Annotated in this window: 50 protein-coding genes and 1 riboswitch (1 of these 51 cut by a window edge); of the genes, 12 read left to right on the forward strand and 38 right to left on the reverse strand. The window is 58.4% G+C overall.

Annotated features, from left to right (window positions below; genetic code table 11):
* The 3 genes in view from KIK84_RS10730 to KIK84_RS10740 are tightly spaced (at most 20 nt apart) and all read left to right on the forward strand, a layout consistent with a single transcriptional unit that may run on beyond the window.
* Positions 1-1440: the 3' portion of a nitrate reductase gene (locus tag KIK84_RS10730; RefSeq protein ID WP_214123087.1), read on the forward strand. It extends 1557 nt beyond the left edge of the window; the window shows 1440 of its 2997 coding nt (coding positions 1558-2997); its start codon lies off the left edge, out of view; the stop codon is at positions 1438-1440.
* Positions 1441-1460: 20 nt separating this feature from the next.
* Positions 1461-2288, forward strand: a complete 828-nt coding sequence (gene cobA / locus KIK84_RS10735; protein WP_214123088.1) for a uroporphyrinogen-III C-methyltransferase — start codon at positions 1461-1463, stop codon at positions 2286-2288.
* Positions 2278-2955, forward strand: a complete 678-nt coding sequence (locus KIK84_RS10740) for a type IV pili methyl-accepting chemotaxis transducer N-terminal domain-containing protein (RefSeq protein WP_214123089.1) — start codon at positions 2278-2280, stop codon at positions 2953-2955. Before cobA ends, KIK84_RS10740 begins: the two co-directional genes overlap by 11 nt.
* 17 nt (positions 2956-2972) lie before the next feature.
* On the opposite strand, the gene KIK84_RS10745 is transcribed toward KIK84_RS10740, so the two are convergent.
* The 3 genes from KIK84_RS10745 to lysA form a co-directional block, all read right to left on the reverse strand.
* Positions 2973-3995, reverse strand: a complete 1023-nt coding sequence (locus tag KIK84_RS10745) for a sensor domain-containing diguanylate cyclase (protein ID WP_214123090.1) — start codon at positions 3993-3995, stop codon at positions 2973-2975.
* 2 nt (positions 3996-3997) lie between these two features.
* Entirely contained in the window at positions 3998-5167 is a 1170-nt protein-coding gene (locus KIK84_RS10750; protein WP_214123091.1) for an S-methyl thiohydantoin desulfurase domain-containing protein, read from the reverse strand.
* A 134-nt stretch (positions 5168-5301) separates the two neighbouring features.
* Positions 5302-6582 (reverse strand): diaminopimelate decarboxylase, encoded by a 1281-nt coding sequence (gene lysA / locus KIK84_RS10755; RefSeq protein WP_214123092.1) that lies wholly within the window; start codon positions 6580-6582, stop codon positions 5302-5304.
* 81 nt (positions 6583-6663) lie between these two features.
* Here lysA and KIK84_RS10760 point away from each other — a divergent pair, with 81 nt between their 5' ends.
* Entirely contained in the window at positions 6664-7626 is a 963-nt protein-coding gene (locus KIK84_RS10760; protein WP_214123093.1) for a LysR family transcriptional regulator, read from the forward strand.
* Positions 7627-7641: 15 nt separating this feature from the next.
* On the opposite strand, the gene KIK84_RS10765 is transcribed toward KIK84_RS10760, so the two are convergent.
* The 7 genes from KIK84_RS10765 to polA form a co-directional block, all read right to left on the reverse strand.
* Positions 7642-8118 carry a hypothetical protein gene (locus KIK84_RS10765; RefSeq protein WP_214123094.1) on the reverse strand — a complete coding sequence of 159 codons (477 nt, stop codon included), beginning with the start codon at positions 8116-8118 and terminating at the stop codon, positions 7642-7644.
* A gap of 19 nt (positions 8119-8137) precedes the next feature.
* Positions 8138-9415: a GGDEF domain-containing protein gene (locus tag KIK84_RS10770; RefSeq protein ID WP_214123095.1), complete on the reverse strand. Its 1278-nt coding sequence runs from the start codon at positions 9413-9415 to the stop codon at positions 8138-8140.
* Positions 9412-10383: a YHYH protein gene (locus tag KIK84_RS10775; RefSeq protein WP_214123096.1), complete on the reverse strand. Its 972-nt coding sequence runs from the start codon at positions 10381-10383 to the stop codon at positions 9412-9414. Before KIK84_RS10775 ends, KIK84_RS10770 begins: the two co-directional genes overlap by 4 nt.
* A 27-nt stretch (positions 10384-10410) precedes the next feature.
* Positions 10411-10989 (reverse strand): TMEM165/GDT1 family protein, encoded by a 579-nt coding sequence (locus KIK84_RS10780; protein WP_214123097.1) that lies wholly within the window; start codon positions 10987-10989, stop codon positions 10411-10413.
* A gap of 17 nt (positions 10990-11006) precedes the next feature.
* A riboswitch (yybP-ykoY riboswitch) is annotated at positions 11007-11178 on the reverse strand.
* A gap of 2 nt (positions 11179-11180) precedes the next feature.
* The gene (locus KIK84_RS10785; protein WP_349815926.1) at positions 11181-12083 is read right to left on the reverse strand and encodes a dienelactone hydrolase family protein; all 903 of its coding nucleotides are present in this window, start codon (positions 12081-12083) and stop codon (positions 11181-11183) included.
* Positions 12084-12145: 62 nt separating this feature from the next.
* Complete coding sequence (locus KIK84_RS10790; protein ID WP_214123099.1) at positions 12146-13741, reverse strand: methyl-accepting chemotaxis protein; 1596 nt, start codon at positions 13739-13741, stop codon at positions 12146-12148.
* Between the two features lie 102 nt (positions 13742-13843).
* Positions 13844-16705, reverse strand: a complete 2862-nt coding sequence (polA, locus tag KIK84_RS10795; RefSeq protein WP_214123100.1) for a DNA polymerase I — start codon at positions 16703-16705, stop codon at positions 13844-13846.
* Positions 16706-16774: 69 nt separating this feature from the next.
* Here polA and KIK84_RS10800 point away from each other — a divergent pair, with 69 nt between their 5' ends.
* Positions 16775-17794 (forward strand): homoserine kinase, encoded by a 1020-nt coding sequence (locus KIK84_RS10800; RefSeq protein WP_214123101.1) that lies wholly within the window; start codon positions 16775-16777, stop codon positions 17792-17794.
* Positions 17791-18555, forward strand: a complete 765-nt coding sequence (locus KIK84_RS10805) for a BPSS1780 family membrane protein (protein WP_214123102.1) — start codon at positions 17791-17793, stop codon at positions 18553-18555. The genes KIK84_RS10800 and KIK84_RS10805 overlap by 4 nt, the downstream gene beginning before the upstream one ends.
* 43 nt (positions 18556-18598) lie before the next feature.
* Here the strand turns inward: KIK84_RS10805 and fabR are convergent, their stop codons facing one another.
* Positions 18599-19300, reverse strand: coding sequence for an HTH-type transcriptional repressor FabR (fabR, locus tag KIK84_RS10810; protein WP_214123103.1), 702 nt, complete (start codon positions 19298-19300; stop codon positions 18599-18601).
* A gap of 77 nt (positions 19301-19377) precedes the next feature.
* On the opposite strand from fabR, the gene KIK84_RS10815 reads away from it, so the two are divergent.
* Both KIK84_RS10815 and KIK84_RS10820 read left to right on the forward strand, forming a co-directional pair.
* Complete coding sequence (locus tag KIK84_RS10815; RefSeq protein ID WP_214123104.1) at positions 19378-20511, forward strand: flavin reductase family protein; 1134 nt, start codon at positions 19378-19380, stop codon at positions 20509-20511.
* 13 nt (positions 20512-20524) lie between these two features.
* Complete coding sequence (locus KIK84_RS10820; protein ID WP_214123105.1) at positions 20525-21643, forward strand: fatty acid desaturase family protein; 1119 nt, start codon at positions 20525-20527, stop codon at positions 21641-21643.
* Positions 21644-21696: 53 nt separating this feature from the next.
* Here the strand turns inward: KIK84_RS10820 and KIK84_RS10825 are convergent, their stop codons facing one another.
* From KIK84_RS10825 to KIK84_RS10835, 3 genes are all read right to left on the reverse strand, one after another.
* The gene (locus KIK84_RS10825; protein ID WP_214123106.1) at positions 21697-23670 is read right to left on the reverse strand and encodes a PhoX family protein; all 1974 of its coding nucleotides are present in this window, start codon (positions 23668-23670) and stop codon (positions 21697-21699) included.
* A 103-nt stretch (positions 23671-23773) separates the two neighbouring features.
* Positions 23774-25993 carry a PhoX family protein gene (locus KIK84_RS10830; protein WP_214123107.1) on the reverse strand — a complete coding sequence of 740 codons (2220 nt, stop codon included), beginning with the start codon at positions 25991-25993 and terminating at the stop codon, positions 23774-23776.
* 69 nt (positions 25994-26062) lie between these two features.
* Positions 26063-26365 (reverse strand): hypothetical protein, encoded by a 303-nt coding sequence (locus KIK84_RS10835; RefSeq protein ID WP_214123108.1) that lies wholly within the window; start codon positions 26363-26365, stop codon positions 26063-26065.
* Positions 26366-26377: 12 nt separating this feature from the next.
* Between KIK84_RS10835 and KIK84_RS10840 the strand changes: the two genes are divergently transcribed.
* Together KIK84_RS10840 and KIK84_RS10845 are read left to right on the forward strand one after the other, a co-directional pair.
* Positions 26378-26656 (forward strand): type II toxin-antitoxin system Phd/YefM family antitoxin, encoded by a 279-nt coding sequence (locus KIK84_RS10840; RefSeq protein WP_214123109.1) that lies wholly within the window; start codon positions 26378-26380, stop codon positions 26654-26656.
* Positions 26656-26976 (forward strand): type II toxin-antitoxin system RelE/ParE family toxin, encoded by a 321-nt coding sequence (locus tag KIK84_RS10845; RefSeq protein WP_214123110.1) that lies wholly within the window; start codon positions 26656-26658, stop codon positions 26974-26976. Before KIK84_RS10840 ends, KIK84_RS10845 begins: the two co-directional genes overlap by 1 nt.
* Positions 26977-27106: 130 nt before the next feature.
* Here the strand turns inward: KIK84_RS10845 and KIK84_RS10850 are convergent, their stop codons facing one another.
* Entirely contained in the window at positions 27107-27727 is a 621-nt protein-coding gene (locus KIK84_RS10850) for a LysE family translocator (RefSeq protein WP_214123111.1), read from the reverse strand.
* Positions 27728-27739: 12 nt separating this feature from the next.
* The gene (locus KIK84_RS10855; protein ID WP_214123112.1) at positions 27740-30181 is read right to left on the reverse strand and encodes a UvrD-helicase domain-containing protein; all 2442 of its coding nucleotides are present in this window, start codon (positions 30179-30181) and stop codon (positions 27740-27742) included.
* A 38-nt stretch (positions 30182-30219) separates the two neighbouring features.
* On the opposite strand from KIK84_RS10855, the gene KIK84_RS10860 reads away from it, so the two are divergent.
* Complete coding sequence (locus tag KIK84_RS10860; protein ID WP_214123113.1) at positions 30220-30879, forward strand: YitT family protein; 660 nt, start codon at positions 30220-30222, stop codon at positions 30877-30879.
* Positions 30880-30909: 30 nt separating this feature from the next.
* Here the strand turns inward: KIK84_RS10860 and KIK84_RS10865 are convergent, their stop codons facing one another.
* The 12 genes from KIK84_RS10865 to KIK84_RS10920 form a co-directional block, all read right to left on the reverse strand.
* Positions 30910-32082, reverse strand: a complete 1173-nt coding sequence (locus tag KIK84_RS10865; RefSeq protein ID WP_214123114.1) for a pectate lyase family protein — start codon at positions 32080-32082, stop codon at positions 30910-30912.
* Positions 32083-32210: 128 nt separating this feature from the next.
* On the reverse strand, positions 32211-33398 hold the full coding sequence (locus KIK84_RS10870; protein ID WP_214123115.1) for a pectate lyase family protein: 1188 nt from the start codon (positions 33396-33398) through the stop codon (positions 32211-32213).
* 101 nt (positions 33399-33499) lie between these two features.
* Positions 33500-33961, reverse strand: a complete 462-nt coding sequence (gene sixA / locus KIK84_RS10875) for a phosphohistidine phosphatase SixA (RefSeq protein ID WP_214123116.1) — start codon at positions 33959-33961, stop codon at positions 33500-33502.
* 17 nt (positions 33962-33978) lie between these two features.
* The gene (gene ppk1 / locus KIK84_RS10880; protein ID WP_214123117.1) at positions 33979-36072 is read right to left on the reverse strand and encodes a polyphosphate kinase 1; all 2094 of its coding nucleotides are present in this window, start codon (positions 36070-36072) and stop codon (positions 33979-33981) included.
* Positions 36035-37087 carry a glycosyltransferase family 4 protein gene (locus KIK84_RS10885; protein ID WP_214123118.1) on the reverse strand — a complete coding sequence of 351 codons (1053 nt, stop codon included), beginning with the start codon at positions 37085-37087 and terminating at the stop codon, positions 36035-36037. Before KIK84_RS10885 ends, ppk1 begins: the two co-directional genes overlap by 38 nt.
* Complete coding sequence (locus KIK84_RS10890; RefSeq protein ID WP_214123119.1) at positions 37084-37872, reverse strand: UDP-2,3-diacylglucosamine diphosphatase; 789 nt, start codon at positions 37870-37872, stop codon at positions 37084-37086. Before KIK84_RS10890 ends, KIK84_RS10885 begins: the two co-directional genes overlap by 4 nt.
* Positions 37872-38708: a GNAT family N-acetyltransferase gene (locus KIK84_RS10895; protein WP_214123120.1), complete on the reverse strand. Its 837-nt coding sequence runs from the start codon at positions 38706-38708 to the stop codon at positions 37872-37874. The genes KIK84_RS10890 and KIK84_RS10895 overlap by 1 nt, the downstream gene beginning before the upstream one ends.
* 92 nt (positions 38709-38800) lie before the next feature.
* Positions 38801-39337, reverse strand: a complete 537-nt coding sequence (locus KIK84_RS10900) for a GNAT family N-acetyltransferase (protein ID WP_214123121.1) — start codon at positions 39335-39337, stop codon at positions 38801-38803.
* Positions 39337-40677, reverse strand: a complete 1341-nt coding sequence (gene glmM, locus KIK84_RS10905; protein ID WP_214123122.1) for a phosphoglucosamine mutase — start codon at positions 40675-40677, stop codon at positions 39337-39339. The genes KIK84_RS10900 and glmM overlap by 1 nt, the downstream gene beginning before the upstream one ends.
* Before the next feature lie 18 nt (positions 40678-40695).
* Positions 40696-41571: a dihydropteroate synthase gene (folP, locus tag KIK84_RS10910; protein ID WP_214123289.1), complete on the reverse strand. Its 876-nt coding sequence runs from the start codon at positions 41569-41571 to the stop codon at positions 40696-40698.
* Positions 41572-41598: 27 nt separating this feature from the next.
* Complete coding sequence (gene ftsH, locus KIK84_RS10915; RefSeq protein WP_214123123.1) at positions 41599-43506, reverse strand: ATP-dependent zinc metalloprotease FtsH; 1908 nt, start codon at positions 43504-43506, stop codon at positions 41599-41601.
* Positions 43507-43622: 116 nt separating this feature from the next.
* Positions 43623-44270, reverse strand: coding sequence for an RlmE family RNA methyltransferase (locus tag KIK84_RS10920; protein ID WP_214123124.1), 648 nt, complete (start codon positions 44268-44270; stop codon positions 43623-43625).
* An 18-nt stretch (positions 44271-44288) separates the two neighbouring features.
* Here KIK84_RS10920 and KIK84_RS10925 point away from each other — a divergent pair, with 18 nt between their 5' ends.
* Positions 44289-44765 (forward strand): YhbY family RNA-binding protein, encoded by a 477-nt coding sequence (locus KIK84_RS10925; protein ID WP_214123125.1) that lies wholly within the window; start codon positions 44289-44291, stop codon positions 44763-44765.
* A 45-nt stretch (positions 44766-44810) separates the two neighbouring features.
* Here KIK84_RS10925 and KIK84_RS10930 read toward each other — a convergent pair whose 3' ends face one another.
* From KIK84_RS10930 to lpxA, 10 genes are all read right to left on the reverse strand, one after another.
* Positions 44811-45224, reverse strand: coding sequence for a DUF4149 domain-containing protein (locus KIK84_RS10930; RefSeq protein WP_214123126.1), 414 nt, complete (start codon positions 45222-45224; stop codon positions 44811-44813).
* A 9-nt stretch (positions 45225-45233) separates the two neighbouring features.
* The gene (greA, locus tag KIK84_RS10935; RefSeq protein ID WP_214123127.1) at positions 45234-45710 is read right to left on the reverse strand and encodes a transcription elongation factor GreA; all 477 of its coding nucleotides are present in this window, start codon (positions 45708-45710) and stop codon (positions 45234-45236) included.
* A gap of 34 nt (positions 45711-45744) precedes the next feature.
* Positions 45745-47922, reverse strand: a complete 2178-nt coding sequence (locus KIK84_RS10940) for a putative bifunctional diguanylate cyclase/phosphodiesterase (protein WP_214123128.1) — start codon at positions 47920-47922, stop codon at positions 45745-45747.
* A gap of 473 nt (positions 47923-48395) precedes the next feature.
* Positions 48396-51674, reverse strand: a complete 3279-nt coding sequence (gene carB / locus KIK84_RS10945) for a carbamoyl-phosphate synthase large subunit (RefSeq protein WP_214123129.1) — start codon at positions 51672-51674, stop codon at positions 48396-48398.
* A 25-nt stretch (positions 51675-51699) separates the two neighbouring features.
* Positions 51700-52365, reverse strand: coding sequence for a leucine efflux protein LeuE (gene leuE / locus KIK84_RS10950; protein ID WP_214123130.1), 666 nt, complete (start codon positions 52363-52365; stop codon positions 51700-51702).
* Positions 52362-53528, reverse strand: coding sequence for a glutamine-hydrolyzing carbamoyl-phosphate synthase small subunit (gene carA / locus KIK84_RS10955; RefSeq protein ID WP_214123131.1), 1167 nt, complete (start codon positions 53526-53528; stop codon positions 52362-52364). The genes leuE and carA overlap by 4 nt, the downstream gene beginning before the upstream one ends.
* Positions 53529-53729: 201 nt before the next feature.
* Positions 53730-54497, reverse strand: coding sequence for a TrmH family RNA methyltransferase (locus KIK84_RS10960; protein WP_214123132.1), 768 nt, complete (start codon positions 54495-54497; stop codon positions 53730-53732).
* Positions 54494-55129, reverse strand: coding sequence for a ribonuclease HII (gene rnhB, locus KIK84_RS10965; protein WP_284150490.1), 636 nt, complete (start codon positions 55127-55129; stop codon positions 54494-54496). The genes KIK84_RS10960 and rnhB overlap by 4 nt, the downstream gene beginning before the upstream one ends.
* Positions 55130-55151: 22 nt before the next feature.
* On the reverse strand, positions 55152-56336 hold the full coding sequence (gene lpxB / locus KIK84_RS10970; RefSeq protein ID WP_214123134.1) for a lipid-A-disaccharide synthase: 1185 nt from the start codon (positions 56334-56336) through the stop codon (positions 55152-55154).
* Between the two features lie 6 nt (positions 56337-56342).
* Positions 56343-57137 (reverse strand): acyl-ACP--UDP-N-acetylglucosamine O-acyltransferase, encoded by a 795-nt coding sequence (gene lpxA / locus KIK84_RS10975; protein ID WP_214123135.1) that lies wholly within the window; start codon positions 57135-57137, stop codon positions 56343-56345.
* Between the last annotated feature and the right edge of the window lie 7 nt (positions 57138-57144).

The raw sequence follows: 57144 nt of genomic DNA on the forward strand, positions 1-57144 counted from the left end.
CCACGGCACGACTGGGCCATAGCCGCCGCGCTGGGCCAGCGCCTGCAAGCGCTGCTGCACCCCGACTGGCCTACCCTGTTCGACTACCCCAGCCCCGAGAGCGTGTGGAACGAACACCGTGCCAGCACCCGGGGCCGTGACTTGGACATCACCGGCCTGAGCTACGCCGCACTGGAGCAGGCGCCGCAGCAATGGCCTTGCCCGGCTGGGGAAAGCACAGGCCTTGCCCAAGGCCAGGTACAAGGAACAGTACGCCTGTACACCGACCACCGCTTTGCCACGCCCAATGGCAAGGCGCGCTTTATCACCACACCCTACCTGAGCGTGGCCGAAGAGACCGATGCGCGCTACCCCATCGCGCTGACCACAGGCCGCCTGCGCGACCAGTGGCACGGCATGAGCCGCACCGGCAACGTGGCGCGCCTGTACGCCCACCAAACCGAACCGGTGTTGCAACTGCACCCGCTGGAGGTGGAGCGCCTAGGCTTGCGTGATGGCGCGCTGGCGCGCGTTCGCAGCCGCCGTGGCGAACTGGTGCTGCCCGTGTTGTCCAGCCCCGATCTGGGGCGCAACCAAGCCTTTGTGGCCATGCACTGGGGGATTGAGTGCCTCAACGGCGGCGTGAACCTGCTGACCAACCCGCGCTACTGCCCCGACTCCAAGCAGCCCGAGCTGAAGCACAGCGCGGTAGCGGTGAGCGCCGTAGCCCCCACCGAACTACCTTGGCAACTGTCCGCCATGGTGCTGTGCGGCCCGGATACGCTGCACACCACGCGTCAAGCGCTGCAGGCCTGCATGCAGGATCTGCAATACGCCAGCTGTGTGCTGGCCACTGGCCCAGCTGGCGATGCCGTGGTACTGCGCGCCGCGCATACCACCAGCCCAGCTAGCCCTACTGGCAGCGCAAATGGCTTGCTGGAGCGCCTACAAAGCGTACTGGGTTTGCCGCACAGCGCAGTGGGTATGGCACTGGCAGCAAGCCAAGAAAGCAGCCAAGCCAACACCGCCAGCTATAGCGATGCCCAGCGCGGACTATGGCGGCAAATCCGCTGGGACACGGGAACCAAGCATAGTGCTCTGTCTGCGACTCAGACTACCCCCGCGTTGCAGGCCTTTTTATTGGTTGGCCCACAGGCTGCCCCTGCCAGTACGCACGACTGGATGGCCCAACTGCTGCTGCAAGCCACGCCCATTGGCCCACTGGCTGCAGCCCTGCTGCGCGGCGTGCCAGGCGAAAACGTGGCGGCCCCCAGTCCCACCGTGTGCAGTTGCGAGGGCGTACGCCAAGACGCTATCGAACAAGCGTTGACACACATGCTGCATGTTGCCCCTGCAACAAGCGCCGAGCAACAACTGCAGCAGCTCAAAGACACCTTGCGCTGCGGCACGGGCTGCGGCTCCTGTGTGCCACAACTGCAGCGTTTGATCCGTATCCACTGAGGTTTTCATTGAGGTTTTGCATGCCCACCACGCCTGTTTCCACTTCTTCTTTGACCCTGTGCCCCGGCAGCGTGACACTGGTGGGCGCAGGCCCGGGTGATCCCGGTTTGCTCACCCTGCATGCGGTGCAAGCCATTGCCCAAGCCAGCGTGCTGCTGGTGGACGATTTGGTGAACGACACAGTGCTGCAACACGCTGCACCGGGCGCACGCATCATCCATGTGGGCAAGCGTGGGGGCTGCGTGTCCACACCGCAGTCCTTCATTGAAAAGCTGATGATCACCGCCGCCCGCGAAGGCGAGTGTGTGGTACGCCTCAAGGGCGGTGACCCTTTCATCTTTGGGCGCGGTGGCGAGGAGGTAGAACACCTGCAAGCCGCTGGAGTGCCCGTGCAGGTGGTGCATGGCATTACTGCCGGACTGGCAGCGCTGGGGCGCTTGCAGGTGCCGCTGACGCACCGCGACCACGCGCACGGCGTGCTGTTCATGACTGGGCACAGCAAACCCGGTGGTCAAGCCCCGGACTGGGCACTGCTGGGACAGACGGTGCAGCAGTGCAAGCTAACGCTGCTCATCTACATGGGCATGGGCCAGCTAGAGGGTATCCAAGCCGGGCTGCTGAACAGCTTGGCCGATACCACGCCAGCGGCTATCATCCAGCACGCTAGCTTGCCCACCCAGCGCCATGTGGTGTGCACTTTGGCCAACCTGCACGCTACCGCCGCGCGCGAACACATGGGTAGCCCCAGCGTGGTGGTGGTAGGCGATGTGCTGCAGGGCCTAGCCCAGCTTGCCAGCACGACGGACGATACAGCCACCACATTCATGCCCCTGCGCCATGCCAGCTAATCCCAGCGTGCCCTCCTCTTCCGCGTCGGCCCAACCCGCCTCGCACCTGAACTTGGCTGGCCGCCAGCGCATGCTCTCGCAACGCCTGCTGCTGCAAACCATGCTGGCCAGCCAAGCCAGTGACCAAGCAGCCAACCCACATTTGGCTACGGCACAAGCCACTCGGACGGAATTTGAGCGCAGCCAGCAAGCCTTGGCCCAATGCTGGCAGCACTACCCTGCCCCAGCCAGCCAGACGCTGCGCACCCTGTACACCGAGGTACAAGGCATCAGCCCCGTGGTACAGGACTTTTGCCAGCGCATAGACCAGTGCCACCAAGCGATTGCCCAGCGGCGTGACAGTGTTGCACTGGTGCATGCGGCCGTCAGTTGCGCTGATGCGGTGCTGCAGGCGCTCAACCGCGCTACCGAGGTGTTTGACCAGATCAACCGCCAAGCCGAAAAAGCCCTGTTCCAAGAGTTGCAACACATCGTGGGGCGCGTGCAAGAGATTGCCCGCGAAGCCAAAATTGTGAGCTTCAACGCCCAAGTCATTGCCGCCCGCGCAGGCACCGAAGGGCGCGAGTTTTCAGTGGTGGCCAATGTGCTGGCGGGCATCAGTGGCCAAGTGACCGAACTGTCGCAGCAAGCGCTGCAGTTGGTGGGAAACAAGAACGCCCGCAACTGACACCAGCGAAGTAAAGGCTACAGGGGATTGGACAACCCCACCAAATTACCCAGCACTTGGTTGCGGCCTGCATCTTTGGCTTGGTACAGGGCGCGGTCGGCACAGAGCAGCAAATCCCCAAAACCCATAAGTGGCAGTTCCAAAGCGTCTTGTAGATCATCCACGGACAAGGTGGAAACGCCGATGCTGGCTGTACAGGAAACAGTCAAACCATTGCCAATCCCAATTTGTTGTTGCTCGACGCTTTGGCGCAGCGCTTCGGCCATATGCATTGCCTCAGCATAAGGGGTGGTGGGCATCAGCACAGCAAACTCTTCGCCCCCTAAGCGGGCCACCACATCATGGCCCCGTCGGAAGCGGCTGCTGCACAGCTCGGCCACTGCGCACAAAACAGCATCGCCCACGGGGTGACCCCAGGAGTCATTGATTTGCTTGAATCGATCCAAATCAATCACCAGCAAGGACAAGCACTGCCCTTGACCAACGCTGCGCAGGGTTTCGCGCTCGCCAGCCTCGATCAGCACGCGGCGATTGGCCAGCCCTGTCAATGCATCGGTCGAGGCCAACACCTGCAGTTCATGATTCATGCTGCGCAGCATCTCGTTTTGCTCTACCAAACGCTGGTTGAGCTCAGCAAGCTCGGCCTCATGGCGCTTGCGGGCATCGATATTGAAGGTCACGCCAATGAAACGGGTCTCCAACCGATCTGCCGAGACCTCCACAATCTTGCCAAAGTTGGCATACCAAACCCACTCGCCTTGGCGCGAGCGCATTCTGCATTCGCTGCGATAGACAGTTGTTTCCCCTGCCATATGGCGCTCAATGGCCTCTTTGACCGCTTCCACATCGTCAGGGTGCACGAGTGAAAACACGTCATCCATGTAGTCAAGGCGATCTTGTTCGTTGTAACCCAGTTCGGCAAAGATACGCGTCACTCGCTGGGTTACCTCTCCCGTGGAGAGGTTGTTTTCCCATAGGTCTAACCCCGATGCTTCCAGTGCCAGCTGGAGTCGGTTTCGATAGAGGTCTTCTTCACTCATACCTACATACTGTAGGGCAATTGTCCAGCGTAGCCAATTTGTTGCAATAGGCCTGCAAAAGATGCCATCACACCGGGTGTTTGGTACAACTTCTTATCAGCTTGTACTTTGATGATGCTCACCGTTGCCCCCGTGCTCTGGGCAGTGGTGAAGTCGTAGTAATCGGCCAGATCGTTGGTGGCATTGGAAAAAGGCATGCCCGTGCTTTCTGAGTAGTAGCAAATGGAGTCTGGGGCTACCACCAACGGTGATGTACTGGCTGTTGAATAGAGCAGCAAGCTTTCATTGAGGTTGTACAAATAGCAGGTTGCGGTGCTGTTGGCAGGATCTGGCGCGTTGTCTAACCGCACCACGCCTGCGTCAAGCGAGGACTGATCGGTAGCCTGCTGCACGGCGGTGATGTAGTAGTTTTCGACCACCACAGTAGCCGTTCTTTGGGTTGCTTTTTCAATGGCCTCGGCCACTGCGCTCGATGACAAAGGCACAGCAGCGTCATTGAGCAATTGTCCCAGTTGGTGGGCTTGTAGCAAGGTACCTGCGATGTAGTTGCCAGTCAGAGCAAATGCATTCGCTTGGGTGGAAGGCCACAGCGCAATGCCCGCGAAACTGCCAAATTCAGCCACCACACTCCCCGCCAGTGTTTCCACCCGCTCGGCACTGTTGGCGTTGATGATGGCGGACTCTACTTGCGCTGCCGATTTATCGTTGGCCACTGCACAAGGGGATGCGGCCAAATTGAGGCTACCTGCGAAAGTGGTTTGGGGCAGTTCAGGCACTGCTCGGCCCGCACCGTCTCCATCGACAACCCACCACTGCTTTTCCCACGCGGCCAGCAAAGGCACCAGCGAGTTGATGGCACCCACCTCCCCCGGGATCAAGCAGCCAAAACTGTTGTTCATGCTGGAGGAGAGTGCCGACAAGGCATTGTTGTAACTGCCGCGCACGTTATCCAAGGTCAAACCCACAGCCGCGTCTGGCGATCCCATCATGGCCAGCATGCAGGCATTGGTCTGGCCATCGTAGCCCTGCACAGTCACAGAACCCGGCCAATCCGCTATGCCTTGCAGCACATTGAGCGCGTCTTGGAAACTGCCACCCCCTCCGCTACCGAGCAAGGCTGCGCCAATAGCGACGCACAGCAAATCTTCTTGGTCAAAAACTGCACTGGTCATATTCCGTCCTTTCAGGCCTACCACCACATTGGAAACAGGAAAGTATCGACGGAAAGTGTTGCACAATTCTGACAATTCAAAACGTGCATTTACATGCATATTCCCAGCCAATTCACCAGCGTTTGGCCATCAACTCAAATCAGCTCTTGCTCCAAGGCCAACAACTCTTGCACTGTTTGGCGGCGGCGAATCAAGCGCCCCTTGCCGTTTTGCGGGCCGCCTTCCACCAGCACTTCGGCAGCCAAGGGGCGGGTGTTGTAGTTGGAGGACATGGACGCCCCGTAGGCTCCTGCATCGTGCAGCACCAAAATGTCGCCCACCTGTGCGGCAGGCAGGTCGCGAGTGAGCACCACGCCGCCATCGGCCTGGGTAAAGACATCGCCCGATTCGCACAAGGGGCCGGCCACCACCACAGGTTGCAGTGGGCCTGTGGGTACGGTGCCATCGGGGCGTAGCAGGCTCATGCCGTGGTGGCTGCCGTACATGGCCGGGCGCATCAGGTCGCTAAAGCCGGCGTCCACCAGCACAAAGCGCTGGCTGCCCTGCTCTTTGATGGCGCGCACTTCGGCCAGCAGCACACCGCTTTCGGCAACCAAGTAGCGACCCGGCTCCAGTTCCAGCGTCACGGGGTGACCCAGCATGGTGGCCACTTGCTGGCGTGCAGCATCCCACAGGCTGAAATAGTGGGCGGTGTCGATGACAGGCTGGCCCGCTTGGTAAGGAATAGACAAGCCACCGCCAGCGGATATGGCCTGCAAGTCCATGCCCTGCTGCTGCACCACGCGCACCAAGTCCACCATGGCGCTGCACACCTCTTGCAAGTGGCTGTAATCCACGCCAGAGCCAATGTGCATGTGCACGCCCACCAGTTCCAGACCGTGCTGGCGCACTTGCTGCAGGGCTTGGGGTAACTGGGTGTGCCAGATGCCGTGTTTGCTGTGCTCGCCGCCGGTGTTGGTCTTATTACTGTGGCCATGGCCAAAACCGGGGTTGATGCGCAACCACACAGGGTGGCCGGGGCTGGTAGCGCCTAGCTGGCCCAGCATATCAATGGATCCGCAGTTCACTGGCACGCCCAGCTCGGCCACGCGGGCCAGCGTGGTGCGGTCCAGCACGTCGGCGGTGAAGACGATCTCGGCGTGGCTGCCGTGTTCGCCGTGCTGCACACCTGGTTGAAAGCCCGCAGCGATGGCACGCTCCACCTCGCCCAGCGAGACGGAATCCACGCTCACGCCCAGGCTGCGCATATGGCGCAGGATGTGGATATTGGAGTTGGCTTTTTGCGCAAATCGCAGCACGTCAAACGGCTGGAGCGCTTGCACGCGCTGGGTGATGGTGTCTGCGTCGTACACCCACAGTGGGGTGCCGTGTTGGCGGGCCAGTTGGGCCAGCAAGGTGGGGCTAAAAGGATTCATGCCCGCATCATGCCGCCACCCATCTATGCCTGCAATGCCATTTTTATGCTTTATTAATTCATTTTGGATATAGTTTGCAGCATGCCCCAACCCACCCAATCCACCTCGCGCGCCCCTGCCCTGAGCCACCGCCAGCTAAGCTGGTTTCGCGCCCTCATGCTGCACGGCAGTGTGAGCCGGGCCGCCGAGGCCTGCCACACCTCTCAGCCCACACTGAGCCGGGAGCTAGCGCGGCTGGAGCAGCTACTGGGCTACGCGCTGTTTGACCGTGTGCGTGGGCGCTTGCGCCCCACGGCGCGGGCCTTGGCGCTGCTGCAGGAGGTGGAGCGTTCGTTCATAGGGTTAGAGCAGATCGCCCAACGCGCCCACGAGCTGCGGGGCATGGCCAGCAACCGTGTGCGCATTGCCTGCCTGCCCGCACTGGCGCACGCCCTGCTGCCGCAGGTGCTGCGCCGCGTAGCGCTGCAGTTGCCACAAGCGGCCATCAGCGTGGTGCCACTGGAGTCGCCTTGGCTGGAGCAAGCCCTGATTGAGCAGCGCGTGGACTTAGGGCTGAGTGAGATTGCTGAACCGCCGCCGGGGCTGGAGCTGCTAGGCCAATGGCAAACCAGTGAAGTAGTAGTGCTGCCCGCACGCCACCCGTTGGCCCTGCGCCAGAGCACCAAAACCAGCCCCCCCCCCAACATCGCCATTACCCCGCACGATTTAGCAGGCCTGCCCTTTATCAGCCTAGCGCCCAACGACCCCTACCGCCAAGCCATCGACCAACTGTTTGCCGATCTGGGCATAGAGCGCCAACTGCTGCTGGAAACCAGCAGCGCCGTGGCGGTGTGCGCCATGGTGCAGCAGGGTTTGGGTGTGAGCATCGTCAACCCCCTGAGTGCTGCCGCGCTAGAGCCCACAGGCATTGCGGTGCGGCCCTTGTCGGTGGACATACCGTTTCGCGTGAGCCTGCTGCAAGCCAGCCAAACCGAAGTAAGCGATGAAGCCCTGCCAATGCACGCCCTGCTGCGCGAAGCCATCCATGCAGAGATGCTGCGCTAAAGGCCATGCCAACCGCTACAAATTGTCGTAATCGATGAAATACACCTTCAAAGACTCTTTATCGACCAGCATGAAGCAAGGGCGATCATGGTCAAAAGAGACGGCCAGCACATGGAATGTCGCTCGCTCCATGAGGTAGGTAAATCGCTGCGAGTCAGCACCATCGCGCTTGCCCTTGAATTGGAAGTCAGTCAACCGCAATGCTGGCTTGTCTGGCACTTCCAAAACAAGGGTATTACCCACACGGCTAACGCCGCTTGGCATAGCACCATCGCGCTCTTGGTACTGCTGGTTACCCAGCTTGAAGTACTGATCAAAAAATACCTGATCAATATCCACAATACCCAGTAATTGGGATGCTGCACGCGTAGAAACGCGTGTGACAAACGGCTGCTTGAAGATGTAACCCTGCCGCCCGTTGAAATCCTGCGCGTGGGCTGCGATACCAAAGGCCAGAATCCAACTGGCTGCCACGAATTTTCTGACCATCATTTCACCACCATGCCATCGATTAGCTGGGCACGCACACCCGGTTGCGTCCCTCGTTTTTGGCACGGTACAGCAAAGAATCCGCCTCGTGCAAAGCCGCTTCAAAGTCCTTTTGCTGCTGGGCACTGCACAAGCCAAAGCTCATGGTCACATGCAAACCGGGATGTACCTGCTCCCAGTCGTAGGATTCGATGCGCTGGCGCAGCAACTCGCACACAAGCTCGGCTTGGGTCAAGGCGGTTTCAGGGAAAGCAATCACAAACTCCTCGCCACCATATCGGGCCACCAAATCGGTAGCGCGCAGCTGGGTATTGAACACCTCGCCAATGCGGCGCAACACCTCGTCGCCCACTGCGTGCGAATAACTGTCATTGATTTGCTTGAAGTGATCCACATCGGCCAGCACCACTGCCATAGGGCGCTGGTAGCGATTGGCCTGCTGCCACAACTGGCGCCCCTGCTCGTCAAAGTAGCGGCGGTTGTGCAGGCGCGTTAAGGCATCGCGCATGCTCAGTTCACGCAATTCGTTGGCCATGGCTTCTATGCGCTGGTGTGACTGGTTGAGTTCTTCATACTGCCGAGCCAAGGTGGCACTCATGCTGTTAAAGGACTGGGCCAGTGCCCCCACCTCATCGCGGCTTTTCACATCCACGGTCTGCTTCCATTGGCCTTGTTCCATACGCCCTGCCGCCAAGGTCAACGCATGCAAATTGCGGCTCAAGCGATGCCCCAACCACCACCCCAGCCCCAGCGTGAGCAGCAAGGCAACACCTCCGCCTTGCACAATTGCCCACCGCAAGCCCTCCACATTGGCACGATCTTGCTCGGTGAGGTTGGGCTTGGCCGATGGCACCATATACGCCACCACCGTCCCGTGGTACGTGATGGGCTGCCACACCTGCTGGTGCTCTGGCTGAACAGGTTGACCGCGCCTGTAAGGCGGCACCCCCGACAAGGCCAAACCTTGTGTATCGAACAAATAAAAGCGAAATGGTGGCGGTGGTGGCGCGCTGGGCCCGCTGATTGCTGCCCCTTGTGGATCAGCAGGCGGCGCTTTGCGCTTGTCTATGAAAGCCTTTAAGCCGCCATAAGGGCGCCCAGCCTCCCATGAGCCATAGGTGTCAAAGTACGCCTCCACGTCTGAGCGAAAGTCTTGCGCCGCTATTTGCAGGCGCTGGTCGGTAAAGCGCTCCATGAGCTTCCAATACGCCAAGCCCGACACGGCCACGATGGAGCACACGCTCACGGCGACAAAAGAGGCCACCAGCTTGCTACGCAGAGAAAAAAGCAAAGAACTCACAAAACATCTCCTCGGCGTGGGGGTGGCATACCACCTGGCCCCATACCTGCAGGACCACCGGGCCCCATGCGACGGCTAGGGGGTGGGCCACTGATGGTCCTCACATCGCTCTGCTGGTAGCTGCCACGCAGGCAGCCAGCGGTGTACGGAAAGTCCCACGTGGCGTGGTAGTGGTACAGGGTGACCAGCTTGCCATCCCACACCACGCTATGGGTGTGGCCATGGCACTCGTCCAAGTCCTGACTGCTCAACTCTTGACCATCTTCCCCATAACGGCCATAGATGCCAAAACCATCGAGCATGTAGCCCACCAACGCCGAATGGCTGCTGCCCTCGCCACTACCACCACGCTTGTCCTCTAAGCAGGTGCTCACACTGTGGTAGTGGTACACGCCCGACTCTTGCGGATGGCCTTGGCACGCGTCTTGGGTTTCATGGGCCACGGCGTCACGGCCCGGTGCATCCAAGGCATTGAAGAGCACCACGCCAGACAACAAGACCCCCACAGCACCGGGCGCACAACTGGGCTGGGCCGCCAACTGCGGCCACTGGGGCAGGCTCAAGCGCATGCGCTGGGAGGAGATGCGGTTGGGGTTGCGGTCGTACAAAAACGCTTGGCTATCGCTCGGTATGGGGTAGATGCCCGTGGAGTGCACAGGCAAAGCATTGGTATCCAAAATGCGCTGCCCGTCTTGCACCATGGTGCTAAAGCTCGATGGCCACGACACCGCGCCGGGCACTATGGGCTTGACCGTGAAGTCGTAAATGCCTTGCGCCACCTTGATCCACGGGCCCACCACTTGGGCCCCACCGGCTTGCGGGTCTATGCGGCAGGCCCAAATCCACCCCTTGCGCGGGGCATTGGACAAGCGCCCATCGCCCAGCGGCAAGGCGGTCAAGTCGTGGGCCCACGCCGACAGCATGCCCAAGCCATACAGCACCAATCCACACCACAGAGCACGCCGCATACCACCTCCCTTTAGTTTGCTAAAGCACTAAAACCCGAACGATTGACCCAAGCCCAGCAATGTAGCCACGCCCAACACGGCAAACAAGGCCGCGGCAATGGAGTGAACCAGTTTCATGGGAATGCGCTCGGCCAATTTGTCGCCCAAGAAAACGGCTGGCACATCCGCAATAAGCATGCCCAGCGTAGTACCGGCAATCACCCACAATGGGTTGGCAAAATGCGCGGCCATGGCCACAGTGGCAATTTGGGTTTTGTCACCCATCTCAGCCAAGAAAAAGGTCACAAAAGTCGCCCCAAAAACACCCAGTTTGTGGGCCACTTGGGTTTCTTCGTCTTCGATTTTGTCGGGTATCAACGTCCAAATGGCCATACCGATGAAGGACAAGCCCAAGATCCAACGCATCCAAAACGGCCCCAGCATGGCGGTGACCCAAGCGCCCACCGCACCGGCCAAGCCATGGTTGATGAGGGTAGCGGCCAATATGCCGGCCACGATAGGCCACGGCTTTTTGAACCGGGTGGCCAAAATGAAGGCGAGTAACTGGGTTTTGTCGCCCATCTCGGCCAAAGCCACCACACCGGTGGAGTACAGCAATGCTTCCATGATTGTTTTGAAAATAAAACGGGCCGGTAGAACGCAATTGACCAATAGCCCCCACCGGCCACGGGGAGGGGCGTATTGGTCAAAGGTCTTGCCAGGCTGGAGCTGCTTACGCCATGGTCTGCGGACCAAGTGTGTTGACGCAAGCCTCAAACAGAAGTGTTTGAGCGGCTACTCCCCAATGACGGGCGCGATCATAACTTGGTTTTGAACCACTGCAGTGCCCGCTGGAAACCGTTCTCTGCATCGGCCTTGCGGTAGCTAGCGCGGTAGTCGGCGTGGAAAGCATGGCCTGCATCGGGGTAGATGACGAATTCGCTGGCCTTGGCCGCTGCATTGCCCTTCTGGGCTGCGGCTTGCAAAGCGGCTTTCATTTCGTCCACCGTGGACAAGGCAATACCGCCGTCTTTGCCACCGTACAAGCCCAGCACCGGGCCTTTGAGTTCGCCAGCCAACTGCACTGGGTGCTTGGGCGTCATCTCTGAGGATGCGCCCACCAAGCGACCATACCAAGCCACACCGGCTTTGATTTGCGGGTTGTGGGCGCTGTAGAGCCACGTGATGCGGCCACCCCAGCAAAACCCGGTGATGGCGAGTTTTTTCACATCGCCCTCGTTCTCAGCGGCCCACTGCACCACAGCATCCAAATCTTGCATGACTTGGGCATCTGGCACCTTGGAGACGATATCGGCCATCAGTTTGCCCATATCGGTGTAAGTGGTGGCATCGCCTTGGCGGGAAAACAAATCGGGGGCAATGGCCAAATAACCCGCTTTGGCAAAACGGCGGCAGGTGTCGGCTATGTAGGCGTGAACACCAAAAATCTCGTGCACCACCAAGACTATCGGCAAGTTGCTCTTATTGGCTGGTCGAGCAAAGTAAAAAGGCACAGTTTGGCCTTCTACGTCCACCACCTTTTCGCCTGTTTCCAGGCCTTCTTCCGAGGTGGTGATGGCCGTTTGTGCAATAGCCGACACGTGGGCTGCTGCGTAAGTGGCCCCCAAAGCGACTTTGAGCGCCGTCCGGCGGCTGGCACCTTGCTCGGTGCTACGGCCTGGCAATTGCGATTCGATCTCTTGTTTCAACAAATCAAGCACATGCGTCTCCTCTGAATGGATTGGAAAGCGCACATGCTGCCACAGGGCCATGGCCCTGTGAATCAGCGGGTTACCCGTAGTGCGGCGTACTGCGGCAGGGTTGGTGCTGCCGATGTTTGCACACTGAAGACCGATACCACTTCGCGCAATTTGTCAGCTTGCTCGCGCAAACTCATGGAGGTGGCAGCACTTTGCTCCACCAGTGCGGCGTTTTGCTGTGTCAGCTGATCGAGCTCGGCCAAAGCCGTGTTCACATCGCCAATGTCATGGCTTTGGGTACCTGTCATGGTGCTGATTTCGCCCATCACATGCACCACCTGTTGCACGGCCTGCACGATTTCATTCATGGTTTGGCCTGCTGAATTCACCAATTCAGAGCCTGATTGGACTTTTTCCACCGAATTGTTGATAAGGCCCTTGATCTCGCGGGCGGCCTCGGCGCTTCGTCCCGCCAAGGAACGCACTTCGCTGGCTACCACCGCAAAGCCACGGCCTTGCTCACCGGCACGGGCAGCTTCCACAGCGGCGTTCAGGGCCAAGATATTGGTTTGGAACGCGATGCCGTCAATCACGCTGATGATGTCGGCAATCTTCTTGCTGCTGGTGTCTATCTCTTGCATAGTGCTGACCACTTGCGAGACCACCTGCCCGCCGCGCTGGGCCACACTGCTGGCGCGTTGCACCAAGTCGCTGGCCTGCACGGCACTGCCGGCGCTGTGCTGCACCGAATCGGTGATGTTGCGCAAATTGGAGGCCGATACCTGCAAACTGCCTGAAGCCCGTTCGGTGCGCTGGGCCAGATCGTTGTTGCCAGCGGCGATTTCGCCAATCGAGACCGCCATGTTGTCGGCGCTGGCGCGCACCTGCGCCACCATGTCCGACAAAGCCCCCGTCATATTGCGCAAGCTGTGCAGCAGTTGGGCAAACTCGTCGTTGCCTTCGACGCGGATTTCGGTTTGCAAATCCCCTTGAGCAATGCGTGCAGCCACTTTGTTGGCAAAGTCCATCGGCTGGCGAATAGAGCGCACAAAGCTGGCAATGGCCACTACGGTCAGCCCAATCAAGGCCAGCATGGCCACTGTGACGATGGTGATGGAGCGACTGCGCCCCTTTTCAATTTCTTGATCGGCTTGGGTCAACACTGATTTTTCGTAAGTCAACACCGCTTTTTGGGCCGCCAAATACGCATCCATGGCTGGCAAATACTGGGTATCTACGATTTGCTTGCTTTGCGCGGCATCGCCAGCAGCTTTGGCATCGCGGGCTTTTTCGCGTGCGGCAATCATGGCCTTGCGGGTATCGGCGACCTTGGCCATGAGACTTTTACTCTCTGCATCCAATTGCAAAGCCTCCATCTGCTTTTGCAACTCCGAAATTTTGGCCGTGGTTTTGGCAATCGGCTCTTTGAAAGCAGCAGCCACGGCTGGATCAGAAGCTATCAGGGAAGCTTGGGTGCGTGCTGCATTGCTCAAAGTCAGGCCATTCCATTCGATGGCCATTTGCACCAAATCCTCAGCGACAACCTCTTTGGCGCGCGTCTTCTCCATCACGCTATCGAGATACCACTGCCCTGCTATACCCACACCGCCCAAAGTCACAGCAATGCCCAAACCGAAACCCCACAGTTTGGAAATCACGGGAATATTTCGCCATTGCATACACGCTCCTCGTTTACGGAAACAGTTTAGAACTACCGTCTCCTTTTAACCGAGGAATACCGAATACAAAAGGTAAAAAAACCTTGCAAAACCATTCCAGCTTCAGTGCGCCGCTTCCCAGTTGGGGCCCAGCCCCAACTCGGCCACCAGCGGCACGGCCAATGTGGCGGCGTTGGCCATGAGGCGCGGCACCTCCTGCTTGACCCAATCCACCTCGGCCAGCGGCACTTCCAGCACCAGTTCATCGTGCACCTGCATGATGATGCGTGTGGCTTGGCCCTGCGCATCGAGCGCCTGCTGCACTGCCACCATGGCCAGTTTGATGATGTCCGCCGCCGTGCCCTGCATGGGCGCATTGATGGCGGCACGCTCGGCCCCAGCGCGACGTGGGCCGTTGGGGGATTTGATCTCGGGCAGGTACAAGCGGCGGCCAAACACGGTCTCCACATAGCCTTGGGCGCGGGCCAGCTCACGGGTTTGCTCCATGTAGAGCTTCACGCCGGGGTAGCGCTCAAAGTAACGCTCGATGAAGTTCTTGGCCGCCGTGTTGTCTATGCCCAAACTCTTGGCCAAGCCATACGCGCTCATGCCATAGATAAGGCCAAAGTTAATCGTCTTGGCATAGCGGCGCTGCTCGTTGCTCACCTGGTCTATGGCCACGCCAAACACTTCCGACGCGGTAGCGCGGTGCACGTCGTGCCCGTCTTGGAAAGCGCGCTGCAAGGCCGCATCACCACTCAGGTGGGCCATGATGCGCAGTTCGATCTGGCTGTAGTCGGCACTGGCAATGACGCAGCCCTCGGGGGCCACAAAAGCCTCGCGTACGCGGCGGCCTTCCGCGGTGCGGATCGGGATGTTCTGCAGGTTGGGATCATTGCTGGAGAGTCGCCCGGTAACAGCCACCGCCTGCGCGTAGTGGGTGTGCACACGGCCCGTGCGGGGCAGGGCCAGTGCGGCCAATTTGTCGGTATACGTGCCTTTGAGCTTGGACAGGCCCCGGTGCTCCAGGATGCGGGCGGGCAGCGGGTAGTCTTCGGCCAGCTTTTCCAGCACCTCCTCGTCAGTGCTGGGCGCGCCAGTGGCGGTTTTCTTCACCACGGGCAAGCCCAGTTTGGTGAAGAAAATCTCGCCAATCTGCTTGGGGCTAGCCAGGTTGAACGCTTGCCCTGCTAGCTGGTGCGCTTCGGTCTCCAACTCCATGATGCGCGCACCCAGTAGCTGGCTTTGGCGGGCCAACACCCCGGCATCCACGCGCACGCCGTTGCGCTCCACGCGGTACAGGGCTTCGCTGCTGGCGATTTCCAGCTCGTAAATAAAGCGCAGCTTGGCGTTTTGCTCTATGCGCGGCCACAGCGTCAGGTGCACGTCCAGCGTTTGGTCGGCGTCTTCGCAGGCGTATTCGGCCACGCGCTCCACTTCCACTTGGTCTATGGTGAGCTGCTTGGCACCCTTGCCACACAGGTCTTCAAAGCTGATGCCGGTGCGCCCCACGTGGCGCTCGGCCAAGCTGGTCAGGTTGTGCGGGCGGTGCACTTCCAGCACGTAGCTTTGCAGCATGGTGTCGTGCACATAGCCGCGCACCTCGATGCCATGGTTGGCCAACACATGGCGGTCGTACTTCACGTTCTGACCCAGCTTGGGGCGGCTGGCATCTTCCAGCCAGGGCTTGAGCAGGGCCAGCACCTCGTCACGCGGCAGTTGCTCGGGCGCGCCGGGATAGCTGTGCGCCAGCGGGATGTAGTAGGCCACGCCGGGCTGGGTGCTGAAAGACATGCCCACGATCTCGGCCCGCATTTCATCCAGATTGTTGGTTTCGGTGTCCAGCGCCACCAGCTCGGCCGTTTGCAGGGTTTGCAGCAAAGCCTCTAATGGAGCGCGCTCCAGCACAGTGTGGTACTGGCGGGTGCTGGCGTGGCTGGCGGCTGGAAGTGCGTCCTGAACCTCGTCAGCCTGGGCAGCCGGGGCAAACAAATCCCCGGTTCCGCCTGCGCCGCTGGTTTTGGCTGTGCGGGCAGGCTTGTCAGCGGCAGCGCCACCCAGCACAGCCTTGGCCAAGGACTTAAAACCGTAGCGCTGGTAAAAATCAGCCAATTGCTCTGTAGAGCTTGTGGATATTGCTGTGGCCGCTATCGATTCCATAGCAGGCCAAGCGGGTATCCACTGCGCCAAGTCGCAGTCGGTGCGGATGCGCAGCAGCTCACGCCCGGTGGGCAACCACTCCAGCGCCTTGCGCAGGTTCTCGCCCGCCACGCCTTTGATGGCGGCAGCGTTCTCCACCACGCCTTGCAGCGAGCCGTATTCCTGCAGCCACTTGGCAGCGGTTTTGGGGCCCACCTTTTCCACGCCGGGCACGTTGTCCACGGCGTCGCCCACCAGCGTCTGGTAGTCCAGCATCAGGCGGGCGGGCACGCCAAACTCGGCCTCCACGCCAGCCAAGTCGCGGCACTTGCCATTCATGGTGTCCACGATGCTGATGCGCTCGGTCACCAACTGGGCCAGGTCTTTGTCACCACTGCTGATGAGCACGTTCATGCCCTGGCGCTCGCCCTCCACCGCCAGCGTGCCAATGACGTCATCGGCCTCGACGCCGGGCACATCCAGCACCGCCCAGCCGAGCAACTTGACCACTTGGTGGATGGGCTCGATTTGTGCGCGCAAGTCGTCGGGCATGGGCGAGCGGTGGGCTTTGTACTCGGGGTACAACTCGTCGCGAAAGGTGGGGCCTTTGGCATCGAACACGCAGGCCACGTAGTCGGCGTGCACGTCTTTGCGCAGGCTTTGCAGCATGTTGATCATGCCGCGAATGGCCCCCGTGGGTGGGCTGCTGGGGTCGCTGGGGTCGGCCCGCAAATCGGGCATGGCGTGGAAGGCGCGGTACAGGTAGCTGGAGCCATCGACCAGCAGCAAGGTCTTGGGCTTGTCGCTGGGCAAAGTCACGGTGTCGGGATTCAGGGCATCGGTCATGGGGGGATTGTGCCTGCTGTACTGTGCGTTGCTGCGCGGGGCCCCCAGCAAGCCCCCTACAATTCGGGCATGGCCGTCTACACCGAGGTCTCCCAAGCGGAGGCCAGCAAACTTCTCTCCTCGCTGCAACTGGGCACCCTCATTTCTATGGAAGGGTGCATGGGCGGCATAGAAAACACCAACTACTTCGTCACCACCGACCAAGCACCCTATGTGCTGACGGTGTTTGAGCGCTTGGGCTTTGAGCAATTGCCCTTTTACCTGCGCCTGATGAAGCACCTAGCGCTGCACGGCATTCCCGTGCCCGACCCGGCTGCTGACAGCGATGGCGACGTGCTGCACACACTGCAAGGCAAACCCGCTGCCGTGGTGAACCGCCTGCGCGGCAAGAGCGAACTGGCCCCCAGCGCAGAGCACTGCGCCCAAGTGGGCGCCATGCTGGCCCGCATGCACTTGGCAGGCCAGAGCTTTGGCATGGAGCAGCCCAATTTGCGGGGCCTGTCGTGGTGGAATGAAACCATTCCCGTAGTGCTGCCGCACCTGACGGCCGAGCAAGCCCAACTCATCAGCGCCGAGTTGGCTTACCAAAACCATGTAGCCGCCAGCAGCGACTACACCGCCCTGCCCCGTGGCCCCATCCACGCCGACCTGTTCCGCGACAACGTGATGTTCGAGACCGTGGACGGCCAGCCTACGCTGAGCGGCTTCTTTGACTTTTACTTTGCTGGCGTGGACACTTGTTTGTTCGACTTGGCCGTGTGCCTGAATGACTGGTGCATAGACCTGCCCACGGGTATGACCGACCTGCCACGCAGCCAAGCCTTTGTGCACGCCTACGAGAGCGTGCGCCCTCTCACAGCAGCCGAACGCCGCCTGCTGCCCGCCATGCTGCGCGCCGGAGCCTTGCGTTTTTGGACATCACGCCTGTGGGACTGGTTTTTGCCACGCGAAGCCTCCATGCTCAAGCCCCATGACCCCACCCACTTCGAGCGCGTACTGCGCCACCGCAGCCAGCAACCACTGACCATGGATGCACTGGCAACCACGACCACACAGGCAACAGCCACCCCTAGCGAGACCACTGTATGAAGCTGCACACACTCCCCGCCAGTACCGGCTGGCAATGGGTGCGCGCCGGACTGCGCACCTTCTGGCGCCAGCCTTTGGCCATGAGCGGGTTGTTCTTTCTCATGATGCTCTTGCTCAGCTTTATTGGCGCTATTCCTTATGTGGGTACGCTGCTGGCGCTGACCTTGTTCCCAGCCGCCACGCTGGGCTTTATGGTGGCTTCTGAGCAAGCGCAACACAGCAAATTCCCCTTACCCACCGTGCTGATAAGCGCTTTTCGTGCTGGCCCCGAGCGCATGCGCAACATGGCCAAACTGGGATTTTTGTATGCAGGCTGCTTGCTTGTGGCGATGCTGCTTTCCAGCATCATCGACGGGGGTACCTTTGCCAAACTCTATCTGCATGGCGGCGACATCAGCCCTGAAGCAGTAGCCCGCCCGGAATTCATGTGGGCTGGCCTAGTGGCCTTGGGGCTGTATTTCGTGCTGTCGGCGGTTTTTTGGCACGCCCCCGCACTGGTGTACTGGCACAACCTGTCCCCCATCAAGAGCTTGGTATTTAGCTTCATGGGTTGCTGGCACAACTGGCGTGCTTATTTGGTGTACGCACTGTGCTGGGCGGGTTTGAGCATGGGTGTGACGCTCACAGTGGCCACGCTGACGTCCTTGACAGGCAATGACCAAATCGTCATCACCGCCTTGGTGCCAACCACCTTGCTGCTGGCGAGCATGTATTTCTGCTCGTTCTACACCACGTTTGTAGAAACCTTTGACCCAAGCTAAAGAGCGCTTGTTTGTGCAAGCCAAGGCCTAGGGACCTAGGGGCCTAGATCTTGGCGGAGCGCTCCTCACTGGCAGGCTCATTGTCGTCGGGGTCACCACCATCGACCAAGTGCTGGGCCCCAACCAAAATCATGCGCACCATCACCACCAGCTGCTCGGTGACACCGGGCCACTTATCACGTGGCAAATCCACTGTGCTGGCCCCCATGGCAAACACCAAGCGCGTGATGGCTTTGGCTGCCAAAGCCGGCTCATAGAGCGCGTTGTCACCCGCTAGCCGAATCAAGTCCAGCCGCAATTCATCTTCAAAATAGTTCAACTGGCGATCCACCGCTTGCTTGAACGCATCAGACCCCACCATGCCCTCGCGCAGCAAGATGTGCAGCAGCTTGTCATCGCTGCTGAGCTGCTGCATGAAAATTTCCAGCGAATTGCGCACCACGCTGCCATGGCCCCGCGCCCGCTGGCGCGCCGTACCAATGATTTGCCGCAGCGAGGCACCTGCCATGTCGATGAGTGCCACCGCCAGCTCATCCATATCGCGGAACTGGCGATAAAAACTGTTAGGCGCAATGCCCGCTTCGCGCGCCACTTCGCGCAGGCTCAGCGACGACACACTGCGGTGCGGCCCCAAGAGCGACAAGGCCGCAGCAATCACGTCTTCGCGCGAAATCACGGGCTTGCGCCCCACCCCATTGCTGGGGCTGCTGGCGGCGACATTCGGTGGGGTGGAAGAGGTATCCATGGTTTTAGTAAGGTTGACCCAATAATACCCAAAGAAATAAAATACACTTGTGCATATATCTGTACTAATGCCTGTTCATGAATTCTGTCAGTCTCTCCGCCAAGCCACGTCGCACCCGTCCATCATGGTGGATGCGCAAGGCCTTGCCGTGGCTACACGCCGCTGTTGACCCCTCCACCGCCGACTTCTGGCTGCAACGCATCAACCCCACTTGGAGTTGGCAGCGCAGTCTGGCCCGCATCGTTTCCATCAGCCACCCCGCGCAGGGCTATGTGTCAGTGGTGTTGCGACCCAACAAGCACTTTCGCGGCTTCAAAGCCGGGCAACACACCAACCTGAGTGCCATCATCCATGGTCGGCGCATCACACGCAGCTACAGCTTTACCCAGCCCCCCGGTGCCGATGGCCTATTGCACCTGACCGTGCGCCACGTAGAAGGCGGCGTGCTCAGCAGCCATCTGTGCCAACACGCCCGCGTGGGCGATGTGCTGGAACTCTCACGCCCCTTTGGCAACATGCGCTTGGCCGCTGATGCACAGCGCCACCTACTGCTGGCGGCGGGCAGCGGCATCACGCCACTGGCCGCCCTGCTGCGCGAGTGGGCCAAGCAGCCCGCATCGGCCCGCACTGCCCCACTGACGCTGGTGTATTGGGCCCGCACCCAAGCCGAGTTGTGCTTTGCCGCTGAATTCCAAGCCCTAGCGGCCAGCCAGCCGCTGTTCCAGTTCGTACCCGTGCTCACCCACGAGGCCAACGGTCAAGCCTGCGCCGAGCACAACCAGCTCAGCCCCGAGTTACTGACCAGCTTGGGCGTGAACACAGAAGACGCCGATGTGCGCACCTGCGGCCCTTCAGGCTTTGTGCAGGCCGTGCACAGCGTGTGCAGCAAGACCCGCAGCGTGGAGGCTGAAGGCTTTACGCCCCCGGTAGTGCAAGCCGATGCCCAAGGCCCGGCCAGTGTGCAAGTGGAACTGCGCCGCAGCCGCAAAAAGCTGGAACTGTCCACCAACCTGTCTCTGCTGGAAGCGCTGGAGCAGGCAGGCCTGCAGCCCAAACACGGTTGCCGCATGGGGGTATGCCACACCTGTGTGTGTGTGCGCCACGACGGCACCACCCAGAACCTGCACGACGGCAGCTTGGATGCCGAAATGGGCCGCGAAGTGCGCCTGTGCGTAAGCCGTGCCCGCACCGACCTGACATTGGATTTGTGAGAGAACAAGCGATATGAGCCGCATGCGAAAAATTACCCCCCTGACCCTGCCTGATGAGCAACTGGAACGCTTTGGTGCCGAACTAGACACCCTGCGCCAAACCACCCAAGCCAAGCTGGGCGAAGTTGACGCGCGCTACATCCGCCGTATTTTTGCCACCGTGCGTTACACCGAACTGGCTGGCCGCTTGGCACTGATGGTGTGCTTCTTCCTGCCCGCCGCTTGGGTCTGGCCCGTGGGCATAGCGGGCACGCTGGTGCTGGCTTTGTCCAAAATTTTGGACAACATGGAACTGGGCCACAACGTCATCCACGGCCAATACGACTGGATGGGCGACCCCTACCTGAACAGCCAAGCGTTCGAGTGGGACATCGTCGGCACTTCGGACAACTGGCGCAAAACCCACAACTTCCGCCACCACACGTACACCAACATCCATGGTCTGGACGATGACTTGGGCTACGGCGTACTGCGCCTGTTCCCCGAGCAGAAGTGGCACCCCGCCATGCTGCTGCAGCCGCTGTACGCGCTGATCTTCGCGCTGCTGTTCCAGTGGGGCGTGGCGATTCAAGACATGCGCTTGGGCCGCATTTTCAAGGGCCGCACCACATGGCGTGCTGTAGCCAAACAGCAGCGCGCCGCAGGGCTGAAAGTGCGCCGCCAGTTGATCAAAGACTATGTGGTGTTCCCGCTGCTGGCAGGCCCCGGTTTTCTGGCTGTGATGCTGGGCAACTTGGTGGCCAACGGCCTGCGCAATTTGTGGACCTACACCGTCATCTTCTGCGGCCACTTCACCACCGATGTGGTGACCTACCCCAAGAGCGTGCTCAAGACGGAAACCAAGGCCAGCTGGTATTTGCGCCAGATTCAAAGCTCTAGCAACCTATCCGGCGGGCGCGTGCTGCACATCCTCACAGGCAACCTGAGCCACCAGATCGAGCACCACCTGTTCCCCGATATTCCGGCCAACCGCTACGCCAGCATAGCCCCCGTGGTGCGCGACATTTGCCGCCGCTACGGCATCCACTACAACACGGGTTCTATGGTGCGCCAGTTTGGGCAAGTGCTGTGGCGCATCCTGCGCTACTCCTTCCCCAGCCGCGTGCCCAAGCAGCGTGTGGCGACGGCTTGAGCGCAGCCAATAAAAAAGGGAGCCATCGGCTCCCTTTTTTGCTTGCTGGGGTATCAGCCCAACTTCACGGCGCTGGGCTTGGCAGTGATGTAGCCCACTGCTGCGCCAAAGCGGTCTTTGTAGTTGGCGCGTACCAGCGGGTCGAGCTGGGCCTTCACCTTGTCGTGCAGCTTGGGCAGCCAGTCGCCCACGTGCTGGAAGTTGCTGGTGATGTACATCCAGCCGTTCAGGTCATCCACTACGCCCAGGCCAGTGGACTCGGCACCCACGGGCATGCTGGCCACGCGGCTAAGCTTGCCCGTGTCTACGTTGTAGGCCCACAGGCAGTTGTTGACGTGCTGGCTGCTGTCTTCGCCGATGAACAGGGTGCGCAGCTTTTCGGAGAACTTCAGGTTGTCGGGGTTGGCCACCATGTCGGGGTTGGCCAAGTTGCCCAGTTCGTCTTGGGCAATGTCTTCACCACGGAACAGCACGTTGCTGTACGCAGGCACCCACTCGCTGTTGATGGCAGCGCCGCTGGTGTCTTTTTGGCCGCCAGCCAGTTGGTGCTTGAGCACGCCACCGGCAATGAGCGGTTTGGCAAACGCGATGCGGCTTTGCTCATTCCAGCCTTTGCCGCCCTTGACCATGGAGTCCTGCATGTTTTGCAGTGCGGAGTAAGCCACTTTGTCTTTGATGTTGAGCGTGGTGCCTTCCATCTTGGTAAAGCCCATGCTGCCACCCTTGAGGTAGGCGTAGCGGTGGGTTTCCAAGAAAGCGGCGGCCTTTTCCATGCCGGGCTTGACCTTGACCCAGTTGGCCACACCGCCGTAAAAGACCTTGGTGAAGCTGGCGTCCATGGGGTCGGTCTTGCGCACGTCCATGATGTCGCTGGGCTTGAGCGTGTTGGCCATCTTCTCGATCTCGTCGCTGGTGGCGTGGCCCAGCTTGATCCAGCTGAGCAACAGGCTCTCGCCCTTGGGGTCTGGGGCGGTGAAGTCGGTTTCCAGCTTGGCCACGTACAGGGTGCCAGAGGAGAGGGTTTTCTCTTTGTCGGCCACGAACATGAAGAAGCCGCCGTTGGTCGCATCGTCACCCATGATGGCGGTGCGGTTGTCGGGCATCACCTGAATCAGCTCGTGCGAAATACGGCCCATGCAGTAGTGCTTGACCAAGGTGCCTGTGCCGTCAGGGTTAACCGTCACTTCGGGCAAGTGGCCGTAGTGGTAGGGGTTGGCAATGGATTCGTCGCCAAACACGTTCTTGCTGTAGGCCTTGAAGTGCTTGGTGTCAGCAATGAACTGGGCATCGGGCTCGTACTCTTCGCTGGACAGGTGGGTGCCCCATGGCGACAGGCTGGAGCCGCAGGTGATCCACAGACCGTTGGCTTGCGAGGTGTCCACGTTGTGGTACTTCACCAGCGTCAGCTTGCCGGTGGCGGGGTCTTGGTCCAATGTCAGCACGGCGATGGGCGATGGCAGGCGGCCATACATGTCTTCACCCGCTTGGTTGGTGTTGGTGTACTCAAACTGCACCACGGCAAACACGGCGTTGCCCTTCACACCGGGCACCTTGGCGGTTTGGCCTGCGGGCAGCTTCAAGAGGGATGTGCCATCGGGACAGTCCGAGAAGAAATGGCGCTCTTTGCCGGGAACCGACTTGTCAAAAATAGGGCGGCCCAGAATATCCACATAGCCACCGGCCAGCACAGTGCCGCCCTTGCCATCGGGCACCAAATCGCCCGTGATGAAGAAAGGCTCGTGCGAGAGCTGGTAGCTGCGCTTGCTGCCGTCTTGCAGCATCACATCCAGCGTGGAACCCACGGTCACGGTGGTCATGGCTGCAGGGTTGCTCAGGTTGGGCATGGGGAAAGTGCTGAAGCTGGCCGATGCAAACGGCGCATTGGACGCAGCACCGCCTGTGGTGGCACAGCCGCTCAAACAACTTCCAGCAAATACACCACCCGCCAAAGGCAGCATCGGTGCTGAAGCAAAAATCTGCAGCACCTTGCGGCGCGAGGTGACAGGGGTGCTGGTGGAATGTGTCATATTCACTTTCTCCTAAATTGCAGTCATGAAAGATGGCTGCATGCTAGGCAGTGAATATGACAACTACATGTCTATTGCACGACAAGAAAAAATCAAACGGAATTTAGCTGCCGATCACGCCACCATCTTTCTTGGTGATAACGATGGTGGCGGAGCGTGGACGTTTGCCCGCGCCATAACCGGCATTAGCAGGCCACTGGCTGGTGTATTTGGCAGGGTTACCAACTTCAGCCATAGGCGTGTTCTCCCCTGGGTGCTGAATGTTGATAAACATCGCCTTGCCATCTGGGGTTTCGCACAAACCGGTGATTTCGCAATCCACAGGCCCGACCAAAAAGCGCTTGAGAATATCGGGCGACTGTGATTTACCGACATACGTATCCACGCGTTTTTCGCTGCCATCAGGGCGCTTGTAGCGCAGGGTTTTCTTGCTGCCATCGCCCACTTTGCCCGGGATACCCGCTAACAGCATGCAGTTGGTCTTGTCGGTATAAGCGCTGTCATCCGTCTGAATCCAGCACACACCTGTTGCCGCACTGAAAGCCAAACCATCAGGAGCGGACATGTCGTTTTCGTCCGTCAGATTGGACAGGTTGACTGTGCTTTTGTCTGCATCAGCCTCGGCGGCAAACAGGTAAATGTCCCACTTGAATGCGGTGTCAGCAGGGTTGGCTTGGGCCACACGAATGATGTGACCATTGACGTTGCCTTTGCTTTCCTTGCCGTTTTTCATGTCACTGTACACGCGGGGGTTGGCGGCATCAGCCCCCATGTCACCATCAACCGTACGGTTGCTATTGTTGGTGAGAGACATATAAAAGTCACCCGTGCGCGGGTTCACACCACCCCATTCAGGACGATCCATCTTCGTTGCGCTCACGGCATCAGCAGCCAGACGGGTGAATATGGCGATATCGGCATCTGATTTGAATTCAAAGTCAGGATTGGCTGCGACGATGGGGTTATTCATCGACAGCTCAATCCATTGACCTGTTCCATCATCTTTGAAACTGGCTACATAGAGGGTGCCCTTGTCGAGGTATTTGTCACCCACTGCCAAGCGATTGCTGGCATTAGCATCAGCGGGATTCCACTTGGCTGCAGACACAAACTTGTACATGTATTCACCACGGGAATCATCACCCATGTAGGCAACGATAGGCTGCCCGGCAACTGGTTTGGCAAAGCTGACACTCTCGTGGGCAAAACGACCCAAGCCAGTGCGCTTGCGAACCAACTGGCTGCCATCGTAGGCATCCATCTCAACCACATAGCCAAAGGTATTCATTTCATTGCGGTAGTCAGCACGGGAACTGGCCGCCACAGCGCCGTTGTTCCAGCGAACATATTTATCTTCGCTACCAGCACTTTCCCAGCCATGGCGACTGGCTGCACCTGCCGGACGACCATAACGTATCAGGGCAGCGACTTGCTTGTCTTTCTTGCCACGGCGTTCATCGTCTTTGGCATCGCGGTGGAAGTAACCAAACCAGTTTTCTTCACCAGAAACAAAGGTTCCCCATGGGGTTTTTCCTGTTCCGCAATTGTTCAAAGTGCCACGGGCACGCGTTGCATCAGGACTGAACTTGGTTATCAAGTACTCAGATCCTTTTGCGGGCCCTGAAATCATCACTTCTGTAGTCGGGGTGATGCGACGGTTATAGCGAGAGGCTTGCAAGTAGCTCCAGCCTCCTGCTGTGGCCTGTACCTCCACCACCGACAAACCATGGATGGACAACTCCTTGTCAACCTCTGCTGCAGGGCGTGGCAATGTGCTGGTGCCACCATTGGCGTGGATGAAGAATGAACTGAGCTTTTGATCGGTAGTCGCTTCGTGATTCACAGCCAGCAAACCACGCTTTGTGCCATTGGCAGAGGGTTGGCCATTGGCATCCAAGCCAAAGTATTCCATCCCATCGTGGTGATCACCAGCGCGCCAGTCCCAATCGGTGTCCGTACCGTCGTTCTTAAAAGGTGTAACACCGGGCTTCAAGGGGTCGCCCAATGCATAAATAACCTGCACGTCATAGCCCGCGGGCACGATGACCTTGTCAGCCAAACTTTTGGGAACTGCGGCAAAACCCAAAGTGTCCAGTACGCCGCTCGCAGCGGCTGCGCCACCAGCACCAGCAGTGCTTGCCGTAGCACAACCAGACAGGGCACCAGCACCCAGCAAAGTCGTGGCGGCAGCCCCCATGCCTCCCAGCAGCAAGCCACGGCGCTTGAGCCGAGCGGACATGATCTGATCAATATGGGGGTTGTTGGTCTTATTCGAATCTTCGTTATTGAAAATATCGCGGGTAGAAGGAGTCTTGTCGGTCATAGCCTTGCCTCAGATGAAAAAACCTGCGTAATCTGAGACAACCGTATTACAGAAACATGACACAAACCCCTATGAAATTAACGTAATTGGCACAAGAAGACCACGCGGCCACAAAAAATCATCCTCTACTCGGTGCCCGGCAAAGAAGGCTTGTACCGCAAGCTGGGGTTTGGACAACTGCGCACTGGCATGGCGATTTTTCAGGATGCGCAGGCAGCGATTGCGGCGGGTATTTGGCAGCGGACTGAAGCCGTCTACTGGCGCTAAACGCACGCCCCTTGGCCCGGCCTGCATAGATAGGATAGACATTCGACTTTGGCATACTGGCTTGATCTCACCCAAATTTGGCACTAAATTCAGACCGATCAACATTCAGGGGGGCTTATGCCGTCTGCGGCCAATATCAAATCCATCTCTTACTTGAAAAGCCATGCGGCCCAGATTTCCGAAGACTTGGAAATGAATGGCACGCCTTTCTTCATTACCCAAAATGGCGAAGCCAGCATGGTGATTGAAAGCGTCAAGTCCTTCCAGGAAAAAGAAGCACTCATCGCGGCCCTCAAAATCATCGCTCTGGGGGAAAAAGACCGCTTGCAAGGCCAAGGCATATCGGTTGCCGATTCACGGGCGCAACTGGCAGCAGCGCGCCAACGCCGCAAGTAATGACCGTCATCCTCCTCCCCGCTGCACAAGACGATTTGCTCGCGCTTCAGGAGTACATGCTCGACAAGTGGAGCGAAGCAGAGTGGCTCACGGCGGAAAACGACATATTCGACAAGCTGGCACTGGTTGACACAGGTCTTTTGACTTGCGCCCCCGTCCAAGAGCTGGCTTCGGTAGGTATCGTGGAGTACCAACACCTCTTCACGTCACACCACAAGCTGGTCTACCGACGTATCGATGGGAATGTATACGTGTACCTCATTGCTTCGCAGCGGCAAGACTTCCCAACGCTCTTGATGAGACGTCTTTTGAAAGCTTGAGACCCAATTGGCGGTGAGCTCACAATCTTTACCAGCGCAGGCATTGCCAAGCGCACCAAACCGCAGAAAATGAAACCCGCTCCCTGTATCGAAGTCTGCGGTGGTTTGCACGGCGGATATCTCCTTCGGCCTATTTGATCAATAAAAGCCGAATCCCCATCCCACCCAAGAGAACAGAGGCAAACCGATCTATGTAGCGCTTGGCACTCAAATAGGACAACTTTGACCGCTGCGACGACAGCGCATACGCAACAAAGCAGTACCAGCCAGCCTCCATAGTGAAAACACAGATAGGCAAGATGAGTACGAGTCCCAGCGGAGGATTAGCTGGGATGAATGTACCGAATAGCACCCCGTACTGAATGGCGGCTTTTGGGTTAGTGAGCATTACCCCAAGCGCCACAGTGAAATGACGATATGGTGTGCGCGGAACAACTGCATCAGCGTCTAGCGCTACCGTCTTGGAGGCAGCAAGCCAAAGTTTTATGGCGAGATAAACCAAATAGGCCGCACCAGCCAGTTTGATCGCCAAGTACGCTCGTGGGAATTGCTGCAGAACGGCTTGAAGCCCGAGCAACACGAATATGCAAAGGATAGTTGCCCCAAGCGCCATACCGAATGCAGAAAATACTGCCGCTTTGCGCGACTGACTTACTGCCGTTTGAGCAACGAGCAAAAAGCTCGGCCCAGGGCTGATAACCCCAACAATCAAGACGGCAAGGATAGTGACCAGCGAGGCAATGGTTTCCATGTTGTATTCCTATCACTCCACCGGCGTCAACTTCGCCACCGACAGCGCCAGCCACTTGGTGCCGTGGCGGGGGAAGTGCACTTGGGCGCGGGCGTCGTCGCCACTGCCTTCCAGCGTAACCACCTGGCCTTCGCCAAACTTGGTGTGGAACACCTTTTGGCCTTTGCGCAGGCCGTGGGCGGGGGCCTCTTTGCGGGGCACTTCGACCTGCCGTTCGCGTTCGTAGCCACGCTCCTGACCGCCTGCTGCACTGCGCGGGTAGGAGCCCGCCCAGCTGGACTGCCCGTACTGGCCCGATGCGCCTTGCCAGCCCCCTGAACCGCCACCGCCCCCATAGCCACCCACGTTGGCCATGGGCAGGCCGGCCTTGGGTGTGAGCCAGCGCAGGCATTCTTCGGGCAGTTCGTCAAAGAAGCGGCTTTTTACGCCATAGCGCGTCTGGCCGTGCAGCATGCGTGTTTGCGAGTGCGTCAGGTACAGGCGCTTGCGGGCGCGGGTGATGGCCACGTACATGAGGCGGCGCTCTTCCTCCAGCGACTCGCGGTCGGACTGGGAGTTTTCGTGCGGGAACAAGCCCTCCTCCAGCCCGGTGATGAACACGCAGTCAAACTCCAACCCCTTGGCGGCGTGCACGGTCATGAGCTGCACGGCGTCTTGCCCGGCAGCGGCCATGTTGTCGCCGGACTCCAGCGCAGCATGGGTCAAGAAGGCTTGCAAGGGCGAGAGGGTCTCTCCCGTTTCTTCCAGCTCGCTGCCTGCCTCGGCGTTGGCGTTGGCGACGCCAGCGGCAGTAGCGGCTAGCGCGGCAGCAGGCGTGGTAGGCTTGGGTGCGGGGCGCTCGGTGCCGGGCGCGTCGCGGCCAAAGCCTTCGAGCATGACAAAGCTTTCGGCGGCGTTGACCAATTCCTGCAAGTTTTCGATGCGGTCTTGGCCTTCTTTTTCGGTGCGGTAGTGTTCTACCAAACCGCTGTGCTCCAGCATCAGCAGCACGATTTCCTTGAGCGTTTGGCCCGCGGTGCGCTCGCGCAGCACGTCCATCTTGGCCACAAAGCCCGCCACCACGGCACCAGCGCGGCCTGTGAGGGTGCTCACCGCGTCGTGCAGCGAGCAGCCGCTGGCGCGGGCCAGATCTTGCAGCTGCTCGATGCTGCGCGCCCCAATGCCGCGGGCCGGAAAGTTCACCACGCGCAAAAAGCTGGTGTCGTCGTGCGGGTTCTCCAACAGGCGCAGGTAGGCCAGCGCGCTCTTGATTTCGGCCCGCTCAAAAAAGCGCAGCCCGCCGTACACGCGGTAGGGCAGCGCGGCGTTGAACAGCGCGGTTTCCAGCACTCGGCTCTGCGCGTTGGAGCGGTACAAAATGGCCACCTCGTGCAGGGGCACGTCGTCGCGGCGCAGTTGCTTGACTTCATCGACCAGCCACTGCGCTTCGGCCAAGTCGGTAGGCGCTTGGTACACCCGCACCGGCTCGCCTGCACCTTGGGTGGTGCGCAGGTTTTTGCCCAAGCGCTTGCTGTTGTGGCTAATGAGCGCGTTGGCGCTGTCCAGAATATTGCTGTAGCTGCGGTAGTTCTGCTCCAGCTTGATCTGGTGCTGCACGCCGAACTCGCGCACGAAGTCGCTCATATTGCCCACGCGGGCGCCGCGAAAGGCGTAAATGCTCTGGTCGTCGTCGCCCACGGCCAGTACCGCGCCACCTTCGTAGGGAATGCCGGGGCCACCCAAGCCGCACAGCATCTTGAGCCAAGCGTATTGCAGCTTGTTGGTGTCCTGAAACTCGTCAATGAGGATGTGCCGAAAGCGCCGCTGGTAGTGCTGGCGTATCTCGGGGTGGTCGCGCAGCAGCTCGTAGGAGCGCAGCATCAGCTCGCCAAAGTCCACCACGCCTTCGCGCTGGCATTGCTCTTCGTAGAGCTGGTAAATCTCGACTTTCTTGCGCGTGTCGGGGTCGCGCACGGGCACGTCTTTGGGGCGCATGCCTTCTTCTTTGCAGTTGGCAATGAAGTAGCTCAGTTCCTTGGGTGGAAAGTGTTCGTCGTCTATCTGGTACTGCTTGCACAGGCGCTTGATGGCGCTCAAGCTGTCTTGCGTATCCAGAATTTGGAAGGCTTGGGGCAAACCCGCCATTTGGTAGTGGGCGCGCAAAAAGCGGTTGCACAGGCCGTGGAAGGTGCCTATCCACATGGCGCGGGCATTGATGGGCAGCATGGCCGACAAACGGGTGAGCATTTCCTTGGCGGCCTTGTTGGTAAAGGTCACGGCCAATATGCCGCCCGGTGATACCAGCCCCTGCTGCAACAGCCATGCAATGCGGGTGGTCAGCACCCGCGTTTTGCCAGAACCCGCGCCCGCCAAAATAAGCGCATGCTCAGCAGGCAAAGTGACTGCGGCCAATTGCTCGGCATTGAGGTTTTGCAATAAAGGCGGCAGTGGAGAGGCTGAATGGTTGTGGTGCATCCAAGGATTGTAGAAAGCTTCCTGTAGAGTTCTGGCCCATGACTGACACAAGTACCCCCCCTGCTCCCTCTGCCGCACCCAGCGCAGCCCCTGCTACACCACCAACCGCTCCGCCCCACTCCACCATTGAGGACGTGCTGGCTCTGTTACTGGGCACCATCATTGTGTCCTTTGGGGCCAACTTGCTCAAGCAAGCAGGTGATGTGACAGGCGGCATGGCCGGCTTGGCCTTTGTGCTGCACTACGCCCTGCACTGGCCCTTTGGCGTGGTGTTCTTCTGCCTGAACCTGCCGTTTTACTACTTGGCGTTCAAACGCATGGGGTGGGCGTTTGTTATCAAAACCTTCAGTGCGATTGTCTTGTTCTCGGTGTTCACCGAAGTGCACCCGCATTTCTTCAGTATCAACACACTCAACCCCATTTATGCCGCCGTACTGGCCAACTGCATGCTGGGGGTGGGCTTTTTGATTCTGTTTCGCCACCGCTCCAGCATGGGGGGCTTTAGCATCTTGGCCCTGTACCTGCAGGATCGCTACCACGTGCGCGCCGGCAAGATCATGATGGGTTTTGACGTGGCCGTGATCGCCACCTCCTTCTGGGTGGTAGCCATGCCCGTGTGGCTGGCATCCATTGCCGGGGCGGTGATTTTGAACATCATCATCGCCATGAACCACCGCGCTGACCGCTACCGCGCCTGATAGTGCCCCTGCAACGCAGGGGCAACGGATTTAGGAGCAAGACAAGGTTGCCAAGTTCTTGCCCGCCCCCACCACCGATGGCAAGCCCGACTTCACGCATGCCGGCGTATTGGGCGTGTAGGTGTAGGCAATGGTCTTGGGAAAGGTCGCCGTGGTGGCCCAGTCCGTGGCGTTTTTCAGGCAATCCCCACTGCAGCTACCCCATGTAATGCTGTAAGTGCTGAACTGCGAAGCACTGGTGATGTTGTTGTTGCGCAGTTCCCAGTAGCCCACGGTGTCACTGTCGCGGGATGTGATGGGGTTGACCGAGTTCTCAAAATAATTGGACTCAACCAAAGCGTAGCCGCCCAAACGCACATTGATGCCCGACACGTTGAGCTGGCTGTACAAGTTGTTGTAGAGGTGCGTGTAGCCTCCGCGCTGCAAAGGGGTGCGCGAGCCCACGTTCTTGTAGTAGTTGTGGTGGAAGGTGACGTAGCGGTCGGTGATGTCGGTTTCGCTAGAACCCATCAACCCCACTTTGTGGTGGTCGTGGATGTAGTTGTACGAGTAGGTGATGTGGTGTGCACCTGCTTTGTTGTCCACCAAGCCGTCAAACTCCAAATCGCCCGCGCCTGAGCACTCGGTCATGGAGCTGAACAGGGTGTTGTGGTCTATCCAGATATAGGCTGGGTATTTACTCGACTGGCCTTCTATGCCAATGGCATCAATAGAACCAGGCAACAAACCAATGGTCATGTTGCGGATGATGATGTTTTCTGAAGCCTGCTTGATTGCCAAGCCGAAATTGGCCGCCGATCCGTTGCTACCTTGGATAGTGATGTGGCTTTTGTTTTTGATTTCCACAATATCGCCAGCGGGTAGCTGCCACTGGGTGCAAGGGTCAGGAATGGTAGAGAAATCAAAAGTCCCGTTGTAAATGATGACCAAACCGCCAGTGCCGCTGTAGTTGTTGATGGCGGTTTGCATGGCTGCAGCGGTGCTAACCGTGACAGTAGTAGCAGGGGAATTGCCACCGCCAGTGACACCACCAGAGCGCACATCAGCATAGCCACCCGAATCACCTGTTACTTGGGTGCTGGGCTCAGAAGAGCCTGAACCGGAGCCAGATCCAGAGCCACCGGAACCCCCGCCCCCACCGCCGCAGGCGATAAGGGCTAGGGTTAACACTGTGTGTGCAACAGTTTTCGCAAACTTGGACATAGCAGTTCACCTTCTATCGTATTTGTTAACAAATATGCTGCATTTGCGAAGAAACCCATGGTTTCCTCGCGCAATGCCGATAGAGGGCAAATGCGATGCCAGCTTGCTAGCTGGCTAAATCACGGTGTTCAAGAACAAGACAAGGTGGCCAAGTTTTTGCCTGCACCCACCACGGCTGGCAAACCCGATTTCACGCACGCAGGCGTATTGGGCGTGTAGCTGTACGGAATGGTCTTGGGGAAGCTGGCAGTCGTCGCCCAGTCAGACGCGTTCTTCACGCAATCGCCAGTGCAGGTATCCCATGTGATGCCATAGGTGCTGAACTGTGAAGCATTGGTGATGTTGTTGTTGCGCAGCTCCCAATAACCTTGGTTCGTGCTGTCGCGCGAGGTGATCGGGTTGTACGAGTTCTCGAAGTAGTTGGATTCAATCAAGGCGTAACCACCCTGGCGCACGTTGATACCGGACACAGTGAGCTGACTGTACAAATTGTTGTACATATGGGTATAGCCACCACGCTGCAGCGGAATGCGTGAACCAACGTTTTTGTAGTAGTTGTGGTGGAAGGTCACATAGCGATCGGTAATGTCCGATTCGGTGTACCCCATCAAACCCACTTTGTGGTGGTCGTGGATGTAGTTGTACGAATAGGTGATGTGGTGTGCGCCTTTTTTGCTGTCAATCAGGCCGTCAAACTCCAAGTCCCCAGCGCCAGAGCACTCGGTCATGGAGCTAAACAGGGTGTTGTGGTCAATCCAAATATAGCCAGGTACTTTGCCCGCCTGACCCTCGATGCCCAAGGCATCGATCTTGCCGGGCAACAAGCCGATGGTCATGTTGCGAACGATGATGTTTTCTGAACCGGACTTGATGGCCAAGCCAAAGTTAGCACCCGAACCATTGGCTCCCAAGATGGTGATGTTGCTTTTGTTTTTGATTTCCACAATATCACCGGCTGGCAATTTCCACTGGGTGCAGGGATCGGTGATTTTGCTGAAGTCGAACGTGCCAGCGTAGTTAATAAGCAAGCCACCCGTACCACTGTATGCATCGATAGCCGATTGCATAGCAGAAGCAGTACTTACCGTTACCGTTGTCAATGGGCTGCTACCAGCTCCCGTCACGCCGTCAGAGCGTACATCGGCGTAGCCACCCGTCGTAGTGGTGGTGGTGGCCGCAGCCGTTGCCATAACTGAAGCGGTAGTACCGCTGGTTCCTGAGCCATTGCTGGCAACCCCTCCATCCCCTCCTCCACAAGCCAGCAGCAGCATGGCTGCGCTGGATACAAGGGCTGTTTTTGCTGTGATCCATTTCATTTGCGTGTCTCCTATATGGTTTGGCATCCACAGGATTTGTATGCAAACTTAAAGTTTTGATACAAATACCGTGTGGCACACGCATTTTGAGTGACGGATAACTAAAGCAGTTCTGGGGTTTGCACCGTTAGCACTAACGTTGTTGCTTGGCCATCACGCTCACGGTGGCGCAGCCACCAGATAGAGCCTTTGCGCACACTGCATTCAGCCGCTTGCAGCCCCAGCAGTTGCGACACTACGCGGCCCAGTGTGGGTTGGTGTCCCACCACCACCACCGTGCCACGGGCATGGGGCCACTGAACCAGCTCTAACAATTCCTCAGCCGTACCCAAGGGCGCCAAAGCGGGCACTGTCTTGGTTTTGCGATCCAATGCCCGGGCTGTTTGCTGCGCACGGGTGGCCGGACTAACAAGAATACGTGCGCCTTCGGGCAGTTGCCTGTCCAACCAAGCAGCCATACGGGCTGCTTGCTTCTCTCCTTTGGGAGTGAGGTAACGGACAAAATCATCCCCGACCAGCTCTACATCCACCGCTTCAGCGTGACGCCACAAAATCAAGTCCATAGCCGTGCGTCCTTTCATCACTCTGTTGGTGGTGCTGCAGGCTCAAGAATGGGTGGGCGCTCTTCCACTTGCCCGTAGCGGTACATGAGTGCGGTCTGCACACTGGCAGCTTGCTCTACTTGCCCCCGTGAACTGCGGTAGGTGCCATCAGGCTGCAATATCCAGCTATCCACGCCATCGTGCAGGTAGGCTACCAAGCATTCATCGACCAAGCGCTGGCGCTGGACAGGGTCTAGCACCGGCCAAGCGACTTCTACGCGGCGCACCATGTTGCGATTCATCCAATCGGCACTGGCCAAATACAACTCTTCGTTGTCTTCGACACGGAAGTAAAACACGCGGGAATGCTCCAAAAAGCGCCCAATGATGGAGCGCACACGGATGTTGTCACTCACGCCAGGTACTTGGGCTGGCAACATGCAAGCACCGCGCACAATGAGGTCAATCTGTACCCCCTTGGTTCCTGCTGCCATGAGTGAGTGAATCAAGCGCTCGTCGGTGAGCGAATTCATCTTGACCACGATGCGGGTCAATTTGCCACGCGAGGCTGCTTTGGCCAGTTCATCCACTTTGTCCACCAGCTTGTCGTGCAAGTGAAAAGGAGCGACCCACAGGCGGCTCATCTTGGGCAACTCGCTCTGGCCAGCCAAATGCACAAACATGTGCTCGATATCGCGAGTGATATGCGGGTCTGCCGTGAGGTGGCTGATGTCCGTGTACAGCCGTGCAGTGCGGGGGTTGTAGTTGCCGGTAGAGAGGTGACCATAACGGCGCAAGTGGCGGCCTTCGCGGCGGGTAACTAGCATGAGTTTGGCATGGGTTTTCAGACCCACCACGCCATACACCACTTGGGCACCGATTGACTCGAGCATTTCTGCCCAGTTGATATTGGCCTCCTCATCGAAGCGGGCTTTGAGCTCCACCACCACCGTGACTTCTTTGCCACGCCGCACGGCTTCACGCAGCAATTGCATCAATTCCGAATCAGCGCCGGTGCGGTAGATGGTTTGGCGTATGGCCAGCACATCGGGGTCGTTCACTGCTTCGCGCAAGAAGGCCAGCAAGCCATCAAAACTTTCAAAGGGCTGGTGGGCAATGATGTCGTGCTCACGCAGTTGTTCAAAGATGGAGCGGTTGCGCTCCATCTGCACCGGAAACGCCGACTTGAATGCTGGAAAGCACAGGTCTGCGCGCTTGGCCAAGTCGATGAGCTGTGTTAAACGAACCAAGTTCACCGGGCCAGCCACGCGGTAGAGCGAGCGTTCGGGCAAATGGAACTGCTGCAACAAAAACTCCGCCAGATCTGGGCTGCAACCCGATGACACTTCCAGTCGCACCGCTTGGCCGTACTGGCGGTGCTCAAGCCCTTCGCGCAAAGCGGTGCGCAGGTTTTGCACATCATCCTCATCGACCGCCAAATCAGAATGGCGAGTAACACGAAACTGGGAAAACTGCTCCACACTGCGTCCAGGAAACAGGCTGGCCAAGTGGGCACGGATAACGCTGGAGAGCGAGACAAAATCGGCCTTGCCTTTGCTGCTGACCTTCTCGGGCAACCGTATCAAACGAGGCAACACCCGTGGCACTTTGACAATGGCAATCTCATTGCTGCGACCAAAGGCATCTTTGCCTGCCAAACGCACGATGAAGTTCAGTGACTTGTTGGCCACTTGCGGAAATGGGTGCGAGGGATCCAAACCCACGGGCACGAGCAGGGGGCGCACCTCGCGTTCGAAGTACTGGTGCACCCAAGCGCGCTGGGCGTTGTCGCGCTCACCGTGCGAAACAATGCGGATGCCAGCGCGCTCAAAGGCGGGCATCAGACTGTCGTTGTAGAGCGCATACTGCTGCGCCACCAGCGTGTGCAAGGTATCGGACAAAGCTTCAAAGCCTGCGGCGGTGTACAGCCCCTTATGGTCTTGCAGTACATAGGCTTCTAGGTGCGGAGCCATGCGCACCTCGAAAAATTCATCCAAATTGGATGACACGATGCACAAATAGCGCAGACGCTCGAGCAACGGGGTGTCTGCTCGCACAGCCCAGTCCAGCACACGGCTATTGAAAGCGACAAGGCTATGGTCTCTGTCCAACAAAGGCCAATGGTTTTTCATAGGTATTACTCACCAAATGTTGAGCGAATAGATGGGCACAAGACCCCCATCCAAACTGTAAAGCCCGGCTGCGCGCTGCGTGGCGCGGTATGGCCAACGCGGCTTGCCAAGCGGTTTTCAAGTCTTCGTGCAACACACCTCCCGCAGCAGGCGAGCCTACCACTTCGAGTGGCCCCTCTACTGGATAAGCGGCTACGGGTGTGCCACAGGACATGGCTTCGAGCATGACCAGTCCAAAGGTCTCGTGGCGACTGGGCATGACAAACACATCGGCAGCAGCGTAGACCTGCGCCAGTTCCGGGCGTGACAACACACCCAACCAGCGCACACTGGGATAGCGCTCGCGCAAGCTGGCCTGTAACGGCCCTACCCCACATACCACCTTGGTACCGGGTAAATCCAGCTCTAAAAAGGCTTGGATATTTTTTTCGTACGAAGCGCGCCCTACAAACAGCGACACTGGCCGGGGCAACAAGCCCAGTTGAGGGCAAGTGCGCGCTTGCTCGGTGTACTGAAACTGCTGTACATCAACCCCATGCGTCCAAGAGCGCAAATTGCCAAACCCCTTGTGCTGCAATAAACGCAAGACGCTGGGTGTAGGCACCATCACACCAGCAGAGGGGGCATGAAAATGCCGCAGCATGGCGTAGCTGATCCACAAAGGCACTTTGAGAGCGGCCTGCAACAGCTCGGGAAAACGGGTGTGGTATGCGGTGGTGAAAGCCAGTTTGCGGCGCATGCAATAGCGGCGTGCAGCCCAACCAAGTGGCCCTTCGGTCGCCAAGTGAATGGCATCGGGCGCAATGCGATCCAAGTACTCGCGCATCAGCACAGCCGGGCGCACGGCCAAATCGATCCCAGCGTAGCCGGGACAAGGACGTGTTTTGAACAAGAAAGGGTGTATCACCTCGACCTCGATACCGCCTTGGCGCAACTCGCGCACCAGCTCTACCAAGGTGGTCACCACCCCATTGACCTGAGGCTCCCACGCATCGGTAACCAAGGCCAACTTCATGGTGTGCCCCCACGCACGTAGTGGGACCAATCCACTATTTGCAGGCGACCATCGGGGTGCTCTACCAAGCCCGTGAGGCTCTCAACCCAATCACCGTCGTTGGCGTACAAAATGCCATCGATATCGCGCAACTCGGCATGGTGGATATGACCACACACCACCCCGTCCAGACCACGGGCACGGGCTTCGTGGGCAACGGCCGTTTCAAAGTCGTTGATAAAACTCACGGCTTTTTTCACGCGCAGCTTGAGGTAGGCCGACAAAGACCAATAAGGCAAGCCCAAACGCGAACGCCAGCGATTGAGGTGGCGGTTCAAGCGCAGGCTAAATTCATAGGCATAGTCGCCTAAGTAGGCCAGCCACTTGGCGTACTTGACCACGCCGTCGAAATAATCCCCATGCAGTACCCACAAGCGCTTGCCAGTGGCCGTGGTGTGCACAGTTTCACAGACCACTTCAATGCCGCCAAAGTGGTGGCCATCGAACTGGCGAGCAAACTCATCGTGGTTGCCTGGCACCAAAATCACGCGGCAGCCTTTGCGGGCACGACGCAGCAACTTTTGCACAACATCGTTGTGGGATTGGGGCCAAAACCAGCGGCGGCGCAACTGCCAACCATCGACGATATCGCCCACCAAATACAGCACATCGCTGGGGTGGTGTTTCAAAAAATCCAACAAAGCCTCGGCTTGGCAACCTGCGGTGCCGAGGTGTATGTCCGACACAAAAACGGCACGGTAGCGCGTAGCGCCTGGTGCGCTATCGTTGTGGTCATCACTGCCCATTACGCCCCCAGAAAGTGCTTGCGGTAGCGTGGGTGCAGATCGTCCAGTCGCATCATGATGGGCAGGTCGGCACTGTTGAAGTCGGGATCCCAGGCCGGGGCACCCAGCACTTTGGCGCCCAAGCGCAAATAGCCTTTGATCAGCGCGGGGGGCTCTACATCGAGCTGGTCATCCACGCCATCCATGGGCAAGGGCATGCGGGGACGCACTTGGTATTCGATGGGTGCCAAATGCGTTTGGCGCACTTTGCGCCAAATGCTGGCCGCCACGTCAGAACGCACAACCCCGTTGTGCAACATCGGGATGCTGGCGCAGCCCACCATGGTGTCGAGTTGGTTGCGCACCATAAAACCGCCCAGCGCTGTCCACAAAGCCATGATGACACCACCTTGGCGGTAATCCGGATGCACGCAGCTACGCCCCAACTCCACCATGCGCGAGCGCAAGGCGCGCAAGCGGGTCAAGTCAAATTCGGTATCGCTGTAAAAGCTACCAATGCGGTTGGCCTGCACCGGAGTGAGGACGCGGTATGTGCCAACCACTTGCTGGCTTACTTGGTCAAGCACCAAGAGATGTTCGCAGTAGTTGTCGAACACATCAATATCGTGACCGGGCAGCGTGCTGGGCAATTGCGCTCCCATTTCTGTAGCAAAGACGCTATAGCGCAAGCGCTGTGCAGCACGAACTTCGTCTTGGTGTTGGGCCCAGCGCACCGCAATCTGAGGCTGCGCATGGGTGCTACCCGCACCTGCCACATGGCCTGCGCTGGGGCGGTGGCTGGCTAGCGCAATCGGTTGCGGCGTTAGGGCACTAAAGTTCGCTAGTGCAGCTGGCATCTTGGCTCCTCCACAAGTCAGTTCATGCGCAAGTGTCGGAAGTGCGCATGACTTCTATGTGGCAGCCAGATGAATGTTTGGTGACAAAGATGCTAGGACGCCAACCATTTCTGCATAAATCCAGCGGTTCCCAGCGCTGGATCGAGCGCGTAGTAGGCAAAGCCAAAACGCTCGTAGGCACGCACAGCACCACTGTTGCCGCTGAGCACTTCCAGCGTGAGCTTGCACGCGCCACGATCTTGGGCAATCGCCTCGACCAAATCGAGCATGTGGTGGGCCACGCCCATGCCACGCCAGTCGGCCAGTACACCCACATCGTGCACGTTGACCAAGGGTTTGCAGGCGAATGTGGAAAAGCCTTCCAAGCAATTGACCAGACCCACGGGGGTTTCGTGGCCAGTGGCATCCACCGCAAATGCCAGCACGCTGAACGCATGGCTGCGCGCAGCCAACTGCGGCACCAGATTGGCTTTGGCGTAATCACTCAAAGGTTCCCCACCGCCCATGGGGTCGCTGGCATAGGCATCGAGCAAATAGACCAAGGCCGCTGCTTGGGCGGGGTCGGCGTAATCGACCTGCTGCACACGGATGCGGTAGCCGCTGCGCTCTGGCACAGGAATAGCACTCATCACGCGCCTTTCAGGGTATTGGCAATGTGCTGGGCCCAGTGCTGGGCTTGCGCAGCATCGCTGGCTTCTACCATGACGCGCACCAAGGGCTCGGTGCCGCTGGGGCGAATCAAGACACGGCCTTGCTGGCCCAATGCAGCCTCGGCTTGCGCACGGGCGCTTTGCATGGCGGCGTTGGATGCCCAGTCTTGCCCGGGCTGCAGGCGCACATTGATGAGGGTTTGCGGAAACAGTGCCACGCCTTGCAGCAACTGCGCCAAGGTCTTGCCACTGCGCACCACCGCTTGTAGCACTTGCAGCGCCGATATCAGGCCATCACCCGTGGTGTGCTGATCCAGTGCCAGCAAGTGGCCTGAGCCTTCGCCGCCGAGCAGCCAGCCGCGCTTTTCCAGCTCTTCGAGCACATAGCGGTCACCCACCTTGGCACGCACGAACTCCACGCCCTGCTGCTGCAGGGCCACTTGCACGGCCATATTGGTCATCAAGGTGCCCACGGCACCGGGGACTTTTTCGCCGCGCTGCAGGCGATCGGCTACCAAGAGATAGAGCAGTTCATCGCCGTTGTACAGACGACCATCGGCATCGACCAACTGCAAGCGGTCGGCATCACCGTCGAGTGCGACGCCAAAATGGGCCTGCTGGGTGCGTACGGCCTCGACCAAGGCTTGGGGGTGGGTGGCACCCACGCCTTTGTTGATGTTCAAACCATCTGGGGCACAGCCAATCGATACCACTTCCGCCCCCAGCTCGTGGAAGACTTTAGGGGCAATGTGGTAAGCCGCACCGTGGGCTGCATCCACCACCACCTTGAGTCCTTTGAAGCTCAGGTCTTTGTCAAACGTGCTCTTGCAAAACTCGATGTAGCGACCTGCGGCATCATCCAAGCGGCGCGATCGGCCCAACTGGGCTGACTCGGCCCACACGGGCTCGCGCTCCAAGGCCGCCTCGACGTCTTGCTCCCACGCATCAGGCAGCTTGGTGCCTTGAGCGCTGAAGAACTTGATGCCATTGTCCGCAAACGGGTTGTGGCTGGCGCTGATTACCACCCCGAGACTGGCACGCAAAGCACGAGTCAAATACGCGACTCCAGGCGTGGGCAAAGGCCCTAGCAGCACCACATCCACGCCTGCTGAGTTGAAACCACTCTCCAAGGCAGACTCCAGCATGTAGCCAGAGATACGCGTGTCTTTGCCAATCAGCACCGTGGGCTTGCGGCCCGGTTCCTGCTGGCGCAGCACATGGCCCACCGCATGGGCCAAGCGCAACACAAAGTCCGGGGTGATCGGGTATTGCCCCACCGTGCCGCGAATGCCATCGGTGCCAAAATATTGTCTCGTCATTGCTACTTCCCTCGTTATTTATGGCGCTGTGGCCTTGTTCATGGCGCTGTGCATGGCCTGCCACACTTGCAACGCTTGAACCGTCTGGCGCACGTCGTGCACCCGCACGATGTGCGCGCCGCGCTCTACCGCCAGCACGGCGGCCACGACGCTGGGCACCAAGCGCTCTTCAATGTCCACCTGCGCTGCCGCTTGCGTCACGGCCGCTAGGCTGGACTTGCGCGACCAGCCTGCCAGCACCGCCAGCCCTTGCGGCACTGCTGCTCGCTGGTGAGCGAGCAGCGCAAAATTTTGCTCCACGGTCTTGCCAAAGCCGATGCCAACATCCACAGCAATTCGAGCCTTATTGACCCCTAGAGCGTATAAAGACTGGCTAGATTGCTGCAAAAACGATAGCACCTGGGGTACTACATCGCCTTGCATAGGGGCAGCCTGCATGGTTTGCGGTTCGCGGTGCATGTGCATCAAGCACACGCCACAACGGGCATGCCCGGCCACCACCTGCGGCCCCTGCAAACCCGAACCATCGCTGTGGCGCAACGCCCACACGTCGTTGATGATGTCCGCCCCGGCATCGAGCACAGCCTGCATCACCGCAGGCTTGTAGGTATCCACCGAAACAGGAACCCCCAAACGCACGGCGGCTTGCACCACCGGCACAACGCGGCGCAACTCTTCGTCCAGTGGGACGGGTTGCGCACCCGGTCGGGTGGATTCGCCACCAATGTCCAGCATATCGGCGCCCTGCTCTAGCAACAGTTCGCAGTGGCGTATGGCGGCATCGCGCATGGCAAAACGCCCGCCGTCGGAAAACGAGTCGGGCGTTGTGTTGACTATCCCCATCACATAGGGGCGGTGCAGGCTCAGGCTAAAACGCCCAGCCTGCCACTGCAGGGCTTGCTGCATAGCAGGCGGGCTGACTTAAGCGTGGGCTGTTTCGCTGTTCACCGCTGGTGCACCACCGCTTCCACCACCAGAAGACGGGGTGCGCGGCACAAAGTCTTTGGGTGGTTGTGGTTCACGGCCTTCCATGATGGCGTCCAACTGATCGCTGTCGATGGTTTCCCAATCGAGCAATGCCTTGGCCATGGCATGCATTTTGTCGCTGTGCTCTTCAATCAAGCGGCGCGCCAAGGCGTACTGCTCGTCGATGATGCGGCGCACTTCAGCATCAACCTTTTGCATGGTCTGCTCGCTGATGTTGGTGGTCTTGGTGACACTGCGGCCCAAGAACACTTCGCCTTCGTTTTCCGCGTAGACCATGGGGCCCAAGGCTTCGCTCATGCCGTACTTCATGACCATGTCACGGGCCAAGTTGGTGGCACGCTCAAAGTCGTTGGAAGCCCCGGTGGTCATTTGCTTCATGAACACTTCTTCGGCGATACGGCCACCAAACAGCATGCTGATTTGGTTGAGCATGTATTCGCTGTCGTAGCTAAAGCGGTCTTTCTCGGGCAGGCTCATGGTCACGCCCAAAGCACGGCCACGGGGGATGATGGTCACTTTGTGCACCGGATCGCACTTGGGCAAGAGTTTGCCAATCAGTGCGTGGCCTGCTTCGTGATAGGCCGTGTTGCGGCGCTCTTCCTCGGGCATGACCATGCTCTTGCGCTCGGGTCCCATGAAGATTTTGTCTTTGGCCTTCTCAAAGTCCTGCATCTCCACCACACGGGCGTTGCGGCGGGCAGCCATCAAAGCGGCTTCGTTGCACAGGTTGGCCAGATCGGCACCGCTCATGCCGGGCGTACCCCGGGCGATGATGTTGGCGCTGACATCTTGACCGACAGGCACTTTGCGCATGTGCACATTGAGGATTTGTTCACGACCACGGATATCGGGCAGGGTTACATACACTTGGCGATCAAAACGACCGGGACGCAGCAAAGCGGCATCCAAAATGTCAGGGCGGTTGGTCGCCGCCACGACGATGACGCCGAGGTTGGTTTCAAAACCATCCATCTCCACCAGCATTTGGTTGAGGGTTTGCTCGCGTTCGTCGTTGCCACCACCCAAACCGGCACCGCGCTGGCGGCCTACGGCATCGATTTCATCGATGAAGATGATGCAAGGGGCGTTTTTCTTGGCGTTCTCGAACATGTCGCGCACGCGGCTGGCACCCACGCCAACGAACATTTCCACGAAGTCAGAACCGGAAATACTGAAGAACGGCACCTTGGCTTCGCCAGCAATGGACTTGGCCAGCAGGGTTTTACCGGTTCCTGGAGGGCCCACCAGCAGCAAACCCCGGGGAATACGGCCACCGAGTTTTTGGAACTTGCTGGGGTCTTTGAGGAAGTCCACCACTTCTTTGACTTCTTCTTTGGCTTCGTCACAGCCTGCGACGTCGGCAAAAGTGACGTTGTTGGTGTTTTCATCGAGCAGACGCGCTTTGCTCTTACCAAAGCTAAAGGCACCGCCTTTGCCACCGCCTTGCATTTGGCGCATGAAATAAATCCACACCCCCACCAGCAAGAGCATAGGCCCCCAGCTGACCAGCAAGGTCATGAGGAGGGAGCCTTCTTCACGGGGCTTGACGTCGAACTTGACGCCGTTGTTGATGAGATCACCGACCAGACCGCGATCGAGCAGCGGCACATTGGCGTGGATTTTGCGGTCATCGTTGGTGGTGGCAGTGATTTCAATGCCACTGGAACCCTCTTGGATGATCGCGCTTTTGATCTGCTTGCTGCGCACTGACTCCAAGAAGTCGGAATACGCGACAGAACCGGCTGATGAGCTGCGGCTCTCGAATTGCTTGAACACGGTAAATAGCACCAAAGCTACCACCACCCAAACTGCTACTTTTGAAAACCATTGATTGTTGTTCAAGCGACGCTCCTATCTGCGCACAAAAGTGCCATGCGTATCTGTGGGCCATTGTAGGCTTTTCAAGCCCTCAGGGGCTTGCGCCAAGTCGTAACGCCCAGAAAAAATGAGGCCTTCGGTCAGCGCTTAAGGCGCAGGCCTACCAAAAACGTTTCAGCCGAGCGATCGCGCGATGCTTTGGGCTTGATGGTTTTGACCGTCACAAAAGCATCCTTGAAGCGCTGCACCAGGCTGTTGTAGCTGCTGCCATGGAACACTTTGGCGACCAAGGCCCCTTCGGGCTTCATATGATTTTGTGCAAAATCGATGGCCAATTCGATCAAATACTCCACCCGTGCGGCATCGGCTGAAGCGATCCCTGACAAGTTGGGGGCCATATCCGACACCACCACATCGGGTTGACGGCCTGCCAAGGCGGTTTGCAAAGCGCTTAGCGTGGCATCTTCCCGAAAGTCGCCCTGAATAAAAGCAACCCCTTCAATAGGCTCCATAGGAAGCAAGTCCAAGCCGATGATGGCGCCATTGAGATCGCCCACTGCCGCCCCACTGGGCGACAAACGACGCCGCACATACTGGCTCCAGGCACCGGGCGCACAGCCCAAATCCACCACCACATGGCCGGGTTGTATGAGGTGCAGTGTCTCGTCTATTTCTTTGAGTTTGTAGGCGGCGCGGGCTCGGTAGCCCTCTTTATTGGCCAGTTTGACCCACGGATCGTTGAGATGGTCATGTATCCAGGCACGGTTTACTTTGCTGCTCTTTTTCATTGCGCCGATAATACCGCCATGCCTGCAATACAACTTACCCCCGCACAACGCAAAGAACACCGCTCTGCCGCCCACCACCTTGACCCCGTTGTCATGATTGGTAGCGACGGCCTGACCCCCGGTGTACAAAAAGAAATCGATGCGGCACTCAATGCCCACGGCCTGATCAAGGTACGTGTGTTTTCCGATGATCGCAGCGAACGCGAACAACTATTTGCCACACTGGCAGAAGCGCTCAATGCAGCCCCCATTCAACACATTGGCAAACTGCTGGTGTTTTGGCGTCCGCTCCCAGTCAAAGAAAAGTCAGCCGACGAAGACCGCAAGGCTGGCCCACGCGATGTGAAGGTGCTGAAATTTGGCAAAGCCGGACAACGCCCCGAGGTGAAAATGCTGCGCGTACTGGGCAACCAACGCCTAACCGCCGGGGGCAAGGTCAAACGCGCGAAAACCCGTGGCCCCGTGAGCGCGAAAAAACGCAACCAAGGCGACTAAGCCCGTCTATTGATAGACACACACAGTGCGGTGCGCGTGTACAAGTTACGCGCTGCTGCGCTGGCGAAGACACAAGCACCACACGCCCAAAGCACACAGGGCGTGCAACACATACAGACCCGACCCCACGCCATGCCATAGCGCAAGGTTGTCACGGGCCACGATACGCGGCGCTACCGCCAACTCAACCAGCAAATTGGCTAGCAAGCCAGTCACTATCAAAAGTGTAGCAAGCCCAGCTTTGTCCATGAGCTCTGCAGCCTTATTGGCCTGAATAAGCAGCAAGAGCGCCACTGCACAGACAGCAGCCACTGCCGTTTCCCCGCTAAAAAGATGGGCAGCCAGATTGCCTGCAATCGCCGGACTGGGCGCATGGCGAAACAGCAGCGGCACCATCCCAGCTACTGTGGCCAAACTGAAGAACCATGCCGCTGCGAACCAAGGAGTGAGCCGCTGCATCAAGATTCCTTAGACGTAATGCACCGCCACGATTTCGTAGGTGCGCTCACCACCGGGTGCATGCACCACCGCAGTATCGCCCTCTTCTTTGCCAATCAAGGCACGGGCAATGGGCGAGCTGATGTTGATAAGGCCCAACTTGAGATCAGCCTCGTCTTCGCCCACGATTTGGTATTTGACGCGCTCACCCGTTTCGTCATCTTCGAGTTCGACTGTGGCACCAAACACCACGCGACCATCGGCGTGCAAGCTACTGGGGTCAATCACTTGCGCAACCGACAGTTTGCCCTCAATTTCTTGAATACGGCCTTCGACAAAGGCTTGGCGATCTTTGGCGGCATCGTAGTCTGCGTTTTCACTCAGATCGCCTTGCGCACGGGCCTCTGCAATCGCTTGGATAACGGCGGGGCGCTCCACGGTTTTGAGCTGGTGCAGTTCAGCTTTGAGTAACTCTGCACCCCGTTTGGTAATGGGAAAAGTAGACATAGGTGTTGAATCGAAAATGGACGCGATTATGCCCTCAGCATCCACACCGAGGGGGCAATTGCACCGGCAAAGCAGCGCACTGTTCGGCTGGTAAAGGCTTGCTGTAGAAGTAGCCTTGGGCCATTTCACAACCGTGCTCACGCAAAAAGGCTGCTTGCTCTGCCGTTTCCACGCCTTCAGCCACAACGTCTTTGTTCAGCGCATTGGCCATGAGAAGGATTGCCTTGACCAGTTCGGCATGTTCTTGGGAATGCATCAGAGTTTGGATAAAACTGCGATCAATTTTCAGGGTGTCAATGGGGAAGCGGGCCAGATAACTCAAAGAAGAGTAACCCGTCCCAAAATCGTCAATCGCAATGGTGAACCCCATTTTGCGCAGCGCCAGCAGGGTTTGCAAAACCACTTCATCGTCGGCCAGCAACAAGCCTTCGGTGATCTCCAACTCTATCCATTGCGCAACGCATTGGGTTTCCTCCAGGATGGAGGCAATGCGCAGCTCAAGACCTTGCTGCTGGAATTGGCGTGGTGACAAATTAATAGCAATTTTGTGCTTGGGATAGCCCGGACGCAGGTTCAAGCGCACCGCCATCGTGCAAGCTTGCCGCAGCACCCATTCCCCCAACTCATGGATCAGCCCCAACTCTTCGGCCAAACTGATGAACTGGGTTGGGGAAACCATCCCGTGCACGGGGTGGTGCCAGCGCAGCAAGGCTTCGGAACCGACCAGCCTATCGCCAGCCAAAGCGACTTTGGGTTGGTAATGAACCTCCATCTCTTTGCGCAGCAACGCGTTGCGCAAATCCATTTCCATGGCCAAGCGCTCTTGGGCTTGGGCGGTCATTTCGCGTGAGTAAAAGCGCATGGAATTGCGCCCCGCGCGTTTGGCTGCATACATGGCCGAATCTGCGTATTGCAGCAATACACCGGGGTCACGGCTGTCGATGGGAAATTGCGCAATACCGATGCTGCAATTGACGTAGACCTGTTTGCCATCGAGCACAAAACAATTGCGGAACTGCTGCAATATGCCGTATCCCACATTATTCAACTCCAGTGGGCAAGACACCTCAGGGATAAGCAAAATGAACTCATCTCCACCCAACCGTGCCACCGTGGCATGCTCTCCTACACACTGCACCAGACGATGCGCTGCCTGCTTGAGCAGTGCATCACCTGCCGCGTGCCCCATGGTGTCATTAATCGCCTTGAACTGATCCATATCGACCATGAGCACGGCAGCCAAACGATCGTCATGGACGCGGCTCTGCACCATGTAGTTCAAGCGCTCATGCAACAAAGCGCGATTGGGCAGTCCTGTCAAACCATCGTAGAAAGCCATTTGGTGAATGCGTTCACGCGATGCCTGCAACTCGCTAATATCGCGCGCGACCAAAAGTGCCGTCTCCAAAACACCCGCGTCATTGAATTCCGGACTGATGTGAACCAAAAAGTAGACTGTTTGCCCATTATGAGCAGGTCGCTTCCATTCAAACTGGACAGACTCTCGGGTGCTAAATACCCGCTTTAATTGCTCTTCCAATTCGAAAGCATGGGGTGTAGAACCGTACCGATCGGTTGGCGTAGCCCCCAATAAAGGCAGCTGACTATCCCGCATCTCGCTGTGCAACACTTTGTTGGCAAACACACAACGCAGACTCTTGTCATAGCGAACGATCACATCGCCAGTGTTGTCCATCAATGTGCGCAACTCCTGCTCACGCTGCTGGAGTTCTAGCTCCGCCAAGCGTCTGTCACTGATGTTGAGGGAAAAAATGGTCACCCCAATCACACAGCCTTGGGTATCGCAGACGGGGGACCAAAAACCACGTCGATACTCACGCGTATGCTGTGCATGACCGTATTCATCCTCAACAACCAAGGACTCGCCCATCAACACGCGTTGGATTTTTTGGCAAAAGTCTTCACGCTCACTCGCATCTTGCACGACATCTAGCATGGAGGTACCCAAAGCAATAGCTGATTGCCCCCATAACAGCTGCTGTGTAAGTTGGAACTGGTGGTTAAAGGCCATCAACCGATAATCCCGATCCACAGCGAATACCACTACATCCGATGAACTTTCTAGCACCGCTTGCAGCAAGGTTGTTTGCTGCTGGTATGCACTGGTCAGCGCCCCTTCTGTGGCGCAATTGAATGCCGTGATGTTCGGTAGCAAACATCCGTGCCAGACACCGTTTTTTGTCAACGCCATATCGACTCGCCATGACTTACCGTCTATGGCGCGAAGAGGCATGCAGCTGATAGTGTTTCCGCGCACCATTTGTTGTTTCAGCACGCGAGCGTCCTCTGGATCAAATACAGCCCACCATGCCCTGGCACTGCAGCCTAGCGCATCCGCTTGCAATCCATAGTGGCTCAAAAACTCTCCGCAAGCCCACTGTATTTGGCCGGCATCTGAGCCAACTTGTATGCGCAAAGCAAAAAACAAACCCTCGATTGAAGGAAGACTGTGGGCCATTTCTGCATAGTCAGGTATGGCCTCCGGCAGTAAGGCGCTGTCAAATAACGATGCTGACGAAATCATGCGCACAACAGAAGGTAGCAAACATTACAAAACCCAAAGGATACGCTGTAAATCATCGTGCATTTGGATAAATTTAATGTGACAGCCTTGTGAAAAAATAAGGGGCCACATGGCCCCTATTGACGCAGTATTGATGGGAATCAAACGCTGACAAGCTGTGCATGCATCTCTTGCACCGAGATCACATCCAATTTGTCCAAGTACTGCATACCCTCCACCGCAGCTTCTGCACCGGCGATGGTAGTAAAGGTCGTCACACGGGCTTGCAAAGCCGAGGTGCGAATGGCGCGCGAATCGGCAATCGCGTTGCGGCGCTCTTCCACGGTGTTGATGACCAGTGCGATTTCCTCGTTCTTGATCATGTCCACAATGTGGGGGCGGCCTTCGGTCACCTTGTTGACCACTTGGCATGGCACGCCTGCAGCTTGGATGGCAGCAGCCGTTCCCTTAGTAGCCAGCACCTCAAAGCCTTGTTTGACCAGACCACGTGCCACTTCCACTGCACGGGGCTTGTCGCTGTTCTTGACGGTCAAGAAGGCCTTGCCGGAGCGGGGCAACTTGGTGCCAGCACCCAGTTGCGACTTCACAAAAGCTTCGCCGAAGGTCTTGCCCACCCCCATGACTTCGCCCGTGGACTTCATCTCGGGGCCGAGGATAGTGTCCACTCCGGGGAATTTGACGAAAGGGAAGACCGCCTCTTTGACACTGTAGTAAGGCGGAGTGACTTCCTTGGTCACGCCCTGCTCGACCAATGTCTGCCCTGCCATGCAGCGTGCAGCCACCTTGGCCAATGGGATGCCTGTGGCCTTGGACACATAGGGCACTGTGCGGCTGGCGCGGGGATTGACTTCCAGCACGTAAATGATGTCTTTGCCATCGATTTGCTGAATAGCGAACTGCACATTCATCAAGCCCACCACGCTCAATGCCCCTGCCATGGCGGCAGACTGGCGTTTGAGCTCGGCCACGGTGTCTGCGCGCAAGCTAAAGGGGGGCAAGGAACAAGCCGAGTCACCAGAGTGCACGCCTGCTTGTTCGATGTGCTCCATCACGCCGCCAATCAGGGTGGCGCCGTTTTTGTCGCGGATGCAGTCCACATCGCATTCGATGGCGTCGTTCAAGAAGCGATCCAACAACACGGGGCTGTCGTTGCTCACCTTGACGGCTTCGCGCATGTAGCGCTCCAAATCACGCTGCTCGTGCACGATTTCCATAGCGCGGCCACCGAGCACATAGCTGGGGCGCACCACCAAGGGGTAACCCAAGGCAGCGGCTTTTTCCAGTGCTTCGGATTCGGTACGGGCTGTCGCATTGGGCGGCTGGCGCAGACCCAGGTCATGCAACAGCTTTTGGAAACGCTCACGGTCTTCGGCCGCGTCAATCATGTCGGGCGTTGTGCCGATGATTGGCACGCCTTCGGCTTCCAAACCCAGTGCGAGTTTGAGCGGCGTCTGGCCACCGTACTGGACGATAACGCCCACGGGTTTTTCTTTGTCCACGATTTCAAGCACGTCTTCGAGCGTCAGCGGCTCGAAGTACAGACGATCGCTGGTGTCGTAGTCGGTAGACACAGTCTCGGGGTTGCAGTTGACCATGATGGTCTCGTAGCCGTCTTCGCGCATCGCCAACGCCGCATGCACACAGCAGTAGTCGAACTCAATGCCCTGGCCAATGCGGTTGGGGCCACCGCCCAACACCATGATTTTTTTCTTGTCCGTCGGTGCGGCTTCGCACTCCGCACCATCGGTCTCGTAGGTCGAGTACATGTAGGCGGTGTTGGTCGCGAACTCAGCAGCGCAGGTATCGACGCGCTTGTACACAGGGCGCACGCCCAAAGCGCGGCGCTTCTCGCGCACAGCCTTGTCGGAGGTCTTGAACTGACGGGCCAAACGGCGGTCTGAGAAACCCTTTTGCTTGAGTGCACGCAGGGTGGCGGCGTCAATTTTGTCCAAGGTGGAACCGCTGGCAGGCTGGGGCAAGCGCTCGATTTCGAGTTCCAGCTTGACGATCTGCTCGATCTGCACCAAGAACCATTTGTCGATCTTGGTCAGCGCGTGCACTTCGTCCACGCTCATGCCTTGGGCAAAGGCATCGCCCACGTACCAGATGCGCTCAGGGCCGGGCTCACCCAGCTCTTTTTCCAGCACCTCGCGGTCTTGGGTTTTTTCGTTCATGCCATCCACACCCACTTCCAAACCGCGCAAGGCTTTCTGGAAAGATTCTTGGAAGGTGCGGCCCATGGCCATGACTTCACCCACCGACTTCATCTGAGTCGTGAGGCGGCTGTCGGCGGTGGGGAATTTCTCGAACGCAAAGCGTGGAATCTTGGTGACCACGTAGTCGATGGAGGGCTCGAAGGATGCGGGTGTTGCACCGCCAGTGATGTCGTTGCGCAGCTCGTCCAATGTGTAACCCACCGCCAGCTTGGCTGCCACCTTGGCGATCGGGAAGCCCGTTGCCTTGGAGGCCAGCGCAGAGGAACGGCTCACGCGTGGGTTCATCTCAATCACGATCATGCGGCCATCAGCGGGGTTGATGGAGAACTGCACGTTGGAGCCACCCGTATCCACACCGATTTCACGCAGCACCGCCAAGGAGGCGTTGCGCATGATTTGGTATTCCTTGTCGGTCAGCGTCTGGGCGGGGGCCACGGTGATGGAGTCGCCAGTGTGCACGCCCATGGGATCCAAGTTCTCGATGGAGCAGACGATGATGCAGTTGTCCGCCTTGTCGCGCACCACTTCCATCTCGTACTCTTTCCAGCCTACGAGCGACTCTTCGATCAGCAGCTCATTGGTGGGCGATGCTTCCAAACCGCGCTTGCAGATGGTCTCGAATTCTTCCGCGTTGTAGGCGATACCACCACCCGTGCCACCCAAGGTGAAGCTGGGGCGGATGACGGTGGGAAAGCCCACGCTCTTTTGCACTGCCCAGGCTTCGTCCATGCTGTGGGCGATGCCTGAACGAGCGGAACCCAGACCAATTTTGGTCATGGCTTCTTTGAACTTCTGACGGTCTTCAGCCTTGTCGATCACATCGGGCTTGGCACCGATCAACTCGACGGGCTTGCCGGTGGTTGCACCCGTGTATTTGTCCAGCACGCCGTTGTTCCACAAGTCCAGCGCGCAGTTGAGCGCGGTCTGCCCGCCCATGGTGGGCAAGATGGCATCGGGGCGCTCTTTGGCGATGATTTTTTCGACGGTCTGCCAAGTGATGGGCTCGATGTAGGTCACATCGGCTGTGGCAGGGTCGGTCATGATCGTGGCAGGGTTGCTGTTGATCAGGATGACTTTGTAGCCCTCTTCGCGCAAGGCCTTGCAGGCTTGCACGCCGGAGTAGTCGAACTCGCAAGCTTGGCCAATGATGATGGGGCCTGCGCCGATGATGAGGATGCTTTGTATGTCGGTACGTTTTGGCATAACTACTCTCGCGGATAAAGCTTATTCAATGCAAACTGGCCGTGGCCAGCTTGGCCCCGAACCACAAAAACAAACCACCCACCGCTGCAGACAGCGCAGCAGACAGGCGTTGGCGTCGCCCAAAGCCTTGTGCCAAACGGGCACCGGCCAGAATCAGGGCGGACAGATAGAGAAAGCTCAGCACCATGACGATGCCAGCCAGAATCAAAAACGGAACCCAAGGCTGCTCGTAAGTGGGATCAATGAACTGCACAAAGAACGACAGCAAAAACAAAATCGCCTTGGGATTGAGCAAACTGATGAGGAGCGCACGGCGAAAGGGTTGCTGCATTTGAGGAGCCAGCACAGGCGCCTGTTCATCCACCTGCATGGCTCGCGGCGCACGCCACTTGGCCCATGCACCGCGCAGCAACTGCAAGCCTACCCAGCCCAGATAGGCAGCGCCAGCGTACTTGACCACCATGAACAGCAGTTCATGGGTGTGCAACAGCCCGGCAGCACCTAGCCCCACCAAGGCTAGCAAGATGGAGTCGCCCAAAAAAACGCCGCATGCGGCCTGGTAACCCGGGCGCACACCGCGCCCCGTGGCGACCGACAGCACATACAAGGAGTTAGGCCCCGGCAACAAAATGATGCCTATAGCCCCTACCAAGTAGGTGACGATGTCGGTGACGCCGTACCAGCTACTCATGCGCGCGCTTCCATCAGTTTCACAAAACGGTCGAACAGATAACCGATGTCCTGCGGGCCTGGAGACGCTTCGGGGTGGCCTTGGAAGCTGAAGGCTGGTTTATCGGTCAACTCGATGCCTTGCAGCGTGCCGTCAAACAAGCTGACGTGTGTGGGGCGCACATTGGCAGGCAAGGTTTTCTCGTCCACTGCAAAACCGTGGTTTTGGCTGGTGATGGCCACTTGCCCGGTTTGCAGATCTTTCACAGGGTGGTTGGCACCGTGGTGGCCAAACTTCATCTTGAAGGTCTTGGCACCACTGGCCAGCGCCATGATTTGGTGGCCCAAGCAGATACCGAAAGTGGGGATGTCTTTGGCCAAGAATTCGCGCGTTGCGGCAATGGCGTAATCGCAAGGCTCTGGATCGCCAGGGCCGTTGGAGAGGAATACCCCGTTGGGGTTGAGGGCCAACACGTCCTGCGCAGGGGTTTGTGCAGGCACCACGGTGACCTTGCAGCCGCGCTCAGCCAGCATGCGCAGAATATTGTGCTTGACGCCAAAGTCGTACGCCACCACATGGAAGCGGGGCGACGCTTGCTCGCCATAGCCACTGCCCAGTTTCCACTCGGTTTGCGTCCAGCTGGCGCGCTCTGTGCGCGACACGACCTTGGCCAGGTCTTGGCCCGCCATGCTGGGAGCAGCCTTGGCGGCGGCCACGGCTTTGTCCACGTCCGCACTGGTCACACTGGCGCCAGCAGACAAGGTCATGATGCAGCCATTTTGTGCACCATGGGTGCGCAGGTGGCGTGTCAGTGCACGGGTGTCGATGTTCGCAATCGCCACGCAGTGCTGTGCCACCAAATACTCGCTCAGGGTTTGCGTGCTGCGGAAGTTGGAGGCCACCAGCGGCAGGTCACGGATGATGAGACCGGCGGCAAAAACGCGGCGAGACTCCACGTCTTCCGGGTTAACGCCGTAGTTGCCGATATGGGGGTAAGTGAGGGTGACGATCTGCTGGCAGTAGCTGGGATCGGTCAGGATTTCCTGATAGCCGGTGATAGAGGTGTTGAACACCACTTCACCCACGGTGGAGCCTGCTGCTCCGATGGAATTGCCAACATAGACCGTGCCGTCAGCGAGCGCCAGAATGGCGGTTGGGTGATTTCCCTTGAGCGACAAAAGCACAGTTTTCTCCGAATGGGTTGAGGGATACCCCTTCGCGCTCAAGATGCTCTCTTGGCGGATGCTGCTCTAGGAGGAAATGGGACTTGATGCGGCGGGGTGGAACTGCTTTCAGAAAAGCCTCTCATTATAGCGCGGCTTGCATAGCAACCATATGCAAACGGCGCATTGAAGCGCCAAAAAGCAGCGCTTCCAGCAGCACCATTAGCGCGCCAAACTGCTCGCGTACAAGCAAATCGCTGCGGCAGCCGCCACATTGAGCGACTCTTCACCCCCGGGTTGGGGAATGCTGGCGAAATAACGGGCTTGCGCCATCAAGCTATCGCTAACGCCCTGCCCTTCGTGGCCCATTACCCATGCGCAGGGATGGGGCAGTTGCAGGTCAGGCAGCGACACGCCTTGGTGCGAACTGGTCACTACCAGCGGCACTTGCAAAGCAGCCACCGCGCTGGCATCAACACCCTCGACCAAATGCAGGCCAAAGTGCGCCCCCATGCCAGCGCGCACCACTTTGCCACCCCACAGGGCAGCAGTCCCCTTGAGCGCCAGCACTTGAACAAAACCAAAGGCTGCTGCGCTGCGCAGAATGGAACCAACATTGCCCGCATCTTGCACGCGGTCCAGCACAACCGTGGCCACACCGGCTTGCACGCTGTGCTCAGCAGGCAGTTGCAACACAAAACCGACCTTGGCAGGAGACTCCAAGCCGCTGATGTCGCGAAACAGCACATCAGGAATTACTACAGTTTTGATAGCACGCTCAGCCCACTGGGCGGGCGCTAGCGGCCAAAACGACTCCGAATACACCGCCACCGCTGGCTGCACACCACGCGCTAGGGCGGCAGAACACAAATGGTCGCCCTCTACCCACACGCGCCCCGTATGCCGATAAGCCGTATTGTCTTGTGCGAGTTTGCGCAGCTCTTTGAGCAATGGGTTGTCCCGCGATTGGATGAAAGTGGCTTGTGTCATGCTGTAGTGGTGGTTGGCGCAACATGCATTTGGGCATAAGCGGCGGTTACCGGGGCAAAACTGCGCCGGTGCTCTGGACAAGGGCCCAAGCGCTGCAAAGCATCCATGTGGGCTGCGGTACCGTAGCCTTTGTGCTCGGCAAAACCATAGCCAGGATATTGCAACTCCAACTCTTGGCACCAGCGGTCTCGCGTCACTTTGGCCAAAATGGATGCCGCCGAAATAGCGGGCACCAAGGCATCACCTTTGACGATGGCTTCGGCCAACACATCGAGCGTGGGAAGGCGATTGCCATCGACCAAAACCCGGGTGGGCTTAAGGCGCAGGCCTTCCACGGCCCTGCGCATGGCCAGCATAGTGGCGTGCAAGATGTTGAGCTGGTCTATTTCTTCTACCGTGGCCATAGCCACCGAGCAGCACAGCGCTTTGGCACGAATCTCGTCATACAAGCGTTCGCGTTTGGCGGAGGTGAGTTTTTTGGAATCGGCCAAACCCACAATGGGGTTTTGATCGTCCAAGATCACTGCGGCGGCCATTACCGGCCCAACCAGTGGGCCGCGCCCCGCTTCGTCTACTCCAGCCATCAAGCCCGGCGTGTCCCAGCATAGTGCTTGCTGTGGATTGGCTGCCAAACGAACCCGACTGGCGGCAGGCTTAACCACGCTCAGGCTCCAGCAGCTGCGCAATGGCAGCGCCAGCCAGCGCCGGCGTATCGCGCAGCAAGTCTTGGTGCAATTGGGCAAAGGTAGTCTGCACATCCTGCACTTCGGCACTGGCAGGATTTTGCAAACACTCTAGCCACTGCAGCACTGCGCGGGCCAATTGCTCCGGGCTGGCTTGGTCTTGCAGCAGCTCGGGCACCACAAAACGCTCGGCCAAAATATTGGGCAAACCCACCCAAGGCTGCAGGCGCTTGCGGCGCATGAGCTGCCACGACAGCCATGCCATGTGGTAAGCAATGACCATGGGCTTTTTGTACAGTGCAGCCTCCAGCGTGGCCGTGCCGCTGGCGATCAAGGTCACATCGCACGCTGCTAGCACTTGGTGCGATTGGCCATTGACGATGTGCACATGCGCTTGCACGCCTGCATTCTGAGCTGCCTGCTCTACCAGCGAGCGCAAACCCGGTACCACAGGCACTACTATTTTGATAGCAGGCCTAGCTTTCTGCACAAGGCTGGCAGCCCGAAAGAAGCGCTCCGCCAAATGGCGAACCTCAGACACCCGGCTACCTGGCAACAAGGCCAATACACGGCCTTCTGGTGGCAAACCCAATGCTTGGCGTGCCGCCAACTGGTCTGCCTGCTGCGGGATGACTTGGGCCAGCGGATGACCCACATAGCTGGCCGCAATCCCATGCTGGGCCAAGAGTGCAGGCTCAAAAGGAAACAAGCACAGCACATGGTCGGCACTGCGGCGGATGCGCTCCACCCGCTCAGGGCGCCATGCCCAAATAGAGGGACACACAAAATGCGCCGTACGCACGCCTTGCTGGCGCAAGCGTTCTTCCAACTGCAAGTTGAAGTCAGGCGCATCCACCCCAACAAACAAAACAGGCTTTTCTGCCTCTGTAGCCAATAAACGCTGGGCCAACTGGTCGCGTATGCCCACAATTTCGCGGTAGCGCATCAGCAGCTCCCAGCTAAAACCGTGCACCGCCAGTTTGTGATGCGGCCACCAAGCCTCAAAACCTTGCTCGGCCATGCGTGGACCACCTATGCCTTGGGCTTGCAAATCAGGCCACTGGTGGCGCAAACCCTGGAGCAACAGACCTGCAAGCAAATCACCCGAGGTTTCACCCGCCACCATGGCGATGCGGTGTGCAGCAGTAGCTACCATGCTGGTTTAGCGCACGATGCCGCGCTGCGGCGTGGTTTGGGACAAGAAGTCCAGCATCATGTCCACGTCCACTTGGGTTTCGGGCTGGGCTTGGGCAATAGAAGCGATGCGCTCTTTGGCACCATCCAGGGTCAAGTCATCGCGGTACAGGGCTTTGTGCATGGCTTTGACGCCCGCGATGCGCTCGGGCGTGAAGCCTCGGCGGCGCAGGCCTTCAAAATTCATAGAACGGGCGGCGGCTGGTTGCCCTTGGCACATGACAAACGGTGGCACATCACCAAACAGCAGCGAACACATGGCCGTCATGGCGTGGGCACCGATGCGCACAAACTGGTGCACTACGGTATAGCCCCCCAATATCACCCAATCACCCACTTGCACATGCCCAGCTAGCTGAGCGTTGTTGGCAAAAATGGTGTGGCTACCGACCACGCAATCGTGCGCCAAGTGGGTGTAGGCCATCATCCAGTTGTCATTACCCAAGCGGGTCACACCACCACCTTGCACGGTGCCAATGTGGTATGTGCTGTACTCACGAATGACGTTGCGGTCGCCAATGATCAACTCACAGGGTTCGCCAGCGTATTTTTTGTCTTGGTTGTCCGACCCGAGTGACACGAACTGGTAGACGCGGTTGTTATCACCGATGGTGGTATGCCCTTCGATGACACAGTGCGAAGCGATGCGGGTACCTGCACCGATGCGCACATGCGGTCCGATGAGGGTGTAGGGCCCCACCTCCACAGTACTGTCGAGCTGTGCTGCGGGGTCGATCACGGCGGTCAGGTGTATCCGGCTCATGCGGCCT

Origin of the sequence: Curvibacter sp. CHRR-16 (assembly GCF_018474005.1) — a bacterium.
In the GTDB taxonomy this organism is placed as follows: domain Bacteria; phylum Pseudomonadota; class Gammaproteobacteria; order Burkholderiales; family Burkholderiaceae_C; genus Allorhodoferax.

Excerpts from the sequence above, each read along its gene's own strand:
- cobA (WP_214123088.1), top strand. The coding sequence starts at position 1,461 with ATGCCCACCACGCCTGTTTCCACTTCTTCTTTGACCCTGTGCCCCGGC.
- KIK84_RS10740 (WP_214123089.1), top strand. The coding sequence starts at position 2,278 with ATGCCAGCTAATCCCAGCGTGCCCTCCTCTTCCGCGTCGGCCCAACCC.
- KIK84_RS10745 (WP_214123090.1), bottom strand. The coding sequence starts at position 3,995 with ATGAGTGAAGAAGACCTCTATCGAAACCGACTCCAGCTGGCACTGGAA.
- KIK84_RS10750 (WP_214123091.1), bottom strand. The coding sequence starts at position 5,167 with ATGACCAGTGCAGTTTTTGACCAAGAAGATTTGCTGTGCGTCGCTATT.
- lysA (WP_214123092.1), bottom strand. The coding sequence starts at position 6,582 with ATGAATCCTTTTAGCCCCACCTTGCTGGCCCAACTGGCCCGCCAACAC.
- KIK84_RS10760 (WP_214123093.1), top strand. The coding sequence starts at position 6,664 with ATGCCCCAACCCACCCAATCCACCTCGCGCGCCCCTGCCCTGAGCCAC.
- KIK84_RS10765 (WP_214123094.1), bottom strand. The coding sequence starts at position 8,118 with ATGATGGTCAGAAAATTCGTGGCAGCCAGTTGGATTCTGGCCTTTGGT.
- KIK84_RS10775 (WP_214123096.1), bottom strand. The coding sequence starts at position 10,383 with ATGCGGCGTGCTCTGTGGTGTGGATTGGTGCTGTATGGCTTGGGCATG.
- KIK84_RS10780 (WP_214123097.1), bottom strand. The coding sequence starts at position 10,989 with ATGGAAGCATTGCTGTACTCCACCGGTGTGGTGGCTTTGGCCGAGATG.
- KIK84_RS10790 (WP_214123099.1), bottom strand. The coding sequence starts at position 13,741 with ATGCAATGGCGAAATATTCCCGTGATTTCCAAACTGTGGGGTTTCGGT.
- polA (WP_214123100.1), bottom strand. The coding sequence starts at position 16,705 with ATGACCGATGCCCTGAATCCCGACACCGTGACTTTGCCCAGCGACAAG.
- KIK84_RS10800 (WP_214123101.1), top strand. The coding sequence starts at position 16,775 with ATGGCCGTCTACACCGAGGTCTCCCAAGCGGAGGCCAGCAAACTTCTC.
- KIK84_RS10805 (WP_214123102.1), top strand. The coding sequence starts at position 17,791 with ATGAAGCTGCACACACTCCCCGCCAGTACCGGCTGGCAATGGGTGCGC.
- fabR (WP_214123103.1), bottom strand. The coding sequence starts at position 19,300 with ATGGATACCTCTTCCACCCCACCGAATGTCGCCGCCAGCAGCCCCAGC.
- KIK84_RS10815 (WP_214123104.1), top strand. The coding sequence starts at position 19,378 with ATGAATTCTGTCAGTCTCTCCGCCAAGCCACGTCGCACCCGTCCATCA.
- KIK84_RS10820 (WP_214123105.1), top strand. The coding sequence starts at position 20,525 with ATGAGCCGCATGCGAAAAATTACCCCCCTGACCCTGCCTGATGAGCAA.
- KIK84_RS10825 (WP_214123106.1), bottom strand. The coding sequence starts at position 23,670 with ATGACACATTCCACCAGCACCCCTGTCACCTCGCGCCGCAAGGTGCTG.
- KIK84_RS10830 (WP_214123107.1), bottom strand. The coding sequence starts at position 25,993 with ATGACCGACAAGACTCCTTCTACCCGCGATATTTTCAATAACGAAGAT.
- KIK84_RS10835 (WP_214123108.1), bottom strand. The coding sequence starts at position 26,365 with ATGTTGATCGGTCTGAATTTAGTGCCAAATTTGGGTGAGATCAAGCCA.
- KIK84_RS10840 (WP_214123109.1), top strand. The coding sequence starts at position 26,378 with ATGCCGTCTGCGGCCAATATCAAATCCATCTCTTACTTGAAAAGCCAT.
- KIK84_RS10845 (WP_214123110.1), top strand. The coding sequence starts at position 26,656 with ATGACCGTCATCCTCCTCCCCGCTGCACAAGACGATTTGCTCGCGCTT.
- KIK84_RS10850 (WP_214123111.1), bottom strand. The coding sequence starts at position 27,727 with ATGGAAACCATTGCCTCGCTGGTCACTATCCTTGCCGTCTTGATTGTT.
- KIK84_RS10855 (WP_214123112.1), bottom strand. The coding sequence starts at position 30,181 with ATGCACCACAACCATTCAGCCTCTCCACTGCCGCCTTTATTGCAAAAC.
- KIK84_RS10860 (WP_214123113.1), top strand. The coding sequence starts at position 30,220 with ATGACTGACACAAGTACCCCCCCTGCTCCCTCTGCCGCACCCAGCGCA.
- KIK84_RS10865 (WP_214123114.1), bottom strand. The coding sequence starts at position 32,082 with ATGTCCAAGTTTGCGAAAACTGTTGCACACACAGTGTTAACCCTAGCC.
- KIK84_RS10870 (WP_214123115.1), bottom strand. The coding sequence starts at position 33,398 with ATGAAATGGATCACAGCAAAAACAGCCCTTGTATCCAGCGCAGCCATG.
- sixA (WP_214123116.1), bottom strand. The coding sequence starts at position 33,961 with ATGGACTTGATTTTGTGGCGTCACGCTGAAGCGGTGGATGTAGAGCTG.
- ppk1 (WP_214123117.1), bottom strand. The coding sequence starts at position 36,072 with ATGAAAAACCATTGGCCTTTGTTGGACAGAGACCATAGCCTTGTCGCT.
- KIK84_RS10885 (WP_214123118.1), bottom strand. The coding sequence starts at position 37,087 with ATGAAGTTGGCCTTGGTTACCGATGCGTGGGAGCCTCAGGTCAATGGG.
- KIK84_RS10890 (WP_214123119.1), bottom strand. The coding sequence starts at position 37,872 with ATGGGCAGTGATGACCACAACGATAGCGCACCAGGCGCTACGCGCTAC.
- KIK84_RS10895 (WP_214123120.1), bottom strand. The coding sequence starts at position 38,708 with ATGCCAGCTGCACTAGCGAACTTTAGTGCCCTAACGCCGCAACCGATT.
- KIK84_RS10900 (WP_214123121.1), bottom strand. The coding sequence starts at position 39,337 with ATGAGTGCTATTCCTGTGCCAGAGCGCAGCGGCTACCGCATCCGTGTG.
- glmM (WP_214123122.1), bottom strand. The coding sequence starts at position 40,677 with ATGACGAGACAATATTTTGGCACCGATGGCATTCGCGGCACGGTGGGG.
- KIK84_RS10920 (WP_214123124.1), bottom strand. The coding sequence starts at position 44,270 with ATGAAAAAGAGCAGCAAAGTAAACCGTGCCTGGATACATGACCATCTC.
- KIK84_RS10925 (WP_214123125.1), top strand. The coding sequence starts at position 44,289 with ATGCCTGCAATACAACTTACCCCCGCACAACGCAAAGAACACCGCTCT.
- KIK84_RS10930 (WP_214123126.1), bottom strand. The coding sequence starts at position 45,224 with ATGCAGCGGCTCACTCCTTGGTTCGCAGCGGCATGGTTCTTCAGTTTG.
- greA (WP_214123127.1), bottom strand. The coding sequence starts at position 45,710 with ATGTCTACTTTTCCCATTACCAAACGGGGTGCAGAGTTACTCAAAGCT.
- KIK84_RS10940 (WP_214123128.1), bottom strand. The coding sequence starts at position 47,922 with ATGGCGTTGACAAAAAACGGTGTCTGGCACGGATGTTTGCTACCGAAC.
- carB (WP_214123129.1), bottom strand. The coding sequence starts at position 51,674 with ATGCCAAAACGTACCGACATACAAAGCATCCTCATCATCGGCGCAGGC.
- leuE (WP_214123130.1), bottom strand. The coding sequence starts at position 52,365 with ATGAGTAGCTGGTACGGCGTCACCGACATCGTCACCTACTTGGTAGGG.
- KIK84_RS10960 (WP_214123132.1), bottom strand. The coding sequence starts at position 54,497 with ATGACACAAGCCACTTTCATCCAATCGCGGGACAACCCATTGCTCAAA.
- lpxB (WP_214123134.1), bottom strand. The coding sequence starts at position 56,336 with ATGGTAGCTACTGCTGCACACCGCATCGCCATGGTGGCGGGTGAAACC.
- lpxA (WP_214123135.1), bottom strand. The coding sequence starts at position 57,137 with ATGAGCCGGATACACCTGACCGCCGTGATCGACCCCGCAGCACAGCTC.